This window comes from Kutzneria sp. NPDC052558 (assembly GCF_044547355.1).
Lineage (GTDB): Bacteria > Actinomycetota > Actinomycetes > Mycobacteriales > Pseudonocardiaceae > Kutzneria.
This window is the reverse complement of record NZ_JBIUAG010000010.1, coordinates 171,080-228,750: the sequence shown is the minus strand read 5'-3', so window position 1 is coordinate 228,750 and position 57,671 is coordinate 171,080. Positions and strand designations below refer to the sequence as shown.

At 71.6% G+C, this 57,671-nt stretch carries 31 protein-coding genes (2 of these 31 running past the window's edge); 16 read left to right on the top strand and 15 right to left on the bottom strand.

The features are described 5' to 3' along the window. The 3 genes in view from ACIG5F_RS20120 to ACIG5F_RS20110 are tightly spaced (each overlapping or abutting the next) and all read right to left on the bottom strand, a layout consistent with a single transcriptional unit that may run on beyond the window. Positions 1 to 6,488, bottom strand: partial view of an SDR family NAD(P)-dependent oxidoreductase gene (locus ACIG5F_RS20120; protein WP_396519457.1) — the 5' portion only. It extends 3,763 nt beyond the left edge of the window; only the first 6,488 of its 10,251 coding nucleotides appear in the window; it begins with the start codon at positions 6,486 to 6,488; the stop codon falls past the left edge of the window. Then, positions 6,485 to 17,536: an SDR family NAD(P)-dependent oxidoreductase gene (locus tag ACIG5F_RS20115; RefSeq protein ID WP_396519455.1), complete on the bottom strand. Its 11,052-nt coding sequence runs from the start codon at positions 17,534 to 17,536 to the stop codon at positions 6,485 to 6,487. The genes ACIG5F_RS20120 and ACIG5F_RS20115 overlap by 4 nt, the downstream gene beginning before the upstream one ends. Further along, positions 17,536 to 26,493: a type I polyketide synthase gene (locus tag ACIG5F_RS20110; RefSeq protein ID WP_396519453.1), complete on the bottom strand. Its 8,958-nt coding sequence runs from the start codon at positions 26,491 to 26,493 to the stop codon at positions 17,536 to 17,538. The genes ACIG5F_RS20115 and ACIG5F_RS20110 overlap by 1 nt, the downstream gene beginning before the upstream one ends. A 359-nt stretch (positions 26,494 to 26,852) precedes the next feature. Here ACIG5F_RS20110 and ACIG5F_RS20105 point away from each other — a divergent pair, with 359 nt between their 5' ends. Beyond that, entirely contained in the window at positions 26,853 to 28,493 is a 1,641-nt protein-coding gene (locus ACIG5F_RS20105; RefSeq protein ID WP_396519451.1) for a 3-hydroxyacyl-CoA dehydrogenase family protein, read from the top strand. Here ACIG5F_RS20105 and ACIG5F_RS20100 read toward each other — a convergent pair. Next, positions 28,483 to 29,157 (bottom strand): GntR family transcriptional regulator, encoded by a 675-nt coding sequence (locus ACIG5F_RS20100; protein ID WP_396519449.1) that lies wholly within the window; start codon positions 29,155 to 29,157, stop codon positions 28,483 to 28,485. The two genes, ACIG5F_RS20105 and ACIG5F_RS20100, sit on opposite strands and share 11 nt — an antisense overlap. A gap of 299 nt (positions 29,158 to 29,456) precedes the next feature. Here ACIG5F_RS20100 and ACIG5F_RS20095 point away from each other — a divergent pair, with 299 nt between their 5' ends. From ACIG5F_RS20095 to ACIG5F_RS20050, 10 genes are read left to right on the top strand one after another with little or no spacing between them, the layout of a single operon-like run. Beyond that, positions 29,457 to 30,308: an ABC transporter permease gene (locus ACIG5F_RS20095; RefSeq protein WP_396519447.1), complete on the top strand. Its 852-nt coding sequence runs from the start codon at positions 29,457 to 29,459 to the stop codon at positions 30,306 to 30,308. Continuing rightward, positions 30,305 to 31,078 (top strand): ABC transporter permease, encoded by a 774-nt coding sequence (locus ACIG5F_RS20090; protein WP_396519445.1) that lies wholly within the window; start codon positions 30,305 to 30,307, stop codon positions 31,076 to 31,078. Before ACIG5F_RS20095 ends, ACIG5F_RS20090 begins: the two co-directional genes overlap by 4 nt. Then, a complete protein-coding gene (locus ACIG5F_RS20085) occupies positions 31,075 to 31,908 on the top strand; it encodes an ABC transporter ATP-binding protein (RefSeq protein WP_396519443.1) in 834 nt (277 codons plus the stop codon). Before ACIG5F_RS20090 ends, ACIG5F_RS20085 begins: the two co-directional genes overlap by 4 nt. A 2-nt stretch (positions 31,909 to 31,910) precedes the next feature. After that, the gene (locus ACIG5F_RS20080; protein ID WP_396519441.1) at positions 31,911 to 32,873 is read left to right on the top strand and encodes an ABC transporter substrate-binding protein; all 963 of its coding nucleotides are present in this window, start codon (positions 31,911 to 31,913) and stop codon (positions 32,871 to 32,873) included. Positions 32,874 to 32,907: 34 nt separating this feature from the next. Further along, positions 32,908 to 33,999 (top strand): hypothetical protein, encoded by a 1,092-nt coding sequence (locus ACIG5F_RS20075; protein ID WP_396519439.1) that lies wholly within the window; start codon positions 32,908 to 32,910, stop codon positions 33,997 to 33,999. Beyond that, complete coding sequence (locus ACIG5F_RS20070) at positions 33,996 to 35,174, top strand: DUF5624 domain-containing protein (RefSeq protein WP_396519437.1); 1,179 nt, start codon at positions 33,996 to 33,998, stop codon at positions 35,172 to 35,174. The genes ACIG5F_RS20075 and ACIG5F_RS20070 overlap by 4 nt, the downstream gene beginning before the upstream one ends. Then, a complete protein-coding gene (locus tag ACIG5F_RS20065; RefSeq protein ID WP_396519435.1) occupies positions 35,171 to 35,686 on the top strand; it encodes a carboxymuconolactone decarboxylase family protein in 516 nt (171 codons plus the stop codon). The genes ACIG5F_RS20070 and ACIG5F_RS20065 overlap by 4 nt, the downstream gene beginning before the upstream one ends. Continuing rightward, a complete protein-coding gene (locus ACIG5F_RS20060; protein WP_396519433.1) occupies positions 35,683 to 36,552 on the top strand; it encodes an amidohydrolase family protein in 870 nt (289 codons plus the stop codon). Before ACIG5F_RS20065 ends, ACIG5F_RS20060 begins: the two co-directional genes overlap by 4 nt. Further along, positions 36,549 to 37,214: a hypothetical protein gene (locus ACIG5F_RS20055; RefSeq protein ID WP_396519431.1), complete on the top strand. Its 666-nt coding sequence runs from the start codon at positions 36,549 to 36,551 to the stop codon at positions 37,212 to 37,214. The genes ACIG5F_RS20060 and ACIG5F_RS20055 overlap by 4 nt, the downstream gene beginning before the upstream one ends. Beyond that, positions 37,187 to 38,017, top strand: a complete 831-nt coding sequence (locus ACIG5F_RS20050; protein ID WP_396519429.1) for a hypothetical protein — start codon at positions 37,187 to 37,189, stop codon at positions 38,015 to 38,017. The genes ACIG5F_RS20055 and ACIG5F_RS20050 overlap by 28 nt, the downstream gene beginning before the upstream one ends. Before the next feature lie 59 nt (positions 38,018 to 38,076). On the opposite strand, the gene ACIG5F_RS20045 is transcribed toward ACIG5F_RS20050, so the two are convergent. Genes ACIG5F_RS20045 through ACIG5F_RS20035 form a run of 3 tightly spaced genes read right to left on the bottom strand, consistent with a single transcriptional unit; the run spans position 38,077 to position 41,735 of the window. Then, entirely contained in the window at positions 38,077 to 40,236 is a 2,160-nt protein-coding gene (locus ACIG5F_RS20045; protein ID WP_396519427.1) for a xanthine dehydrogenase family protein molybdopterin-binding subunit, read from the bottom strand. After that, positions 40,236 to 41,210 carry an FAD binding domain-containing protein gene (locus ACIG5F_RS20040; RefSeq protein WP_396519425.1) on the bottom strand — a complete coding sequence of 325 codons (975 nt, stop codon included), beginning with the start codon at positions 41,208 to 41,210 and terminating at the stop codon, positions 40,236 to 40,238. The genes ACIG5F_RS20045 and ACIG5F_RS20040 overlap by 1 nt, the downstream gene beginning before the upstream one ends. Before the next feature lie 3 nt (positions 41,211 to 41,213). Further along, positions 41,214 to 41,735, bottom strand: coding sequence for a (2Fe-2S)-binding protein (locus ACIG5F_RS20035; RefSeq protein WP_396519601.1), 522 nt, complete (start codon positions 41,733 to 41,735; stop codon positions 41,214 to 41,216). A 236-nt stretch (positions 41,736 to 41,971) separates the two neighbouring features. On the opposite strand from ACIG5F_RS20035, the gene ACIG5F_RS20030 reads away from it, so the two are divergent. Continuing rightward, complete coding sequence (locus ACIG5F_RS20030; protein ID WP_396519423.1) at positions 41,972 to 42,895, top strand: LysR family transcriptional regulator; 924 nt, start codon at positions 41,972 to 41,974, stop codon at positions 42,893 to 42,895. Position 42,896: 1 nt separating this feature from the next. On the opposite strand, the gene ACIG5F_RS20025 is transcribed toward ACIG5F_RS20030, so the two are convergent. From ACIG5F_RS20025 to ACIG5F_RS20005, 5 genes are all read right to left on the bottom strand, one after another. Next, positions 42,897 to 44,435, bottom strand: a complete 1,539-nt coding sequence (locus ACIG5F_RS20025; protein WP_396519421.1) for a PucR family transcriptional regulator — start codon at positions 44,433 to 44,435, stop codon at positions 42,897 to 42,899. Positions 44,436 to 44,658: 223 nt separating this feature from the next. After that, complete coding sequence (locus ACIG5F_RS20020) at positions 44,659 to 46,008, bottom strand: cytochrome P450 (protein WP_396519419.1); 1,350 nt, start codon at positions 46,006 to 46,008, stop codon at positions 44,659 to 44,661. 57 nt (positions 46,009 to 46,065) lie between these two features. Further along, positions 46,066 to 46,764, bottom strand: coding sequence for a hypothetical protein (locus ACIG5F_RS20015; protein ID WP_396519417.1), 699 nt, complete (start codon positions 46,762 to 46,764; stop codon positions 46,066 to 46,068). Then, positions 46,761 to 48,068: an aminotransferase class I/II-fold pyridoxal phosphate-dependent enzyme gene (locus ACIG5F_RS20010; RefSeq protein WP_396519415.1), complete on the bottom strand. Its 1,308-nt coding sequence runs from the start codon at positions 48,066 to 48,068 to the stop codon at positions 46,761 to 46,763. The genes ACIG5F_RS20015 and ACIG5F_RS20010 overlap by 4 nt, the downstream gene beginning before the upstream one ends. Positions 48,069 to 48,083: 15 nt before the next feature. Next, positions 48,084 to 49,520, bottom strand: a complete 1,437-nt coding sequence (locus ACIG5F_RS20005; protein ID WP_396519413.1) for an APC family permease — start codon at positions 49,518 to 49,520, stop codon at positions 48,084 to 48,086. A gap of 273 nt (positions 49,521 to 49,793) precedes the next feature. Here ACIG5F_RS20005 and ACIG5F_RS20000 point away from each other — a divergent pair, with 273 nt between their 5' ends. Then, complete coding sequence (locus ACIG5F_RS20000) at positions 49,794 to 51,020, top strand: beta-ketoacyl-[acyl-carrier-protein] synthase family protein (protein WP_396519411.1); 1,227 nt, start codon at positions 49,794 to 49,796, stop codon at positions 51,018 to 51,020. A 3-nt stretch (positions 51,021 to 51,023) separates the two neighbouring features. On the opposite strand, the gene ACIG5F_RS19995 is transcribed toward ACIG5F_RS20000, so the two are convergent. After that, complete coding sequence (locus ACIG5F_RS19995; RefSeq protein WP_396519409.1) at positions 51,024 to 53,363, bottom strand: tyrosine-type recombinase/integrase; 2,340 nt, start codon at positions 53,361 to 53,363, stop codon at positions 51,024 to 51,026. Between the two features lie 181 nt (positions 53,364 to 53,544). Here ACIG5F_RS19995 and ACIG5F_RS19990 point away from each other — a divergent pair, with 181 nt between their 5' ends. Beyond that, positions 53,545 to 54,261, top strand: coding sequence for an IclR family transcriptional regulator (locus ACIG5F_RS19990; RefSeq protein ID WP_396519407.1), 717 nt, complete (start codon positions 53,545 to 53,547; stop codon positions 54,259 to 54,261). Here ACIG5F_RS19990 and ACIG5F_RS19985 read toward each other — a convergent pair. Next, on the bottom strand, positions 54,230 to 54,472 hold the full coding sequence (locus ACIG5F_RS19985) for an acyl carrier protein (RefSeq protein ID WP_396519405.1): 243 nt from the start codon (positions 54,470 to 54,472) through the stop codon (positions 54,230 to 54,232). The two genes, ACIG5F_RS19990 and ACIG5F_RS19985, sit on opposite strands and share 32 nt — an antisense overlap. A 94-nt stretch (positions 54,473 to 54,566) precedes the next feature. Next, positions 54,567 to 55,502, bottom strand: coding sequence for a helix-turn-helix domain-containing protein (locus ACIG5F_RS19980; protein ID WP_396519403.1), 936 nt, complete (start codon positions 55,500 to 55,502; stop codon positions 54,567 to 54,569). Positions 55,503 to 55,603: 101 nt separating this feature from the next. Between ACIG5F_RS19980 and ACIG5F_RS19975 the strand changes: the two genes are divergently transcribed. Next, on the top strand, positions 55,604 to 56,644 hold the full coding sequence (locus tag ACIG5F_RS19975) for a saccharopine dehydrogenase NADP-binding domain-containing protein (RefSeq protein WP_396519401.1): 1,041 nt from the start codon (positions 55,604 to 55,606) through the stop codon (positions 56,642 to 56,644). A gap of 243 nt (positions 56,645 to 56,887) precedes the next feature. After that, positions 56,888 to 57,671, top strand: the 5' portion of a protein-coding gene (locus ACIG5F_RS19970; protein ID WP_396519399.1) for a protease pro-enzyme activation domain-containing protein. It continues 2,531 nt past the right edge of the window; 784 of the gene's 3,315 nt are visible here — the first part of the coding sequence; it begins with the start codon at positions 56,888 to 56,890; its stop codon lies off the right edge, out of view.

Below are 57,671 nucleotides of genomic sequence, written 5' to 3'. Positions count from 1 at the left end.
AACGGGATGCTCGGCGGCGCGAACGTCAGCGTCTCGACCACGCGGCCGAACTCGGCCAGCATGGGCTCCATCAGCCCGGAGTGGAACGCGTGGCTGACCCGCAACCGCTTGGTGCGGGCGAAATCGCCGGCGGCCGCCAGGACCGACGACTCCGCGCCGGACAGCACAACCGCGTTCTCGCCGTTCACGGCGGCCAGACTGACCTCGTTGCCCAGCAACGGAAGCACCTCGGACTCCGACGCCTCGACGGCGATCATCGCGCCGCCGGCCGGCAGCTCCCGCATCAACCGGCCCCGCGCGGCGACCAATGCCGCGGCGTCGGCCAGCGAAAGCACCCCGGCGACATGCGCCGCCGCGATCTCACCGACCGAATGTCCGGCGACCACGTCCGGGCGCACGCCCCAGGACCGCACCAGGCGGAACAGGGCCACCTGGAAGGCGAACAACGCCGGCTGCGCGTCGCCGGTGTCGTCACGGCCGGCCAGCATTGCCTCCCGCACCGACTTCCCGACCAACGGATCCAGTGCCGCGCAGACCTCGTCGAGCGCCCGAGCGAACACCGGGAACCGCTCGTACAGCTCGCGGCCCATGCCGGCGCGCTGGGATCCCTGGCCGGAGAACAGGAACGCGACCTTGTGCTCACTGGCGACGCCCGTGATCTCCTGCCCGGCCGGCCACGCGTCAAGCGCCTCGGCAACGACGACAGCGCGATGGGACAGCGCGGCGCGGGTGGTCGCGAGGGTGAAGGCGGTGTCGAGCGGGTCGCCGCCGCGGAGGGCTTCGATCTGGGCGCGCAGCGCTTCCTCGGTGTGGCCCGAGACCACGAACGGCAGCACGCCGTGCGGTTGCCGCGCGGTGTGATCCACCTCTTCCTGGACCGACTCCAGGATCACGTGCGCGTTGGTGCCGCTGACGCCGAACGACGACACTCCGGCCCGGCGCGGGCGATCACCCGGCTGCCACGGGATGTTCTCGGTCAGCAGCCGGACCGCGCCGGCCGTCCAGTCCACATGGGACGAAGGCTGGTCGATGTGCAGGCTGCTCGGCAGAACGCCGCCGCGCATCGCCAGCACCATCTTGATCACGCCGGCCACCCCGGCCGCGGCCTGGGTGTGGGCGATGTTGGACTTCACCGATCCCAGCCACAGCGGGCGGTCACGGTCCTGCCCGTAGGTCGCGATCAACGCCTGCGCCTCGATCGGATCCCCGAGCACGGTTCCGGTGCCGTGCGCCTCCACAGCGTCCACATCGGACGGTTCAAGGCCGGCGCTGGCCAATGCCTGCCGGATCACCCGCTGCTGCGAACGACCGTTGGGCGCGGTCAGGCCGTTGGACGCGCCGTCCTGGTTGACGGCCGAGCCCTTGAGGACGGCCAGCACCGGGTGCCCGTTGCGCCGGGCGTCGGACAGCCGCTCCAGCACCAGCAGGCCGGCACCCTCACCCCACGCGGTGCCGTCGGCGGCATCGGCGAACGGTTTGCACCGGCCGTCCGTGGCCAGACCCCGCTGCCGGGAGAACTCGACGAAGATCGCCGGGGTCGACATCACCGTGACCCCGCCGGCCAGCGCCAGCGTGCACTCGCCCTGCCGCAACGACTGCGCGGCCAGATGCATGGCCACCAGCGAGGACGAGCACGCCGTGTCGACGGTGATGGCCGGGCCCTCCAGGCCGTAGGCGTACGACAATCGGCCCGACACCACGCTGGCGGCGTTGCCCGCGAGCAGATAGCCCTCGGTCCCGGTCGGAGCCTGCTCGAAGCCGCTGCGGTAGTCCTGTCCGTTCGTGCCGACAAAAACGCCGGTCCGGCTGCCCCGCGTGGACGTGGGGTCGATGCCGGCGCGTTCGAAGGCCTCCCAGGCCGTCTCCAGCAGCAGCCGCTGCTGGGGATCCATGGCCAGCGCCTCGCGCGGAGAGATGCCGAACAGGTCGGCGTCGAAGTCGGCGATGCCGGTCAGGAACGCGCCGCGCCGGGTGTAGCTGGTGCCGGTGTGGTCGGGATCGGGGTGGTAGAGGGCGTCGACGTCCCAGTCCCGGTCGGTCGGGAAGGCGCCGACGGCCTGGCCGCCCTCGACCAGCAGCCGCCAGAAGTCCTCGGGCGACCGGACGTCGCCGGGGAACCGGCAGCTCATGGCCACGATCGCGATCGGCTCGTCGGCGGCCGCCTCCGCCGTTTCCGTCGGCGTGGTCTCGGTCCCGAGCAGCAGGTCGCCGATGTGCTCGGCCAGCACGCGGGCGGCCGGGTAGTCGAACACCACCGTGCTCGGCAGCCGGAGCCCGGTCGCCGCGTTGAGCCGGTTGCGCAGTTCCACCGCCGTCAACGAGTCGAAGCCGAGCTCCCGGAACGCCCGGTCGGCGGCGACCGAGTCCACGCTGTCGTGGTGCAGGGCCGCGGCAGCGTGAGTGCGGACGAGCGTGAGCAGCGTGCGGGCCCGTTCCTCCGGCGGCTCGGCCGCCAGCCGCTGGCGCAGGCCGTCCTCGGCGGGAGCGGGTTTCTCGACGAGGTCACGGCCCCAGGGCTGGGCGCCGGTCGCCGCGGCGTGGCGGTCCCAGTCGATGTCCACGACCGTGACGGTTGTGGCGTTACGGGCCAGCACGGTCCGCAGCACCCGCATGGCCGCCGTCGGCCTCATCGGCCGGACTCCGGTGTGGCGCAACCGTTCCTCGATCACGCCGGTGTCGGCCAGTCCGCCTTCGGCCCAGGCGCCCCACGCCACCGACGTCGCGACGAGGCCGTCGGCCCGCCGCTGCTCGGCCAGCGCGTCCAGACAGGCGTTGGCTGCCGCGTAACCGCCCTGGCCCGCGCTGCCCAGGACCCCGGCCGCCGAGGAGAACAGCACGAACGCGGTGAGCGGCAGGTCACGGGTCAGCTCGTGCAGGATCGCCGCCCCTGCGACCTTCGGCGCGAAGACGGCGTCCAAACGCGTGGCGTCGATGCCGTCCAGTACGCCGTCGTCCAACACGCCGGCGGTGTGGAAGACCGCGGTCGGCGGGTGCTCGGCGACCACGCGGGCCATGCCGTCCCGGTCCGCCGCGTCGCAGGCCACCACCGTCACCCGGGCCCCGGACCCGCGCAGCTCCGCCGCCAACTCCGCCGCCCCCGGAGCGTCTTCGCCTCGGCGGCTGGTCAACACCAGATGCTCCGCGCCGGACGTCGCCAGCCAGCGCGCCACGTGCCCGCCGAGCGCACCGGTTCCCCCGGTGACCAGCACCGTTCCCGTCGGCCGCCAGCTCCCGGCCGGGGTGCCGGCCTCGGCGACCCGCACCAGACGCCGTGCGAACACCGCGTCGCCCCGGATGGCCAGCTCGTTCTCGCCGTCCGTGCGGACCAGGTGCCTCAGCACCGCCGCGTCCGACAGCGTCGGCAGGTCGATCAGGCCGCCCCAGCGCTCCGGGTGCTCCACCGCGATCACCCGGCCCAGGCCCCAGAGTTGGGCCTGCTCCGGGGATTCCAGCCGGTCGTCGCCGTCGACCGACACCGCGCCACTGGTCCCCACCCACAGCGGAGCCGTCAGGCCGACGTCACCGAGGGCCTGGGTGAGGGCGACCGTGGCGGCGGTCGTGTCGAGCAGTGACAGCACACCGTCGATTCGCTCCGTCTCGGTCAGCACGGCCCGAAGCCGGCGGCCGATCTCAGCCCGGTCGGGGGTGTCGACCACGAGCCGGGTCGCCGCCCAGTCACGGTCACCCGCCGTGGCCGGCAGAACCACCAGCCAGTTTCCGGCCACCGCGCCCGGGCTTTCGACGGGCTGCCAGGCCACTCGGTACTGCCATTCGCTCTCGTCCCGCGCCGGGCCGGAGGAAAGCCAGAACCGCTGGTTCTGAAAGGCGTACGTGGGCAGGTCGACCCGATGGGCATCGGCGAAGCACGCCGCCCAGTCGACGGCGAGCCCACGCACGTGGGCCTCGGCGGTGCTGAGCAGGAACCGCTGCGGACCGCCCTCGCCACGCCGCAGCGTGCCCAGGACCGCGGCGTCGATCTCCAGCGAATCCACCGCGTCCTGCACGCCCGCGGTCAGCACAGGATGGCCGCTGGTCTCGATGAAGAACCGGAAACCCTGGCGCGCCAACGCATGGACGGCGTCCTCGAACCGCACGGCCTGCCGCAGGTTTCGGTACCAGTAGGCGCCGTCGAGCTCGGAGCCGTCCAGCCAGTCTCCGGTGACGGTCGAGAAGAACGGGATCCGGGCCGCACGGGGGCGGACCGCGGCGAGAGTCGCCGCCAGCTCGGCCTCGATGGCCTCGACGTGCGGCGTGTGCGAGGCGTAGTCCACCGGGACGCGACGGGGGCGGCCGCCGACCGCTTCGGCGGCTGCGTGCAGCGCGTCCAGCGCCTCCGGCGCACCGGCCACCACGACCGACCGTGGCCCGTTGACGGCGGCGATCCAGACGTCTTTCCCCAGGAGAGAACGGACTTCGTCGGCCGGCAGGGCGACGGACATCATGCCGCCCCGCCCGGCCAACGAGGTCGCGATGGCCTTGCTTCGCAGCGCGACCACCAGCGCGGCGTCCTCAAGGGACAGTGCGCCGGCCACGCAGGCAGCGGCGATCTCGCCCTGGGAATGGCCGACCACCGCGTCGGGTTCCACGCCATACGAGCGCCAGTGCTCGGCGAGTGACACCATCACGGCGAACAGCGCCGGCTGCACGACGTCGACCCGTTCCAACGCCTCGGCATCGGCCAGCACGTCGCGAAGCGTCCAGTCCACGGAGGACTTCAGCGCCTGGCCGCACTCGTCCATCCTGGCCGCGAACGCTCCACCCGCGGACCACAGGTCGAGAGCCATGCCCGCCCATTGCGAGCCCTGGCCGGGAAAGACGAACACCGTCTTGCCGCGCAGCTCGGCCACGCCCGAGACCAGGTTCGGCGAAACCCCGTCGCCGCCGAACGCGTCGAGCAGCTCGGCCCGTTCGGTCCCCACCGCGACGGCCCGGTGTTCGAGCCGCGATCGTGTGGTGGCCAACGAGAAACCGATGTCCACCGGCGACTCGGCCACCGTCGCGGACAGGCGCCGAGCCTGCTCGGCCAGGGCGGCCGCGGACCGGGCCGACAGCACCCACGGCACCGGCCCGCGGACCGGGGTCGGCGCGATCTCGGCCGGCGCGGGGGCCTGCTCGATGATGACATGGGCGTTGGTGCCGCTGACGCCGAACGACGAGACGCCGGCCCGGCGCGGGCGGTCGGTCTCCGGCCACGGCCGGCTTTCCGACAGCAGCCGAACGGTGCCGGCCGACCAGTCGACGTGCGGGGTGGGCACGTCGGCGTGCAGGGTCCGGGGCAGCACGCCGTGCTGCATGGCCTGCACCATCTTGATCACGCCGCCGATGCCGGCCGCCGCCTGGGTGTGCCCGATGTTGGACTTGAGCGACCCCAGCCACAGCGGCCGGTCCGCCGCCCGCCGGCCATAGGTGGCGATCAACGCCTGCGCCTCGATCGGATCGCCCAGCACCGTGCCGGTGCCGTGGGCCTCGACAACGTCCACATCGGACACGGAGAGCCCGGCGGCGACCAGGGCCCGCAGGATCACGCGTTCCTGGGACGGCCCGTTGGGCGCGGTCAGCCCGTTGGACGCGCCGTCCTGGTTGATCGCGGAACCTCGCACGACGGCCAGCACCGGGTGGTTGTGCCGGCGCGCGTCGGAAAGCCGTTCCACCAGCAGGACACCGGCGCCCTCGCCCCAGCCGGTCCCGTCCGCGCCGGCGCCGAACGCCTTGCACCGCCCGTCGCGGGACAGTCCTCGCTGACGGGAGAACTCCACGAACATGCCCGGCGTGGACATGACGGTCGCCCCGCCGACGACGGCCAGCGAGCACTCGCCGGACCGCAACGCCTGCACGGCCAGGTGCAGCGCCACCAACGACGAGGAACACGCCGTGTCCACGCTGACCGCCGGCCCCTGAAGACCCATCACGTAGGACACGCGTCCCGACACCGCACCGCCGGCGCTGCCGGTCACGCCGTAGCCGTCGGCCCCCTCGGGCAGACTTTGCAGGCGTGGCAGGTAGTCCTGGCCCATGACGCCGACGAATACGCCGGTGTCGCTACCCCGCAGCGAGGCCGGGTCGATCCCGGCGCGCTCGACGGCTTCCCACGACGTCTCCAGCAGCAGGCGCTGCTGCGGGTCAGTGGCCAGCGCCTCGCGCGGGCTCATGCCGAACATGGCCGGGTCGAAGTCGCCGGCGTCGTCGAGGAATCCGCCCTGGTCGGCGTAGGAGGCGCCACGCCGGTCGGGATCGGGGTCGAACAGCGTGTCCAGGTCCCAGCCCCGGTCGGTCGGGAAGCCGCCGACGGCGTCCGTGCCGGCCGCCACCAGGTCCCACAGCTGCTCGGGGCCGCGGATGCCGCCGGGATACCGGCAGGCCATCGCGATGATCGCGATCGGCTCGCGCCCGGCGTCCTCCAGCTCGCGCACCCGGCGGCGGGACTCCTGGAGGTCGGCGGCCGCCTTCTTCAGGTACTCGAAGAGCTCGGTTTCGGTAGCCATGGTCACTTTCCGTCGATGATCGCGAAGATCTCGGCCTGGGAGGCGGTGTCGAGGTCGATGGCCCCGGCGCCGTCGTCGGCCGCGTCGACCTTCCTCAGCAGTGCGCGCAGGCGGGTGGCCACGCCCCGCCGGTCGGTGTCGGGCAGCGCGGCCGCGGCGAACGCGGCCTCCAGGCGGGCCAGCTCGGCCGCCACGTCGCCGGCCGGCCGGTCCTCGCCGCCGCCCAGCTCGGCCGCCATCCGCTCGGCCAGCTCGGCCGGGCTCGGGTGGTCGAACAGCACGGTGCTCGGCAGCCGCAGGCCGGTGGCCGTGTTGAGCCGGTTGCGCAGCTCCACCGCCGTCAGCGAGTCGAACCCGACCTCCTTGAACGGCCGTTCGGGGGCGACGGACTCGCCGTCGGCGTGCCCGAGGACCACGGCCGCGTCGGCGCACACCAGCTCGACCAGGGTTCGACGCAGCTCGGCCGGGCCGAGGGCGGCCAGCCGGTCCCGCGCCGTCGAGGTGTCCGGGCCCGCGGCCCGCACGGCCCGGCGAGTCGGCCGGACCAGGCCGCGGAACATCGGCGGCGGCGAGTTCTCGGCCATGGCCCGCAGATCCACCCGGATGGGGGCCAACGCGGCGTGACCGGATCGAAGGCCGGCGTCGAACAGCTCCAGACCCTCCACTGTGGACAGTGATCCGAACCCGGCCCGGGCCAGCCGGGCGATGTCGGCATCGCCCAACTGCTCGGTCATGGCGCTGCGCTGTTCCCACAGGCCCCAGGCCAGTGCGACTGCGGGCAGGCCGCGGACCGCGCGGTGCTGGGCGATGGCGTCCAGCACGCTGTTGGCCGCCGCGTAGTTGGCCTGACCGGCGTTGCCCATGATCGCGGCGGCCGAGGAGAACAGCACGAACGCCGAGAGATCGAGGTGTTGGGTCAGCTCGTGCAGCTGCCACGCCGCCTCGGCCTTGGGCCGCATCACGGTGTCCAACTGCTCGGCGGTCATCGACTGCACCAGCGTGTCGTCGATCACCCCGGCCGCGTGCACCACGGCCGTGAGCGGGTGCGTCGCCGGGATGCTGTCCAGCAGTTCGGCCAGGCGGTCCCGGTCGGCGACGTCGCAAGCCGTGACTGTCACCGTCACGCCGAGCGCGGTCAACTCCTCGGCCAGCCGCTCCGCCTTGCCGCTGCGGGAAACCAGCATCAGGTTGCGAATCCCGTGCTCGTGCACCAGATGCCGGGCCACTTCGCCGCCCAGCGCTCCGGTGCCGCCAGTGATCAGGACAGTGCCGTGGGGGTCGAGCGGCTTCGGCACCGTGAGCACGACCTTGCCGATGTGCCGGGCCTGGCTGAGCCAGCGCACGGCCTCCGGGGCACGGCGAATGTCCCACGCCGTCACCGGCGGCGGGGTCAGCTGGCCGCGGTCGAACAGGTCGATCAGCGCCGCGAGCATCTTCTCGATCAGCTCGGGACCGCACTCCATCAGGTCGAACGCCGAGTAGGCCACGTTCTCGGCCACCGTGCGCGGATCCCGGATGTCGGTCTTGCCCATCTCCAGGAACCGCCCGCCGCGCGGCAGCAGCCGCAACGAGGCGTCCACGAACTCCCGGGCCAGGCAGTCGAGCACCACATCGACACCACGGCCGCCGGTGGTGGCCATGAAATGCCGTTCGAAGTCGAGATCCCGTGAGGAGGCAAGGTGATCGTCGTCGATACCCAGCGCGCTGAGCACCGGCCACTTCGGCCGGCTCGCCGTCGCGAACACCTCCGCACCCAGGTGCCGGGCCAACTGGGTGGCGGCCGTGCCGACACCGCCGGTCGCGGCATGGATCAGCACCGATTCGCCGGCCCGCAGGCCGCCCAGCTCGACCAGCCCGTAGTAGGCGGTCAGGTACACCACCGGCACCGCGGCCGCCTGCGCGAACGACCAGCCGGCCGGCATCCGCGCCACCAGCCGCCGGTCGACCACCACCTGCGGTCCGAACGAGCCGGCGGTGAACAGGCCGAACACGTGATCGCCGGGGCCGAGGTCGGCGACGTCGGAACCGACCTCGATCACCACGCCCGCGCCCTCGCTGCCCATGATGCCCGCGCCCGGGTACATGCCCAGCGCGATCAGCACGTCACGGAAGTTGAGGCCGGCCGCCCGCACCGAGACCCGGATCTCGCCCGGGCCGAGCGGCGCGGCCGCGGCCGGGGCGGGCAGTGCGGCGAGGCTGTCGAAGCTGCCCGCCGTCACCACGTCCATCCGCCACGGCCCCTCCGCCGGCGGCAGCAGCCAGCCGTCCTCGGCGGCCCGGGCCAGCTGCGGGATGTGCACGACGCCGGCCCGGATTGCCGCCTGCCCCAAGGTGATCGCGCCGGCCAGCGCGGTCGCGGAGTCGGCGTGCCCGTCGAGATCGACCAGCCCGAACCGGCCGGGGTTCTCCGTCGAGGCGGTCCGCACCAGGCCCCACACCGCGGCCTGGGCCGGCACGGGGACGTCCTCCTCGGGGCCGACCGCAACCGCTCCCCTGGTCAGGAAGACCAGCCGCGCGTCGTCGAAACGGCGGTCGGACAACCACTTCTGGACGAGGCCGAGCACTCGGCGCGCGGTGAGCCCGCTGGCGTCGAGCACGACCTCCGACGCAGCCGGCCAGGAGACCGGGTCCTCGTCGGGGTCGACGACGATGTGGTCGACCGCCGCGCCCGGGGCCTGTTCCCGCCAGCGCACCTCGAACAGGGACTGCGAGCCGGTCCGACGGTCGCTGTCCGGCGGCCGGACGGTCAGCGCGCCGACCTGCGCCACCGGCCGGCCGTCGGCGTCGGCCATCAGCACAGAAACCGTGTCCGGGCCGGTGAATCGCACACGGACCCGCAGCGCCGAGGCGCCGGTCGCGAACAGCGTCACGTCCTGCCAGGCGAAGGGCAGCCCGATCCCATCGGTCCCGAGACCGATGGCGTGCAGTGCCGCGTCGAGCAGCGCCGGGTGCACAGCGAACCAGTCCTTGTTGGTGTCGTCCGGCAGCTCGACCTCGGCGTAGACAGTGTCGTCCGTCCGCCACGCGGCTTTCAGGCCTCGGAACTCCGGGCCATAGTCGTAGCCACGATCGCCAAGCGCCTCGTACATGCCTTCGGCGCCAACGGTTTCAGCACCGGCCGGCGGCCACTCCGTCAACTCCTCGGTGTCCGCGTGGGACGAATGACCCAGCCGGCCGGTCGCGTTGCGGGTCCACTCCTCGCCACCGACCCGGCGGGAGTGCAGGCTCAGCGTCCGGCGGCCGTCCGCCTCGGCCGGCCCGAGCTCCAGCTGGATGTCGGCATCGTCGCCAAGGACCAGCGGCGCGGACAACACGAGGTCCTCCACTAGGTCGCACCCGACCTGGTCGCCGGCGTGCAGTGCGAGTTCGACCACGGCCGTCGCGGGCAGCAGGGCCGTGCCCCGCACCGCGTGGCCGGCCAGCCAGGGGTGGTCGCGCAGGGAAAGCGTGCCCGTGCAGAGCAATCCACCCGACGCCGGAAGCGGGATCACCGCGTTGAGGAACGGATGGTCGGCTCCGGCGAGCCCGGCCTTCGTTTGGAGCCAGTAGCTCTTGCGCTGGAAGGCATAGGTCGGCAGCTCGACCCGGTGACCGCCGGGGAAGACCGCGGCCCAGTCGAGGTCGATGCCGTTCTCGTAGGCCTGCGCGACCGAGGCCAGGAAGGCCATGTGGTCGCCATTGCCGCGCCGCAAGGTTGCCAGCACGGCCGCCGCACCGTCCACAGTGTCCTGAACGGCCGTGGTCAGCACCGGGTGCGGGCTGATCTCCAGGAAGACCGTGTGGCCGGCGTCGGCCAGGGCGCGGATGGACGGCTCGAACTGCACGGTGTGGCGGAGGTTTCGGTACCAGTACTCGGCATCCGCGGGCTCGGCCAGCCAGTCGGCGGTCACCGTGGAGAAGATCGGCACGGACGGGACGTCCGGTGCGACGGCGGCGAGGCTCTGGAGAACCGGCCCGCGGATCTGCTCGACGTGCGCCGAGTGGGAGGCGTAGCCGATCGGCACCCGCTTGGCGTGCGGGACGGTCGCCAACAGCGTCTCGACCTCGTCGACCGAGCCGGCCACCACCACCGCCGAGGGGCCGTTGACCGCGGCGATGGTCGCGTCGCCGGGCAGCAGCGCGCGGGCGTCGTCCACCGGCAACGGCAGGGCGACCAGGCCGCCCTGGTTCTGCATGGCCATCAGCGCCTGGGACCGCAGAACGGCGATCCGGGCGGCGTCGTCGAGGCTGAGAGCCCCGGCGATGTGGGCGGCGGCGATCTCACCCTGGGAGTGTCCGACCACCGCGTCGGGGTGCACGCCGTGGGCCTGCCACAGCTTGGCCAGCGACACCATGACGGCGAACAGCGCCGGCTGGACGACATCATCCCGGTCCAGCGCCTCGGCGTCGGCGAGGACCTCCCGCAGCGACCAGTCGGCGTAGCGGCCCAGCGCCTGCTCGCATTCGGCCATGCTGGCTGCGAACACGTCGTTGGTGTCCCACAGTTCCACGGCCATGCCGACCCATTGCGAGCCCTGACCCGGGAACACGAACACCGTCTTCGCCGGCGACTTCGCCGTGACGGCCCCGTCGAGCTGGTCGAGGCCTCGGAGCAGTTCCTCCCGGTCCCGGCCGACGACCGCCGTGCGGAATGGCAGCGCGGCACGCGTCGTGGCCAGGGAGAAGCCGATGTCGGTGATCCCGAGCCCGGGATTGTTTTCCAGGTGGGATTTCAGCGCCCGAGCTTGCCCGGCCAGTGCCTGCGGAGTCCGAGCCGACAGCGGCAACAGCGCCGGCCGGTCCTCGGTTTCCACAACCTCTTCCACCGGCCCCTGCTCAAGAATCACATGCGCATTCGTCCCACTGATACCGAACGACGACACACCCGCCCGCCGCACACGACCAACCTCAGGCCACACCCTCCGCTCCCGAAGCAACTCCACCCGACCCACCGACCAATCAACACGCGACGACGGCACCTCCGCATGCAACGACCTCGGCAACACCCCCCGCCGCATCGCCTCCACCATCTTGATCACACCACCAACACCCGCCGCCGCCTGCGCATGACCAATATTCGACTTCAACGACCCCAACCACAACGGCTCAACCCGACCCCGCCCATACACCGACAACAACGCATTCGCCTCAATCGGATCACCCAACGCCGTACCCGTCCCATGCGCCTCCACAACATCCACATCAGACGGACCCACACCCGCATCAGCCAACGCCTGCCTGATCACCCGCTCCTGCGAAGGACCATTCGGCGCCGTCAAACCATTCGACGCACCATCCTGATTCACCGCAGAACCCCTCACCACCGCCAAAACCCGATGCCCGAAACGACGAGCATCCGACAACCGCTCCAACAACACCACACCAACACCCTCAGACCACCCCGTCCCATCAGCACCATCACCGAAGGACTTACAACGGCCGTCGGGTGCGAGACCACGCTGCCGGGAGAACTCGACGAAGGTGGTGGGAGAAGCCATGACCGTGGCGCCGCCGGCCAGTGCGAGCGAGCATTCGCCGCGCCGCAGGGCCTGCATCGCGAGATGCAGAGCCACCAGCGAGGACGAGCAGGCGGTGTCGACGGTGATCGCCGGGCCCTGGAACCCGAAGGTGTAGGCGACCCGTCCCGAGGCGACGCTGCCGGCGCTGCCGTTGATCAGATAGCCCTCGAAGCCGTCAGCCGCGCCCCGGGTGTGGCTCAGCCGGGCCCCGTAGTCCTGGTACATGATGCCGCTGAACACGCCGGTGTCGCTGCCGCGCAGTGAAGTCGGATCGATGCCGGCGTGCTCGAACGCCTCCCAGGTCGTCTCCAGCAGCAGCCGCTGCTGCGGGTCGACGGTCAGCGCCTCGCGCGGGCTGACACCGAAGAACTCCGCGTCGAACTCGTCGGCGGCATAGAGGAAGCCGCCCTCACGGCAGTAGGACGTGCCGGCGGTGTCCGGGTTCGGGTCGTAGAGATCGTCCAGCCGCCAGCCCCGGTTGTCGGGGAATCCGCCGATGGCGTCCACTTCGGACTCGACCAGCCGCCACAGATCCGCCGGCGACGCGACACCGCCGGGATAGCGGCAGGCCATACCCACGATCACGATCGGCTCGTCGTCGGTGGCGGCCGAGGTCACGGCCGCCACCGGCCGGGCCGCACTGGCGAGGTGCTCGGCCAGCGCCCGCGGCGTCGGATAGTCGAAGACCACGGTGGTCGACAGCCGGGATCCGGTCAGCACGGACAGCCGATTGCGCAACTCCAGCGCGGCCAACGAGTCGAAGCCCAGCTCGTTGAACGCCTTCGTCGCCGGAACCGCGTCGACGCTCGCGTGCCCCAACACGCCGGCGGTCTCGGCCAGCACCATCGCCAGCACCGCCTCGGGCGACCTGTCGGCCGTGGCGGTGGTCGCCCTGTCGCGGGTGATCACGGTGCGGACCATGGACCGCAGCAGCGGCGACGGAGTTGCCTGCCGCCGCACAGCGGCGAGGTCGAGCCGGGTCGGCACCAGCAGGACATGCTCGCCGGCCAACCCGATGTCGAACAGCGCCAGCGCGTCGTCGACACTCATCGCGGCGATGCCGGCTCGCTCCAACCGAGCCAGATCGGCGCCGCTCAGCGTGTCCGTCATGCCGACGTCCCAGCGGCCCCAGGCCAGGGAGACGGCCGGCAGGCCTGACGAGCGGCGGTGCTGGGCCAAGCCGTCCAGGAACGCGTTGGCGGCGGCGTAGTTGGCCTGGCCGGGGGTGCCCAGGACGCCGGCGGCCGAGGAGAACAGCACGAAGGCGTCCAGGTCGGCGGTCAGCGTGTGGAGATTCCAGGCGGCGTCGACCTTTGCCCGCAGCACCTCCTCCAGCTGCGCCGGGGTGAGGGTCTCGACGGTGGCATCGGCGAGCACACCGGCGGTGTGGATCACCGCCGTCAGGGGTCGCTCGGCGGGGACGGACCGGAGCAGCTCGACCACCGCGTCACGGTCGGCGACGTCGCAGGCGGCGATGGTCACCTCGGCCCCCAACGCGGCGAGGTCGGCGCGCAGCGCCGCGGCGCCGTCGGCGGTCTTCCCGTGCCGGCTGACCAGCAGCAGGTGCCGGCAGCCGTGCTCGGTGACCAGCCGTCGAGCCACCAGGCCTCCGAGCCGGCCGGTGCCGCCGGTGACGAGCACCGTGCCGTCCGTCCGAAATGGACGCTCCGGGCTCGCCACGGCCGCTCGGCGCAGTCGAGGCACGTACGCGACACCGTCCCGCAGCGCCACCTGGGATTCGTCCCCGGACAGCACGGCCGGCAGCGCTTCCCGACTCGCTTCGCTGTCATCCGTGTCCACCAGCGCGATCCGGCCCGGGTGCTCGGACTGCGCGGAGCGCAGCAGACCCCACACCGTCGCGGCGGCGACATCACGCGGGCTGCCCTCCCCGTCGACCGCCACCGCGCCGTTGGTCACCACGGCCAGCCGGGAGGAGTCGTCACGGGCCAGCCAGTCCTGGACGGTGCCCAGCGCGTCGCGGCCGACCTGGTGGGCGGCCGCCGCGTCACCCGCGGTCCGGTCGATCCAGGCGACCAGCACTTCGGGTTCCCTTGTCCCACTGGACACGTTGTGCGGGTCGGCCCCGAGCACGCCCAGGCTGCGCGGCGCACCGGTGATCGTCGCCGGCGTCCACTCGACGGTGAACAGCGCGTCGGCCCGCAGGTGCCCGGCCGTGACCGGACGCAGCACCAGTGATTCCACCGACACCACCGGGCGGCCGGACGGATCAGTGGCGGTCATGGCCACCTCGTTGGGGCCGGTCGGCACCAGCCGCACCCGCAGGCCGGTCGCACCGGCCACGTGCACCGAGATCCCCGTCCACGTGAACGGCAGCATCGTGTCGTCGCCGTCCAGGACGATCGCCTGCATGGCCGCGTCCAGCAGCGCGGGGTGGATCGTGAAGCCGTCGGTCGGCACGGGCGACGCGACCTCGGCGAAGATCTCCTCGCCACGACGCCACATCCGTTGGATGCCCTGGAAGGCCGGGCCGTAGACGTATCCCTGCTCAGCCAGGCGCTCGTACGCCGAGGTGAGGTCCACGGCAACCGCCCCGGCGGGCGGCCATTCGGCGATTCCTTCCACCGCAACGTCTTCCGCCGGGCTCAGCGTCCCGGTCGCGTGTTGCGTCCACGACTCGCCGCGCCCGTGGATCGTGAACGCGCGGCGGCCGGTCTCGTCCGGCGGCTCGACCATCACCTGGACCTCGACATCGCCCGAGACCACCAGTGGTGCGGCCAGGTTCAGCTCGTCGACACGCCGGCAACCGACCGCTTCGCCGGCGCGCAACGCCATCTCGACGAAGGCGGTGCCGGGCAGGACCGTGGTGTCGTGGATGGCGTGGTCGGCCAGCCACGGGTGTGCGTCCAGCGACAGCCGGCCGGACAACATCACGCCGTCCGTGTGGGCGACGGCGACGGCGGCGTCCACCAGTGAGCGGCTGTCGTGCAGCCAGAACCGTTGCCGCGTGAAGGAATACGTCGGCAGGTCGACCCGACGACCGGTGGGGACGACCGCGGCCCAGTCGACCGCGATCCCGTGCCCGAACAGCGCCGCCACCGCCGACAGCAGGGTCTCGGGCTCCGGCTGCATCCGCCGAGCCGCGGCCACGGCCAGGCCCTCGGTGACCAGCGGGGTGAGGGCGGCGTCGGGCCCGATCTCCAGGTAGGCGGTGATGCCCATGCCCCGCAAGGCATCCAGGCTGTCGGCGAATCGGACGGTGTCCCGGACGTGATCGACCCAGTAGTCGGGACCGGTCACGTCACCGGCCGCGGCCAGCGGGATCTCCGGCTCATGGAAGGTGATTGCCCTGATGGCCTCGGCGAACTCGGCCAGCATGGGGTCCATCAGCGGCGAGTGGAAGGCGTGGCTGGTGTTGAGTTGCTTGACCCGCCGGCCCTGCGCCGCGAAGTGGTCGGCGATCCGTTGCGTAGCTTGGGTTTCGCCGGAGACGACCAGGGACGTGGGGCCGTTGATCGCGGCGATGGCGACGGTGTCGGTGAGATGAGGCGAGACTTCCGCCGCGGTGGCTTCGACCGCGACCATCGCGCCGCCGGCCGGCAGCGCCTGCATGAGCCGGCCACGCGCCGCGACCAGCCGGCAGGCGTCGGGCAGGGAGAACACGCCGGCGAGATGGGCGGCGGCGATCTCGCCGACGGAGTGGCCGGCGACCGCGTCCGGCCTCAGTCCCCAGGACTCCAGCAGGCGGAAGAGGGCCACTTCGTAGGCGAACAGGGCCGCCTGGGTGTGGGCGGTCTGGTGCAGTTCGGGGTTGTCGTCGGCGAACATGACGTCCCGCAACGGGAAGTCGAAGTGCCCGGCGACCGCGTCGAAGGCCGCGGCGAAGGCGGGATAGGTGTAGAGCTCGCGCCCCATGCCGTTGCGCTGGGATCCCTGGCCGGAGAACAGGTACGCCAGCTTGGCCGACGGCTGCGCCTCGACCGCCGACACCGATCCCAGCCCGGCCAGCAGCTCCGCCCGGTCTCGGCCGATCACCACCGCGCGGTGGCTCAGCGCCGACCGCGTGGTGGCCAGCGACCAGGCCGCGTCGACGGCGGTGATCTCGGGACGATCACCGAGGAAGTCGCTCAGCCGCTCGGCCTGTGCCCGCAGCGCCTCGGTCCCACGGGCGGACAGCACGAACGGGATCGGGCCCACCGGATCACCGGTGACCGCCGGCTCGGCGGGCGGGGCTTCCTCGACGATCAGGTGCGCGTTGGTGCCACTGATCCCGAACGAGGAGATCCCGGCCCGGCGCGGCCGGTCGGCCCGCGGCCACGGCACCGCCTCGGTCAACAGGTCCAGGCCGCTGGACTCCCAGTCGATGAACGGCGACGGCTGCTCGGCGTGCAGGGTCCTGGGCAGCAGCTCGTGCCGCAGGGCCTGCACCATCTTGATGACGCCGCCGACGCCGGCGGCGGCCTGGGTGTGGCCGATGTTGGACTTCAGCGAACCCAGCCAGATCCGGCCCTCCCGGCCGTAGGTCGCGGTCAGCGCCCCGGCCTCGATCGGGTCGCCGAGCCGGGTGCCGGTGCCGTGCGCCTCGATCGCGTCCACATCGGACGGTCGCAGCCCGGCGTCGGCCAGCGCCGCGCGGATGACCCGCTCCTGCGACGGGCCGTTGGGCGCGGTCAGCCCGTTGGACGCCCCGTCCTGGTTGACCGCCGATCCCCGGATCAGGGCCAGCACCCGGTGTCCGTTGCGCTGGGCGTCGGACAGCCGTTCCAGCACGAGCAGCCCGACGCCTTCGGCCGAGCCGAACCCGTCGGCCGAGGCCGCGAACGCCTTGCACCGGCCGTCGGCCGACAGCGCCCGCTGCCGCGAGAACTCCACGAACATCTCGGGGTCGGACATCACCACCACACCGCCCGCGACCGCCAGCCCGCACTCCTTGCGCCGCAACGCCTGCGTCGCCAGGTGCAGCGTCACCAGCGACGCCGAGCACGCGGTGTCCACGGTGACGGCCGGCCCCTCGAAGCCGAAGGTGTAGGCGACCCGGCCGGACACCACGCTCGCGGTGTTGCCGGTGATCAGGTAGCCCTCCAGGTCGGCCGGCGCCGGCCGGACCCGGCTGAGGTAGTTCTCGTAGTTGCGGCCGACGAACACGCCGGCGTCCGTGCCCCGCAGCTCGGCCGGATCCAGACCGGCGCTCTCCAGCGCCTCCCAGGTGGTCTCCAGCAGCAGCCGCTGCTGCGGGTCCATGGCCAGCGCCTCGCGCGGCGACACCCCGAAGAAGTCGGCGTCGAAGTCCGCCACGCCGTCGAGGAAGCCGCCGCCGCGCGGATAGAACGTCCCGTGCCGGTCGGGATCGTCGTCGCGCAGCGACGCCAGGTCCCAGCCGCGGTCGGTCGGGAAGTCGCCGATCGCGTCCACTTCGGACACCAGCAGCCGCCACAGCTGGTCGGGCGAGGTCACGCCGCCCGGATAGCGGCAGGCCATGCCGACGATCGCGATCGGCTCGCGGTTGGCGTTCTCCAACTGCTCGATCCGGTCGCGGGCCTGCTTGAGCTCGCCGGTGGCCCGCTTCAGGTACTCGCGGAGCTTGTCCTCGTTTGCCATCACGCCGCCCCGAACTCGGTGTCGATGAAGGTGAACAGTTCGTCGTCGGTGGCCTCGTCCAGCTCGCCGCCGGATCCGGTTCCCGAGAAGTGCGCGAGCAGCGCCCGCAGCCGGTCGCCGATCTCGGCCCGGGCCGCGTCGTCGGCGGCGATCCCCGCCAGCGCGCCGCCGAGCCCGTCGATCGACCGGAAGATCCCGGCCACGTCGGTGACCACGTAGCCGCGCAGGTGGGTGGCCAGCGCGGTCGCGGTCGGGTGGTCGAACACCACCGCCGCGGGCAGCCGCAGCCCGATCGCCGCGCCCAGCCGGCTGCGCAGCTCCATCGCGGTCAGCGAGTCGAAGCCGAACTCCTTGAACGCCCGGTCGGCGGCGATCGCCTCCGGATCGGCGCGGCCGATCACCGCCGCTGCCTCGGTCCGCACGGTGGCCAGCAGGATTTCGTCCTGCTTGGCCGGCGGCAGGCCGGAAAGCCGCTCCATGAAGGACTTCGCCGACGCCGCCTCGGCCGTGCGCCGGCGAGGCGGCACACGGACCAGGCCCCGGGCGACGGCCGCCAGCGAACCCCGATCCGCCTGCGCCCGCAGGGCCGACAGGTCCAGCCACGCCGGAACGAGCACCGCCTCGGCCCGGGCCGTCGCGGCATCCCACAGCGCGGCACCTTGGTCGGCCGGCAGCGGCAGCAGCCCCGACCGGGCCAGCCGGCCCAGGTCGTCGGTGTCGAGGTGGGCGGTCATGCCGTCGCCGCCCTCCCACAACCCCCATGCCAGCGACTGTCCCGGCAACCCCAGACCCCGGCGGTGCGAGGCGATCGCGTCCAGCACGCTGTTGGCGGCCGCGTAGTTGGCCTGGCCGGCGTTGCCGAGCTGCCCGGCCACCGACGAGAACAGGACGAACGCCGACAGATCGAGGTGTTCGGTCAGCTCATGGAGATGCCATGCGGCGTCCGCCTTGGGCCGCAGCACGGCGTCCAGCCGCTCCGGCGTCAGCGCGGTGACCACCGCGTCGTCGAGGACGCCGGCGGTGTGCACCACCGCGGTCAGCGGATGGCCAGGGTCGATCGCGGCCACCAGTTCGGCCAGGGCCGGCCGGCTGCCGACGTCGCACGCCACGATTTCCGCCCGTGCGCCAAGGACTTCAAGCTCCGCCACCAGCTCCCGTGCACCCGGGGCGTCCGGTCCCCGCCGGCTGGCCAGCACCAGGCGCCGGGCCCCCTGCGTGCGCACGAGGTGGCGGGCCATCAGCGCGCCCAGCATCCCGGTTCCGCCGGTGATCAACACCGTGCCGTCGGGATCGAGCGGACGCGGCGCGGTCAGCACGACTTTGCCCACATGGCGGGCCTGGCTGACGAACCGGAACGCCGCGCGCGCCTGGCGGATGTCCCACACCCGCACCGGCAGCGGCCGCAGTGCACCGACCTCGAACAGCGCCGTGATCTCCCGCAGCATCCGGCCGATCCGCTCGGGCTCGGGGTCGGTGATCAGGTCGAACGCCCGGTACTCGACGCCGGCCGTCCCGGTCCGGATGTCGGTCTTGCCCATCTCGACGAACCGGCCGCCCGGACGCAGCAGGCGCAGCGAGGCGTCGACGAACTCGCCGGCCAACGAGTTGAGCACCACGTCCACGCCTGGGAATCGGGTCGCGAACTCCACCGACCGCGAGGACGCGATATGCGCGTCGTCCAATCCCATGGCCCGCAACGTGTCCCATTTGGACTCACTGGCCGTGGCGTAGACCTCGGCGCCGAGATGCCGGGCCAACTGCACCGCCGCCATGCCGACGCCACCGGCCGCCGCGTGCACCAGCACCGTCTCCCCCGGCTGCACGCCGGCCAGGTCCACCAACCCGTAATAGGCGGTGAGGAAGGCGATGGGGGTAGCCGCGGCTCGGGTGAACGACCAGTCTTCGGGCACCGGCACGAGCTTGCGGGCGTCGGCCACCGCGAACGGGCCGAACGACTCGGGCACCAGACCCATCACCCGGTCGCCCTCGGCAAGATCCGTCACGTCGGCGGCGGTTTCCACCACCACGCCCGCGCATTCCGTGCCCAGCGAAGCCGTACCCGGGTACATGCCCAGGGCGATCAACACGTCGCGGAAGTTCAGACCACTCGCCCGCACTGCGATGCGCACCTGACCAGACGTCAGCGCGGTGTCCGCGGCCGGTGCCAGAGTGAGACCGTCCAGCGAACCGCTGCCGTCGGTCTCCAGCCGCCACTGCGCGCCCGCCGGCTCCAGCTCGTCAAGGTTGCGGGTCAGCCGCGGCACGTGGAGTTCGCCCTGGCGCACCGCGATCTGCGGCTCACCGGACGCCAGCGCCTCGGCCAGCGAGGATTCTCCGCCGTCCCGGTCGATCAGCCCGAACCGGTCCGGGTGTTCCGACTGCGCGGTCCGAATCAGGCCCCACACGCCCGCCGCCGCCGGGTCACGCACCGGCTCGCCGGCCTCGACGGCAACCGCACCCCGGGTGACCAGCACGAGCCGGGAACCGGCGAACCGTTCGTCAGCCAGCCACGCTCGCGTCAACGCCAGCGCCCGCTCGGTCACGGCCCGGACACCGGCCGGGAATTCCAGCGCCGGGCTCTCCAGGGCGATCACGACGTCGCCCCCCGGCGCGTCGTCGAGGCCATCCCGCAGGACGGGCTCCGGCCCGGCATCGTGGGCGGCGGGACGGCGGACCCACTCGATTCCGTACAGGGACTCGACGTTCGGCCGGCCCGCTTCGAACGGCCGGAACAGGAGCGACCCGATCGACGCCACCGGCCGACCTGACGGATCGGCGAGCTCCAGCCGCACCTCGTCCGGTCCGAGCGGCGTCACCCGCACGCGCAAGGCCGTGGCTCCAACGGCGTAGACGGAGACCTCGCGGAAGCAGAAAGGCAACCGCAGGCCGCCGTCCCCGGCGACCGCCAGGTGCAGGGCCGCGTCCAGCAACGCCGGATGCAGCCCGAAGCCCTCCGCCGGCCCACTCTCGACCTCCGCGTGCAGCACGCCGTCCTCGCCGCGCCAGGCCGCCCGCACGCCCTGGAACGCCGGCCCGTACTCGTAGCCCCTCGCCGCCAGGTCGGCGTAGAAACCGTCCAGCTCAATCGGTTCCGCATCGACAGCCGGCAGGTCGGCCGGTGCGGCCCGGTCCTCCCGCGTGATCGTCGCCTCGGCGTGTTTGGTCCAGGTGCCCGACTCGTCGGTGCGCCCGAACACCCTGACCGCGCGTGCGCCGCTGTCCTCGGCGTCCACGACCACGCGGATCTGCACGCCGCCCTGCTCGGGCAGGGTGAGCGGGGACCGCAACGCCAGCTCCGAGATCCGTTCGCAGCCGACCTCCTCGCCGGCCCGCCGCACCAACTCCAGCAACGCCGTGCCGGGCAACACAACCGTGCCCGCCACCGCGTGATCGGCCAGCCACGGCTGGGTGCGCAGCGAGATCCGACCGGTCAGCAGCACGCCCCCGCTCTCGGGCACCTCGGCGACGGCCGACAGCAGCGGGTGGCCGACCTCGGTCAGTCCCGCCGCGGCCAGATCAGCCCTGTCCCGCCGTCCGGTGAGCCAGAACCGCTGCCGTTGGAAGGCATACGTGGGCACGTCCACCTGCCGCGCGCCCGGATGCACCGCGGCCCAGTCGACGACGCCGCCACGCACGTGCACCTCCCCCAGTGAGGTCAGGAACATCGCGAGGTCGCCGCGCTGCCGCCGCAGCGAGCCGGTGGCGGCGGCCGGCGCGTCCAGGTCCTCGATCGTCTCGCGGACGGCGCCGGTCAGGACCGGGTGCGGGCTGGTCTCGACGAACATGCCGTAGCCCTGCTCGATCAGCGCGCGGACCGACGGCTCGAACAGCACCGGCTGGCGCATGTTGCGGTACCAGTACCCGGCGTCGACCGGCTCGTCGAGCCAGTCGGCGGACACCGTGGAGAAGACCGGGATCCGTGGCGGGCGCGGGACGATCGGGGCCAGGGCGGCGAGCAGTTCGTCCCGGAGGGGCTCCACCAGCGCGCTGTGTGACGCGATACCGGCGCCGACCCGCTTGGCCTGCGGCGCGGCGGCCAGGACCGCTTCCACCCCGGCCAAGTCGCCGGCCACGACCACCGACGACGGGCCGTTCAGCGCCGCCACCGACACGCTCGCGGGCAGCAGTTCACGGACCTTCTCCACCGGCAGCGGCAGGGACACCAGGCCGCTGTTGCCCTGCAAGGCCCGCAAGGCGCGCGATCGCAGCGCGACCACCCGCACCGCGTCCTCAAGGGACAGTGCGCCGGCCACGTAGGCCGCGGCGACCTCGCCCTGCGAGTGGCCGACGACGGCCGCGGGCTCGACGCCGTAGGACCGCCACAGCGCGGCCAGCGAGACCATCACCGAGAACAGCGCGGGTTGCACCACGTCGACCCGCTCCAGCGCCTCGGCGTCGGTGATCACATCGCGCAGCGACCAGTCCACGAACCGGGTCAGGGCGTCCGCGCACCGCTCCATCTGCTCGGCGAAAACCGGTGCGGTGTCCCAGAGTTCGGCGGCCATGCCGACCCATTGCGAGCCCTGGCCCGGAAACACGAACACCGTCTTGCCCGAGGTCTCGACCATGCCCGCGACCACGTCGGCTTCGTCGAGCCGGCGCCGGGCCTCGGCCCGGTCGGTCGCCACGATCACGGCGCGGTGGCGGAGATGCGCCCGGGCAGTGGCCAGCGAGTGACCCACGTCGGCCAGGTTCTGGTCGGGATGGCGATCGAGGTGGTCGCGTAGCCGTTTCTGCTGCTCTTGCAATGCTTCCTCGGTGTGGCCGGACAGCGGCCACAGCGCCGGCCGATCCAGGCCTTCCGCGACCTCCTCCACCGGCCCCTGCTCAAGAATCACATGCGCATTCGTCCCACTGATACCGAACGACGACACACCCGCCCGCCGCACACGACCAACCTCAGGCCACACCCTCCGCTCCCGAAGCAACTCCACCCGACCCGCCGACCAATCAACACGCGACGACGGCACCTCCGCATGCAACGACCTCGGCAACACCCCGCGCCGCATCGCCTCCACCATCTTGATCACACCACCAACACCCGCCGCCGCCTGCGCATGACCAATATTCGACTTCAACGACCCCAACCACAACGGCTCAACCCGACCCCGCCCATACACCGACAACAACGCATTCGCCTCAATCGGATCACCCAGAGCCGTACCCGTCCCATGCGCCTCCACAACATCCACATCAGACGGACCCACACCCGCATCAGCCAACGCCTGCCTGATCACCCGCTCCTGCGAAGGACCATTCGGCGCCGTCAAACCATTCGACGCACCATCCTGATTCACCGCAGAACCCCTCACCACCGCCAAAACCCGATGCCCGAAACGACGAGCATCCGACAACCGCTCCAACAACACCACACCAACACCCTCAGACCACCCCGTCCCATCCGCCCCATCACCGAAGGACTTACAACGGCCATCACGGGACAGGCCACGCTGCCGGGAGAACTCCACGAACATGCCCGGCGTCGACATGACCGTCGCCCCACCGGCCAGCGCGAGCGAGCATTCGCCACGCTGCAACGACTGCACCGCGAGATGCAGAGCCACCAGCGACGACGAGCAGGCCGTGTCCACGCTCACCGCGGGCCCCAGCAAGCCGAGGGTGTAAGCGATCCGGCCGGACGCGACACTGCCGGCGCTGCCGGTCAGGCCGTAACCGTCGACGCCTTCCGGCAGATCGTCGAGGCGGGGCAGATAGTCCTGCGCCATGGCGCCGACGAACACTCCGGCGTCCGTGCCGTGCAGGGCGGTGGGGTCGATGCCGGCGCGCTCGATCGCCTCCCACGAGACCTCCAGCAGCAGCCGCTGTTGCGGATCCGCGGCCAGCGCCTCGCGCGGGCTCATGCCGAACAGCGCGGCGTCGAAGTCGGCCACACCGTCGATGAATCCGCCACGGCGGGTGTAGGAGGTGCCCGCACGCTCGGGATCGGGGTCGTAGAGGGTGTCCAGATCCCAGCCGCGGTCGGCGGGAAAGTCGCCGATGGCGTCCACTTCGGACTCGACCAGCCGCCACAGGTCCGCCGGCGACGCGACACCGCCGGGATAGCGGCAGGCCATACCCACGATCACGACCGGGTCATCGGTGGTCGCCCGGCGGGCCGGGCCAGGCTGTCGCGCCTCAGCGCCGGACAGGGCCCGGGCCAGCTCGGACGGTGTCGGATGGTCGTACACGACGGTGGTCGGCAGCGTGCGCCCGAGTGCCGCGCCGAGACGGTCACGCAGCTCGACGGCCATGTGCGAGTCGAAGCCCAGATCCTTGAAGGAAATGGCGGTCTCGACCGCCTGCGGCGTGGCGTGCCCGAGCACCGCCGCCGTGTGGGCCCGAACCAGGCCCGCCAGGTCGACGACCTCGGCCCTCGCGGCGTCCACGGGAACCGTGTCGAGCCAATACCTTTCCCGCTGGAAGGCGTAGGTGGGCAGCGAAACCCGCTGCGCGGTGGGGAACAGCACCTCCCAGTCGACGCTGCCGCCGCGAACATGCAGTTCGGCCAGGGATTGCCGCAGGCGCGCGACGGAGGCGTCGCCGCGCCGGGCCGAGGGCACGACCACCGCCGGGGTCTCGGCCTCCTCGGCGACGGCCAGCACGGCGCCGGTCAGCACCGGGTGCGGGCTGGCCTCCACGAAGGCCTGGTGGCCCTGTGCCAGCGCCTCGCGCACGGTCTCGGCGAAGCGCACCGGCTGCCGGAGATTCCGGCACCAGTAGCCGGCGTCCAGGCCTTCGGTGTCCAGCGGGCCGGCGATCACCGTGGAGTAGAAGGGAACACTGGCCGGCCGCGGCGTGATACCCGCGAGCGCGGCGAGCACCTCCGCCTCGATGGCCGCCACGTGCGGGGTGTGCGACGCGTAGTCCACCGGGATCCGCCGCGGTCGGCCGTCCAGCCCGCCGAGGGTCGCCGCCAGCTCGTCGAGCCGCTCCGGGTCGCCGGCCACCACCACGGACCGGGGGCCGTTGACCGCCGCGAGCCAGACGCCGTCGACAAGGTGCTCGGCGACCTCGGCCTCCGACATCGCCACCGACATCATGCCGCCGTGTCCGGCCAGCGACCGGGCGATCGCCTTGCTGCGCAACGTGACCACCCGCGCGGCGTCCTCCAGCGACAGGGCGCCGGCCACGCACGCGGCGGCGATCTCCCCCTGCGAGTGGCCGATGACCGCCGCCGGCCGCACGCCGTGGGACCGCCACAGCTCGGCCAGCGACACCATGACGGCGAACAGGGCCGGCTGCACCACGTCGACCCGGTCCAGCATCCGCTCGTCGCTGAGCACGTCCCGCAGCGACCAGTCCACAAAGGACCCGAACGCGTGCTCGCACTCGGCCATGCGCGCCGCGAACACCGCCGAGGTGTCCCACAGCTCGGTGGCCATGCCGACCCATTGCGCACCCTGCCCAGGGAAGACGAACACCGGGTCACCCGAGGTGTCGGCGATTCCCCGGACGACGTCGGCGTCCCCGGCCGCCACGGCGTCCAGCCGGGCCAGCAGCTCGTCACGGTCGGCCGCGGTGACCACGGCCCGGTGCCGGAAGGCCGTCCGCGTGACGGCCAGCGAGTAGGCCAGGTCCACCGGGGCGAATTCGGTGTTGGCGGTCACATGCGCCCGAAGCCGCTCGGCCTGGGCCCGCACCGCCGGCGCCGAATGCCCGGACAGGACCACGGCGGCCGCGTCGCCCACGGTCGGCTCGTAGGCGGCGGTCGGTCCGGCCGACAGCACGACGTGGCAGTTGGTGCCGCCGACTCCGAACGAGCTCACACCGGCCACCGGGTCGTCGGACGGCCAGGCTCCCAGCTCTCGCTGGACTCGCAGGGTGTCGAAGCGGATCTCCGGGTTGGGGGTCTCGAAGTTCAGGCTCGGTGGCAGCTGGTGGTGCCGCATGGCCAGCACCACCTTCAACAGGCCGGCGATGCCGGCCGCCGCCTCCAAGTGGCCGATGTTCGTCTTGACCGAGCCGACGAGCAGCGGTCGGTCGGCCGCCCGGTCGGCCCCGAACACCGTGCCCAGCGCCGCCGCCTCAATCGGGTCGCCAACCTTGGTGCCGGTGCCGTGCAGTTCGACGTAGTCGACCGCCGACGGCGCCACCCCGGCCTGTCGGCACGCCGCCGCCGCCACTGCCGCCTGGGCGTGCTCGTCCGGCGTGGCCAGAGTCCTGCTGGCGCCGTCGTTGTTGACCGCGCTGCCCCGGATGACGCCGTGGATCACGTCCCCGTCGGCCAGTGCGCGCTCCATCGTCTTGAGCACCACCAGGCCGCCGCCCTCGCCGCGCACGAATCCGTTGGCGCGCGCGTCGAACGTGAAGCAACGGCCGTCGGGTGAGAGGCCCCCGAACTCCTCCATCAGGATCGAGCTCTCCGCCGCCAGGTTGAGTTGCACCCCGCCGGCGACAGCCATGCTGGACTCGCCGCGGCGCAGGCTCTCGCAGGCAAGGTGAACGGCCACCAGGGACGAGGACTGGCCGGTGTCCACGGTCAGGCTCGGGCCGTGCGCGCCGAGGACGTAGGAGATCCGGTTGGCGATGACGCCGCGCTGCACACCGGTCATCGAGTGGTGGCTGATCGCCGTCCGGTCGGCCTGGTGCAGCAGGGTCGCGTAGTCGTCGCCGATCGCGCCGAGGAACACGCCGAGCGCCGTGCCCCGCACCGTGGCCGGCACGACCGCGGCGTGCTCCAACGCCTCCCAGGCCAGCTCCAGCGCCAGCCGCTGCCGCGGGTCCATCGCGGCGGCCTCGCGCGGCGAGATTCCGAAGAACTCGGGGTCGAAGCCGGCGACATCGTCGAGGAAACCGCCCCGGGCGGGTGCCGGCGACCCGGCGGTCCACCGCTGCGCCGGCATGCTCGTCACGGCGCTGTCGCCATCGCGCAACAGCCGCCACAAAGCGTCGGGATCCGGCGCGCCGGGCAACCGGCACGACAGTCCGATGATTGCGATCGAATCAGGAGACGACACGACGTGACTTCCTTACCGAGGCTGACTGGCCACCGGCGGCCACGTTAATAACGACTCGGCGACGACATGTACCCCTCATCGGATCGAGAACCCTTAGCGAACCCCTTCGTCACGGGACGCCCGACCGTAGGGGTCGACACTCCCCTCACCCACCCCGACACGGCGCTCACCAGCAAATATGCCGGCTTCGGCGGCCCGGCCGGCGGCCACTTGAGGGGTTCTAGGGGTTGTCCGCCCATCCCCGCGTCGTTTAACTGCTCAACGGTCGCGCCATTGCCGAATGTGTCACATGGAATTCACAGAATCGAACGGTTCCGCCGGCGCGTCAACCCCCGGAACAGGGAACGAGGAGACGCGTGATGACCCAGCAATTCCCGACCGTGGCGGTCGTCGGCCTCGGCAGTGTCGGCGCCGCGCTCGTCCGGAGGCTGAGCAGGTCCAGCCGACGGGTGATCGCGGTGGAGCACACCGCGGGCATCGCGGCCGCGGCCGCCGCCGACCTTGTCGTCGAGGCCGTGCCCGAGCGGCTGGGGCTCAAGGCCGAGGTGCTGGCGCGCGCCGATCGGGTGTGCCCCGACCACACGGTGTTCGCGACCACCACCACCGGCCTGTCGGTCACCGAGATCGCCTCCCGGTCCGGGCGGATGGCCCGCACCGTCGGGCTGCACGTGTTCCCGTCGGTGCTGGACAACGGAAGCGGGGCCGTCGAGCTGGTCCGGACGCCGGTGACCGACGCCGCCGCGCTCGCCGCGGCCGAGCAGTTCGTGGCCGAGCTGGGACTGACGCCGGCGCCGGTCGGCGACCAGCCCGGATTCGTCGGCGGCGCGCTGCTGATGGCCTACCTCAACGGGGCCGCGGCGATGTGCGAGCAGGGGTACGCCGCGCGCGACGACATCGACCTGGCGATGCGCCTGGGCTGCGGGCTGCCGACCGGGCCGCTCGCCCAGCTCGACCAGATCGGCATCGATGTCGTGCACGACACCCTGGAGGCGCTGCACGACCGCACCGGCGACCGCGGCTACGCGCCGGCCCACGTGCTGACCACCATGCGCGACGCCGGCCTGCTCGGCCGCAAGACCGGACGGGGCTTCTACGACTACAACGCGGAATCACCTGCGCCGCAAGGCGAATCGGCACCCGCTCGGGCCGCCGTGATCGGTGTTGTCGGCGCCGGAACCATGGCGACCGGCATCGCCGAGGTGTGTGCCCGCGCCGGCCATCGGACCGTGCTCATCGCCCGCACCGACGTGCGCGCCAAGGAGGCCCTGCGGGCTGTCGACGAGTCCATGGACCGCGCGGTTCGCCGGGGCCGGCTGTCCATTGAGGACCATCAGGCGGCGATGGACCGACTGTCCGGGGACGGCACGCTCTCCTCGCTCGCCGCGTGCGACCTCGTGGTCGAGGCCGTCAGCGAGGAGCTCTCGGTCAAACGCGAGATCTTCGCCGCGCTCGACCGGGTCTGCGCCGAGCACACCGTGCTGGCCACGTCCACCTCCAGCCTGCCCGTCATCGCCTGCGCGACCGCCACCCGGCGGCCCGACCGGGTGATCGGCATGCACTTCTTCAACCCCGCGCCCACCATGCGCCTGGTCGAGATCGCCCGCACCCCCCTGACCTCCGACGCCACCTCCCTCACCGCGCACGCCATCGCCGCCTCCCTCGGCCGCACCGCCATCTCGTGCCCCGACCGCCCCGGCTTCATCGTCAACGCCCTGCTCTTCCCCTACCTCAACCGCGCCGCCGCCATGGTGCGTGACCGCTGGCTGTCCGCCGACGCCATCGACCACGTGATGACCCACGCCCACGGCTTCCCCATGGGTCCCCTCCGCCTGCTCGACGTCATCGGCCTCGACGTGTCCCTACAGATCCAGCGCACCCTGGCCCAGGCCTTCAACTCCCCGGCCCTGGCCTCCGCCCTCTCCGACCTGGTCGCCGCCGGCCACCTCGGCCGCAAGACCGGCCGCGGCTTCCACCCCCACCCCGCGGCCGTCACGGCTTGAGCGCCTGGAGGGCGTCGATCACGTTCGACCAATGGCGGCGCATGGCCCGCTCCGCGCCGTCGGGTGAGCGGGCGCAGATCTCGTCGATGATGGCGAGATGGTCGGGCAGGGAGTACTGCGGTCCGCCCCGGCGCAGCGCGGTGCGGTACTGCTGCTGGACGGTCCGCGCGTTGAGGCGGGTCAGGGCGGCCTGGGCGCGAAGCCGGGTGAGGGTCTCGGCCGCCACCGACTGGCCGGCGATGTCCCGCACCCGCACGTGCAAGGCGGCGTTGAGTTTCCCGTACGCCGTCTCGTCCTGATCCATCGCCGAGCGGCGCATGTCCTGGGCGAGGGCGCGCAGCTCCTGCACCTCGGACTCGGTGACCCGCTCGGCGGCCTTGGCGGCGCACAGGCCTTCCAGGCACATCCGCACCTCGGTGATCTCGATCGCCTCGGTGGGGCTCACCGACCGGACGACCGCGCTGCGGTTGTGGGACCGCTCCACCAGCCGCTCGTGGCTGAGCTCGATCAGCGCCGCCCGCACGGCGCCGCGGGGAGCGTCGTACCGGGCGCACAGTTCCGCCTCGACCAGGCGCTGCCCCGGCGCGAAGCGGCCGTCGAGAATCGCCTGGCGGATGCTGTCCAGCACCGAGCCGGCCACGTCGTCCACGCGCGTCTCGGCCACCACCGGCTCCTCCATGAACACCGCGCGACGACACCGCCATCGCGAACCCGATTGTGAACAATTTCGCGGACCCGACCATCGCCCGCGAACATCGCCACTGTCAAGAAAAACCGGCGTGATTGTGCAGGATGCACCGAGCCGGGCAAAAACTGTGCGATTCGCCCTCACTCGGTCGGCGGATTTGCAGCGAATCGGGGCCGCCTAATCTCGTTGACAATCAATCGGAACATGAGCGTCTGGCGAACAATCTGCCGAGCCAGTTCCTTTTTCAGCAGCTCGGCCGGAGGGATGTGAGGCCGATGTCGGCGAGTGCGGACAGCATCGCAACGGCAGTGGACCGCCGCGCCGCGGTGGTCGCCTGGTGGGATCGACATCTGGTGGTGCGCAGAGCCGTGCTCGTGGTGTGCGTGCTGGGCGCGTGGGAGCTGGCGGCGGTGCTGCTCGACCGGAGCATCCTGCCCACGCTGCCGGAGTTCGCCGGCGCGATCGGCCCCACGGTCGCCAGCGCGGTCTACTGGCAGGCTCTCGGGGCAACCGTGCTCGGCTGGGCGGTCGGCCTCGTCGCGGCGGCGGTCGTCGGGATCGCGATCGGGTTGCTGATCGGGTTGAGCGACATCGCCGACCACGCCACGCGGGTGCTCATCGCCGTCCTGTACGCCGTGCCGCCGATCACCGTGATGCCGCTGCTGGTGATCGTCTACGGCACAACCGCGCAGATGAAGATCATGATCGTGTTCGTGGCCGCGCTGTGGCCGCTGCTGATCCACGCGGTCGACGGCGTGCACGAGGTGGACGCCGTCGCCAAGGAAACCGCGCGCAGCTATCACCTCTCCCGCCGCCGGCGGGTGGTGTTCCTCTATCTGCCCACCGCGTCCGCGTTCATCGCCACCGGACTGCGGATCGCGGCCTCCATCTCCCTCATGCTCGGCGTCGCGGTCGAGGTCATCACGGGCACGCCCGGCCTCGGCGCGCAGATCCAGCTGCGCAGCTCCAACGCCGACGAGCCGGCGTCCGCGTTCGTCTACTTCGTCACCGCCGCGCTGCTCGGACTGCTGGTGGCGACGGTGTTCCGCCGAATCGAGCGACAGGCGATGTTCTGGCATCCCTCGTTCCGCCGCCGGCCCACCGACGGACGGGACGGTCGCGCATGACCAGCAGAACCGCGCTGCGGATCATCGAGTTCGGCACGCCGGTCGTGCTGCTGGCGCTGTGGTGGTTCGGCTCCGCCGTCGTCAACTCGTACTACTTCCCGCCGCTGTCCCAGATCTTGCGGTCCTTTGTGGACACCTGGTTGCTCGGCGACGGCGCGAGCCAGATCCCGCCCACGCTGCTGGCCATCGCCATCGGCTATGTCAGCTCCGTTGTCCTCGGCGTCGCGCTGGGCATCCTGTTGGCCTCCGCGCCGCGGCTCAACGAGTTCGTCCGCCCCGCGCTGGACTTCTTCCGCACGGTGCCGACCAGCGCGGCCACACCCATCCTCATCGTGATCATCGGCGTGGACACGCCGATGAAGGTGGCCATCGTGATGATGTCCGCGCTGTGGGTCGTCCTGCTCAACACCGGCGACGGCCTCGCCGGCATCGACCACGTGGTCCGCGAGACCTGCGGCAGCTACCGGCTGCGGCCGGTGGACCGCCTGTTCCGGGTGTACCTGCCCGCGGCCGGGCCGCAGATCGTCACCGGACTGCGGGTCGCGCTGTACCAGGCGATCATCCTGGTCATCGTGGCCGAGACGCTGGTGTCCACCGGCGGCGTCGGCAGCCAGATCATCCTGGCGCTGTGGAACTTCCAGCTGACCGTGATGTGGTCGGGAATCGTCCTGGTCGGCCTCATCAGCCTCATCCTCACCCGGGTCTTCACCCTGGCGCAACGCAGGGCGCTTCGTTGGCACAGCGGATTGCACGGGAGGGCTCAACGGTGAGCTATGTCCAGACGACCAACCTGCCCCCGTCGGCCGACCAGCCGACCGCCGGCCCGGCCATGATCGAGGTCCGCGGGCTCGGCGTCGCCTTCCAGACACGCGACAACCCACACCCGATCCTCGCCGGCGTCGACCTGACGGTGCGGCCCACCGAATTCCTGTCGATCGTCGGCTCGTCCGGCACCGGCAAGACCACCCTGCTGCGATGCATCGCCGGCCTGCAACGGCCCACAACCGGACAGATCACCGTCGACGGCGTCCCGGTGACCGGCCCGCCATCCAACCTCGCCCTCATCTTCCAGGACTACGGCCGCTCGCTGTTCCCCTGGCTACGCGTGCTCAGCAACGTGACACTTCCCCTGCGGGCCAACCGAGAGCTCTCGGCCACCCAACGCCGCGAGGTCGCCATGTCCGCCCTGGACGCGGTCGGACTGGCCGATGCCGCGCAGCAGTATCCCTGGCAGCTGTCCGGCGGCATGCAACAACGCACGGCGATCGCCCGCGCCCTGGCCTTCCAACCCGAAGTGCTGCTGATGGACGAGCCCTTCGCCTCCGTGGACGCGCAAACCCGATCCGACCTGGAGGACCTGGTGCTCGGCATCCGCCAGCGCTACCCGCTGACCCTGGTCATGGTCACCCACGACGTCGACGAATCCGTCTACATGGCCGACCGGGTCGCCGTTCTCGGCGGACATCCGGCCCACGTCACCACGCTGCTGCCGGTCGACCTGCCCACCCCACGAGACCAGCTGACCACCAAGTCCCTCCCCGAGTTCATCGCCCTGCGCGCCGAGGTCCTGAAGTCGGTCCGCACCCGAGAGGAGGTCTGAGCATGGTGCGAGGTATCCTCACTTGTGTCGGCGCGGCGGCGCTGGCGCTGACCGCGGCGTGCTCGCCGGGCGGCGTCACGACCACGGCCGACGGCTTGCAGATCGTCAACGTCGGCATCAGCCCGTCGGCCGCCACGTCCGCGCCGATGTACCTGGCCGTGCGCGACGGCGTGTTCCGCAAGCTCGGTCTCCAGCTCACCATGACGCCACAGACCGACTCGTCGACGATGGTGCCGGACCTGCTCAGCGGGAAGAGCGATTTCGGCATGGTGAACTTCGGCCCGCTGGTGTCGGCGGTGGAGAGCGACCTGCCGGTGCGGATGGTCGGCCTCGCCTCCGAGCAGCACACCGGGCAGAACCGGTCGGTGGCCATCGTCGTGGCCGGCGGCAGCACCGCCGCCGACATGCGAGGCATGCGCACCTTCGCCAACTCCAGCCCCGACCGCGACCCGCTCGACCAACTCGCCGTCACCGGGCTGGGCGGCGACTACCGGGCCATGCAACTGGTCTCGGTACCGCCCGGGTCGATCGCCGACGTGGTGGCCAGCGGCCGGGCCGACGCCGGCCGGCTGTTCGGCCCCTTTCTCAGCCAGGCGCTGGCCACCGGCCGGGTCAAGGTCCTGCACTACGTGGAGGGCGACCTCGACCTCGGCGGCTCGCCGGCCTCGCCGTTCGCCGCGGCGCTGCCCTTCCTGACCAGCCATCCCGATGTGGCGCAACGGTTCGTCCAGGGCGTGACCCAGGCCTACGCCTACGCTGCCTCCCATCAGGCGGAGATCGCGCAGTACGTGGCCAGCACTCCCCTGTCGCACACCCCCTTGCAGGTGGGCGATCTTCCCGGCTACCCGGCCGACGGCGTCGACCGCACCGCGGTCCAGCAGACTCTGGACCTCTACGAGCGGGAGGGCTACCTGACCAAGCAGGTGGCCGTCTCCGACGTCGTCTGGTCGCCGCCGTCCCAGTAAGCCTTGTCGCACACCATATCCGGAGGAAGTTTCGATGAGCAGGTACCTGGCCGAGATCCAGCGTGTCCCCGCGTCCGGCGCGCGGTGCGTGAGCTGGTTCCAGGTCGGTGGCGAGGACTACCTCGCCGTCGGCCAGATGGCCTATGACGCGCCGGGCACACCGACCGGGATGAACGGGGGCACCTCCAACACGGACGTGCTGCTGTTCAAGCGGGACGGCGAGCAGTGGGCGCTTTCCGGCACGCTGCCCGGAAACGGCGGCGAGGACGCCGAGTTCTTCACCATCGACGGCCGGCACTTCCTGGCCATCGCGTCGATCCGCAGCGGCAGCGGGCCCTACAACTTCAACCAGGGCCAGCCCATCTACGTCTGGGAGGACGACCACTTCGAGCCGTTCCAGACGATCGTCGGCTACGCCGGCAAGCAGTGGCGGCACTTCACCGCCGACGGCCAGCACTTCCTGGCCCTGGCCCAGAACCGGCCGGGCAAGCGGGACGTGCCCTCGCACGTGTTCCGCTGGGACGGCGAGAAGTTCCAGCCGTTCCAGGACATCCCCTCGCGCGGCGGCTACAACTTCGAGGCGTTCGAGATCGACGGCGTCACCTATCTCGCGCACGCCGACCACGCGCGGCCGGGCGAGCTCTACCGCTGGACCGGCAACCGCTTCGTGCACCACCAGGACCTGGGCGAGGTCGGCGGCCGGGCCTACGCGCTGCTGCGCGACGACACCGGCGTCTACCTGGCGGTGGCAAACATCCGCGAGGAGTCGACGCTGCTGCGGTGGGACGGCGAGGAGTTCGTCGACCACCAGGTGCTCGACGGCGGCGACGGCGGCCGCGAGTTCACCGTGATCGAATCCGACCAGGGCACGTTCGTGGTGCGGGTCAACTTCGTCGCCGGCGGGCCGCAGAATCCTCAGCCGCTGATGAAGTCCCAGGTCTACCGCTTCGCCGGCGGCAAGCTGGAGGTGGTGCAGGAGTTCGACACCTGTGGCGCCTGCGACGTGACCCACTTCCCGCTGCCCGGCGGCGGCATCGGGGTGGCCACCTCCAGCGGCCTCAACGCGCGGGTCGGGTTCGCCTCCGAGTCGTCGATCTACCGATTCGACCCGGAAGGCAAGCTGTGACCGAGAGCGCGCAGATGGTCCGGCTGTTCCGGACCTACACCAATCCGGGCGCGCCGGAGCGGGACAGCACCGGCGACCACCTGAGCCGGGCCTCGTACGAGGACAACTACGGCCATCCCCTGCTGGCCGTCACCAACAGCCATGTCGGGCTGTTCCCCGGCGACGGCGCGCCGCCGATCACCGAGGGGTTCCGGCACACCACCGCGGGCTTCAAGGAACTGGCCGGCGTGTCCCACCTCGGTCCGGCGATCGCCAGCCTGATCCGGCTGAAACAGTTGGGGCGGAACGCGGTCTGGCGGCAAGACGCGACCCGGCTGCTCTCCGACATCGAGGCCGTGCGCGCGGCCAACCGGCTGGAGCTGTGGCGGGACGACATCCAGGCCGAGGCGTTCGCCGGCCGTGAGGAAGCGATCTTCCGCATGATGGACTACGGCTGCGCGGTCACGGCCCGCTACCTGCGCCGGGCACTGGCCGACCCGGACTACCTGTGCACTCGGACGCTCCAGGACGACCTGATCGCCGGCTCCGGCGCGGACGAGCTGCCGATCGGCTTCGACCGGGTCATCATCGGCACCTTCGCCCTGGTCGGCGCCAACACCTCAGCCCGCATGATCCGCTGGTTCGACTCGGTCGGCCTGGACTGGGAGCACGTCATCCTGATGCTGATCGGCCGCCAGGGCCGACCCACCTCCGGAGTCACACTCGGCTCCAACAGCCTGGGCCGAATCCTGCGCATCGCCTCACGCGGCCGACTGGCCGACGAACGCATCTTCATCGCCCCCCACGCCCCCACGTTCCCCGACCCCGACGGCGCCAACGACCACGAGATCGCCGCCGTCGAACAGCCACTGCGCTGGACGATCGCCCGAGTGATGGCCGCCGTCGAACTGGCCCCAGTGCTGTTCCCCGACTCGCCACGATTCGTGCCACCACCGGTCTACGGCCCCGACCTGACCAAGGACACCACACAGATCACCGAAATGCCGCGGATCACCGGCCCACACGACTGGACCGTGATGATCGCCCGCCAGCGGCTCGCGCTCGAGGACCCGCGCCAACTGCTGGCCAGCGGCGTCACCGACTACATGGCCGACCAACTGGTGCGCCACGGCAACGACCCGACCGCCATCATCGTGCCCGGCGTCGACGGCATCACGTATCCGGTGATGCCATGACTCGCCTTCCGGACGCGTCGACCGAGGGCCCGGTGGCGGAGCTGATCCGGAGCCGCCGGGGCGGGAACCTGACCCCGCTGGACCGGATCCTCTTGCACAGCCCGGCTGTGGCCGAGGGCTGGAATGGTCTGCTGGGGGCGATCCGCGACCGCAGCGGGCTCGCCGACGACCTGCGGGAGCTGGCCATCCTGCGGGTCGCGGTGCTCAACCGCGCCGAGTACGAGTGGCGGGCGCATGAGCCGCTGGCCCGGGCCGCCGGCCTCACCGAGGAGCAGGTCGAGTCGGCCCGCCGCACCGGGATCGCCGACGGGCTGCCCGAGCCGTACGAGCTGGTGCTGCGGTACGCGGATGCCATGACCACCACGGTGACCGTCGACGGCGCGCTGTTCGACCGGCTGCGGGCGGTGTTCGACGAGCAGGACATCGTCGAGCTGACCGCGACCGTCGCCGCCTACAACCTCGTGTCCCGGTTCCTGGTCGCCCTGGAGATCGGCCTGGGAGGTCCGTCATGACCGATCCGGCCAATCCGGGACCGCATCCCGACCCGCATGCCCCGGCCATCACGCTGCCCGCCGGCGCATGCGACGCGCACTGCCACGTCTTCGGGCCCACCGACCGATTTCCCTACGCGGGCAGGCGAAGTTTCGACCCACCCGAGTCCCCGCTGGACAACCTCCAGCGATTGCACCGAATCCTGGGGCTGGACCGGGCCGTGCTCGTGCAGTCCGCCGTCCACGGCCACGACCACTCCGCCCTCCTGGACGCATTGGCCGCCGGGGCCGGCCGCTATCGTGGGGTCGCGCTGGTCTCCCCGACCACACCGCAGGCGCAGATCGCGGCCTGGCATCGGGCCGGTGTGCGCGGGGCGCGGCTGAACTTCGTCTCGCATCTGCGCCCGCATCCCGGGCCGGACGAGGTGGACGCGATCGTGCGCGCGATCGCGCCCTACGGCTGGCACATCGCGGTGCACGTGACCGGCGACGGCATCGTCGCGTACGCGGATCTCGTGCGCCGACTGCCGGTGCCGGTGGTCATCGATCACATGGCCCGGGTGGATCTGCGGGAGGGCATCGACTCGCCGGCGGTCCGGACCCTGCGCCGGTTGCTGGACACCGGGTCGGTGTGGGTGAAGCTCAGCGCGGCCGACCGGATCGCCACCGCGCCGCCGAGCCTTGCCGACGCTGCGAAGTTGGCGGCGCTGCTGGCCGAGACCGCGCCGGAGCGGGTCGTGTGGGGCACGGATTTCCCGCACCCCAACCCCAACTTCGTCCCGGACGACGGCGACCTCGTCGACCTGCTCACGCTGATCGCGCCGGATCCGTCGCGACGACGGCAGCTGCTGGTCGACAACCCCGCGACCCTGTTCGATTTCCCATGAGCGAGAACGGATTGCTGTTCGTGCTGGCCGAGCCGGGCCGGGTCGGCGAGCTGGAGTTCCACACGTGGTACGACCGCAGTCACGCGCCGGCGCGGCTGACCGTGCCGGGCATCACCGCCGGGTGGCGGTATCGGGCGGCCGACGCCCTCACGCCGACCTGGCTGGCCCTCTACACGGTCGACCTCGACGCGCTGACAACGCCGCAGTACCAACAGCTTCGCCATCGCAGCGCCTACGAGCGGGACATCGTGAACCGGCTGGCCGTGCTCGACCGGCGGGTGTACCGGACCGTCGAGGGCACGCCGCGGATGGCCGGCCCCGGCGCCCCGTACCTGGTGACCGAGGCCATGGACGGCCCCGATCCGGCCGATGTCCAGGCGTGGTGCCGTGAGGAGCACATCCCGCTGCTGCGCACGGTTCCGGGCTGGCTCAACACCACCTGCCTGCTCCTTGCCGACGGCGACGGCCCGAACCTGTTGGCAGTGCACGAAATCGCCGACCCGGCGGTGTTCGACACGCCCGAATACCGTTATGTCACATCGACCCGACGTCGAGCCGCCGTGCTGCGCGCGGTGACGTCCGGACAGCAGCGGCTGTTCGCTTTCCACAACCAGGTCACGAATCGGAGACAGCAATGTCCAAGTCACTACACCGCGCGCTGATGGGCTCCTGCGCGGCGATCCTCGCCGCCAGCCTGGCCGCCTGCGGTTCCGGGTCGGCCGCCGCGCCCGCCACCACCTCCGCCCCGCCGCCCGCCCAGCACTACTACCTCATGGTGTTCACCGATGTGGCCGCCGGCGACGACACCGCGTTCACCCAGTGCTTCACCAGCCAGCGGGTCCCCGCCGCCCGCAGCCTGCCGGGCTTCGTCTCGGTCCAGCAGTTCGCCCTGAACGTGCCGCAGATGTTCGACGTCACCGTGGCGATGCCGAAATACCTCGCGCTGTACGAGTTCGCGACCGCCGACCTGAACGCCACGATGACCGCGTTCCGCGGCACCGCCGGCCCGGCCTCTGTCGGCGGCTGCCCCGCCGACGCCGCCAAGGCCGACAGCTACGTCTACCGGTTCAGCGCGCCGCTGCAGAACCGCACCACCCCGGATCCCCAGGTGCCCGCCGGCGGCACGCGGACGGACTACACCCAGGTGGTCTTCACCGTCCCCGCGCCGACCGCCGGCGACAAGTTCGAGAACTGGTACATGACCGTGCACATGCCCGAGGTGCTGGCCCGGCCGGGCTACACCCAGGCCCAGCGCGTCGCACTGGTCGACGGGCAGAACCACGGACCGGTGCCACCCACCGCGACGGCCGCCGTGTTCCGGCTCGACCTGCCCCAGGACACGCCGGTCACCATCGCCTCGGTCAGCACCGGCACCGTGCCCAACCCCGGGCTCACGGCACAGATGCTCGACCCCAACCTCAACCGCGGCTACACCTACCGCGCCCTCGCTCCCGCCGCCCACTGACCCTGAAACACGCCACTGGGGCGCCGGAACTTCTCCGGCGCCCCAGTGGCGTGTTCGCGTCACAGATGCGGCAGCAGCTGGTCCAGCGTGATCGGGAACTCGGCAGCGCGGTAGCCGGTGGCGTTGTGCACGGCGTTGGCGATCGCCCCGGGCACACCGACGATGACGACCTCGCCGAGGCCCTTCACGCCCAGCGGATCGCTGAACGGATCGGTGCTGTTGAGGAAGACCGCGTCGAGCTCCGGCACGTCGGCGTTGACCGGCACCAGGTAGTCGGCGAGGTTGGCGTTGACGGTGCGACCGTCCCGCCGGTCGATCACGGCCTGTTCGAGCAGGCTCATGCCGATGCCGGCGACCATGCCGCCGATGGCCTGGCTGTGGGCCAGTTTCGGGTTGACGACCCGGCCGACGTCGTAGGCGGCGAAGATCCGGCGGACCCGGATCAGGCCCAGCGACTCGTCCACCGACACCTCGGCGAACACCGCGCCGTAGGCGTAGGAGGTGTAGTGGGAGTCGACGTCGCCGGGATTCCAGCTCTGCTCGGTGTCGACGTGGTCGAGCCGCCGTCGGGCCAGGACCTGCTGATAGGTCTCGGACTTCGCCGGCTGCGCGGTGACGAACAGCCGTCCGTCCACTACGGACACACCCGCCGGCGGCGCCCCGTACAGCGGCGAGGCCGGGTCGACGACGGCGGTGCGGATCACGCTGTCCCGCAACTGGAGGCAGGCCGTGAGCACGGCGGAGCCGACGCTGCCCATCGTCTTGGAGCCGGAGTGCATCGGGGCGGCCGGCATCGCCGAGTCGCCGAGCTGGAAGGTGACCCGGTCCATCCGAATGCCCAGCGCGTCGGCGGACACCTGGGTCATCGACGTGTACGTGCCGGGACCGATGTCGCTGGTCGCGGTGTAGACCAGCGCGGTGCCGTCGGCGTTGATCCGGGCGTGGGCGGAGGCTGAGCGACGGTTGTTGAAGTAGCCGGCGGTGGCCATGCCCATGCCGATCAGCAGGTTGCCCTCGCGGCGGGAGCGCGGCGTGGGGTTGCGGGCCGACCAGCCGAACCGGCGGGCGCCCTCGTCATAGCAGTCGACGAGCCTGCGGCTGGTGAAGGGATGGCCGGTGGCCGGGTCGACCGCCGGCTCGTTGCGCTTGCGCAGCTCGATCGGGTCGATGCCCAGGTCGTTGGCCAGCTGGTCCATTGTGGACTCCAGGGCGAACATCGCCGGCCCCTCGCCCGGCCCGCGCATGAAGGTCGGCGTGTGGGTGTCGATCGCGTGCGTCCGGTACCGGGAGCGCATGTTCGGGCTGTGGTAGATCATCTTGACCAGGTCGACGATCGAGTCCTCGTACTGCTCGTAGCGCGAGGTCTCGGTGTGCGGCTCGTGCACCAGCCCGGTGATCACGCCGGTGGCGTCGGCGCTGAGCCGCAGCCGCTGCACGCTCTGGGCCCGGTAGCCGAGAATGCCGTACATCTGCCGGCGGGTCAGCACGATCTTCACCGGCCGCCCCACCTGCCGGGCCGCCAGCGCGGTCAGCGGCTGGTGCGGCCAGGTCATGCCCTGGCTGCCGAACGCGCCGCCGACGAACGGCGAGAGCACCCGCACGGTGGCCTGGGAAACGTTCAGCGCCCGCGCCACCGAGCCGGCGGTGCCCTGCACCCACTGGGTCTTGTCGTACATGGTCAGCTGGTCGCCGTCCCACCAGGCGATGGTGGACGGCAGTTCGATCGGGTTGTGGTGCTCGCGGGCCACCGTGTAGGTGTGGTCGTAGGAGAAGGGCCCGGCGGCCAGCGCGGCGTCCGGGTCGCCGCGCTCGTAGTCGGGATTCTCCACCGCGACCTCGATGGTCGCGCCCGGGTCGAGCATGTCGGTCACCGGCCGCTGCTGCTCGTAGGTGATCTCCACCAGGGACGCGCCGTGCTCGGTCTGCTCCAGCGTCGTGCCGATGACGATGGCCAGCGGCTGCCCGAGGAAGTGCACCCGGTCCGGCGTGTAGGCCAGAGCGGCGCCGGACAGGTCGGTCAGCACCCTGAGCACGCCGGGGGCGGCCAGGGCGGCGGCGGTGTCGATGGCGGTCACCCGGCCCAGGCTGATCGTGCTGGTGACCAGCCAGCCGTAGACCAGGCCGGGCACGTCGTGCTCGGCCGCGTACGTCGCCTGGCCCGTGACCTTGAGCCGCCCGTCGACTCGGGTCTTCGGAGCTCCGATCGCTTCGTCCGCCATCACATCGCCCCTACGGTCGCGAGCTGCCGAGCCACTGTGCGTGTGAGCAGATCCACCTTGAACCCGTTGCCGGACAACGGGTTAGCACCATCCGCGGCATGCGCGGCGGCGTCGGCCCACAGCTGCGCGCCGGGGCGGCGGCCGACGAGGGCGGCCTCGACCGCCGGCAGCCGCCACGGCACCGTGCCGACTCCGCCGACAGCCACCCGGGCGGCGTGGACGATCCCGTCCCGGATGTCCATGGCCACGGCGGCCGAGGCCAACGCGAACTCGTAGGACTGGCGGTCGCGGACCTTCAGGTAGCCGGACCGGGCCGTGTGCGGGCCGCCGGGGATCTCCAGCGCGGTGATGAGCTCGCCGGGTTTCAGGTTGTGCTCCAGGTTGGGAGTCTGTCCCGGCCGGAGGAAGAAGTCCGCGGCCCGCACCCGGCGCGTGCCCTGCGTTGACCGCAGCACGAGAACCCCGTCCAGCGCCACCAGCGCGACCGAGAAGTCCGACGGATGGGTGGCGACGCACTGGTCGCTGGCGCCCAGGATCGCCATGGTCCGGTTGACGCCGCCGATCGCCGGGCAGCCGGAGCCGGGATCCCGCCGGTTGCAGGCCGACGTGACATCGCGGAAGTACAGGCAGCGCGGGCGCTGCATCGTGTTGCCGCCGACGGTGGCCATGTTGCGCAGCTGGGCCGACGCGCTGAGTTCAAGGGCTTGGGAGACAACGGGAAACCGGGACCTGACCAGCGGATGGGCGGCCAGGTCGGTCATGGTCACCAGTGCGCCGACGGTGAGGCCGGCCGGGGTGGCGATGATCCCGCCGTAGGGCAGGCCGGCGATGTCCACGACGGTCGATGGCCGTTCCACCGTCTCCCGCATCAGGTCGACCAGCGTGGTGCCGCCCGCGATGTACCGGCCGCCCCGGGCGCCGGCGGCCAGCGCGTCGCGTTCGGAGCCGGCCTTGGTGAACTCGAAGGGGTACAACGCTCACTCCCCTGCCGCGACGCGCTGGATCGCCGCCACGATGTTGGTGTACGCGCCGCAGCGGCAGACGTTGCCGCTCATCCACTCCCGGATCTCCTCGGCCGATCCGGCGTGCCCCTCCGCTATCAGCGCGACGCCGGACAGCAGCTGCCCCGGCGTGCAGTAGCCGCACTGGAACGCGTCCTCGTCGATGAAGGCCTGTTGCAGCGGATGCAGTTTCTGGCCGTCCGCGAGCCCCTCCACGGTGGTGATCCGCGCGCCGTCGTGCCGGACGGCCAGGGTCAGGCAGGAGTCCACGCGCCGGCCGTCCAGCAGCACGGTGCAGGCTCCGCAGGCGCCCTGGTTGCAGCCCTTCTTCACGCCGGTCAGCCGTATCCGCTCCCGCAGCATGTCCAGGACGGAGGTTCGGTTGTCCACGACAACCTCATGCTTGACGCCATTGACGTCGACAGTGATTGCTCTGGTGTTCGGATCGGCTGTCGCCGCCGAAGCTGTCGATTCCGTGTCAATCGTCGTGGCGGTCACCGCGCCGTACAGCGCGGCGGATGACTGAACGAATCGCCGACGATTCAGGGTGACATTCTCGGACGCGGCGTCGCCGCTTCCATCATCGCTCATGGAGGGAGACTTTCTCGCTTGAACAGCAAGCCTTTTGTCTTGATCCATTTTACGCCGCGGCGCCGAACAAGCCAGTGTGCGCAGTGCACGGCCGCGGTGCCGCTCGCACAGGGCACGGCGCCGCCGCCGAGGTATGCTCGACTGTGTCGCACGAGCAGGGGCCCGGGAGCCCGCGGGAGCCGAAGTTCGATCTGCTGTCGGTGCATTCGGCGGTGACCCTGGCCGAGGAGCTCCACTTCGGCCGCGCGGCCGCTCGGCACTTCATGACGCCCCAGGCCTTCGGGCGGCGGATCCAACGCCTGGAACGGGCCTTGGGCTACCAACTGTTCGAGCGCACGAGCCGGGTCGTGACGATCACACCCCGCGGCCGACGGGTCCTCACCATCGCCCGACACGCCCTGGACCGGCTCAGCTCGCTCGCCGACGAGCCGGACCACGCCGCCGACGACGGCGCCCTCACCGTCGGCGTCCTCGGCTTCGGGATCGGCGCCCGCTGGGCCGACTTCGAGACGCTGTTGCGCCAGGCCGTGCCCAGGGCGCCGCTGCACTACGCCGAGCTCAACCTGGCCGACCAGTACCAGGAACTGCTCGCCGGCGCCATCGACGCGGCGGTCATCCAGCACACCGAGGACATCGAGGAGATCCACTTCTCGGCGACGTTCGCCATGGACCGGGTGCTCGTCGTGCCGGCCCGGTCCGAGCTGGCCGACGCCACCCTGCTGACCCCGGCGGACGTGGGGACCCAGACGTGGCTGCGCATGGACCTGCCGGGCGTGCACCAGGCCCACGAGCGACCGCTGGGCCGCCAGGTCGGCCCGGCCGTGCGCAGCCCGGCGGCGATTCCGATGGCCGTCGCGATGACCGGCGCGGTCGCGCACCACGTGGTCGACGCGGCCGAGTACTTCGCCCGCCCCGACGTGCGCTACATCCCCTATCGGGACCAGCCGATGACCATGGGAATCGCGACGCGGGCCGACGACCGCCGGCCGGTGATCGAGTCGTTTCGCCACGCGGCCGAACTGATGTCGCTGGTCGACCTCGAACGGGAGCGGATTCGCCGCGGCTGACTCAGGTGACGGTCTCGGCCACTGTGCGACAGGCCAGATGCAGCGCGAGTCGTTCGTCCCGTTGAGCGAGATCGACGCCGAGACTTGTGGCTATTCGCGCGACGCGAGCCGCCACGGTGTTGCGGTGGACGCCGAGCACCGTCGCCGCCTCGGCCAACGACGACTCGGAATCCAAATACGCGGCAAGGGTTCGAATCAGATCGCCGGGCAGATCCCGCAACGGCGCGAGCAGGCAGCGGGCGAGCGGCTCGAACGTGTCGGTGCGCGACCATTCCAACAGCACCTGCGCCATGCCCAGCCGGTCGACGGGCAGGAAGCGGTCGGTCCCGGGCCGGGTCGCGGCCAGGCGCGCGGCGTCGGCGGCCTCGCCGATCGTCGTGGCCAGCCCGGTCAACTGGGGATGCGGTCGCCCGACGCCCATGTGGGCGCCGATCGTCTTGCCCAGGGCGCGTTGGGCGGCGCGCAGACGCCCAGCGAGATCGCGCACCTGGTGCGCCGACGGTTCCTGAGCGAAGGTCGTCCACGCCGTCCAACCGTCGCACTGCTCGACGACGACCGCCTCGACGCCCTCCGCCGCCAGCGCCTCGACCACCTCCAGCCGGTGCGTGACCGGGTCGATCTCGGCATCGGCTCCGACGCACAGGCCGACATGCCAGCCGCTGAGCCACCATCCCGCCGCCGCCACCCGACGGCGCAGCTCGGCGCCGGGTTCCCCGGCGATCCGGAGCAGATCACCGAACAGCGTGGTGCGCAGGCGTGCGTGCCGCTCCCGCTCCAGGCGCTGCCAGCCCAGCCACCGGCCGACGGCGTCCGCGCCGATCTCCATCGCGGGGACCACGCCGTCCGCCTCTGTCTCCTGTGTTCGCGGCACGTCGACCACCAGCCACTGCGCGGGACACCCCGCGCCGGGGGGCACGACCGGTTGGCCGAGCATCAGCCCCCGTTCGTGCGGAATCCGCTGCGGCAAAGCCAGATCGAAGCGCAGGCCGCCGGCCGCCGGCTCCGGACCGTTCAGCACCCGGCCCGAGTCGTCGAGCCGCGAGACCGGCAGGCCGATCACCCGTGACAACCTGGCCACGGCATCTCCCGGCTCCACCAGGGCCCCGGCGAACACCCGGTGCGCGGCGGTCACCCGCTCCGCCCCCGCCAGCAGTGGGGCCGTGAGCGACACCCGTGCCGCCACCACGAGTTCCAGCGGGTCCCCGACCACGCTCAGCAGCGCAATGCCCAGTCGGTCCGCCAGCCGGCACGTCTCCGGCTCGGGTTGGACCACCGGCAGCACGACACCGGCCGCACCGGCGTCGGCGGCCCGGCGCAGCAGGACATCGACCCGCCAGTCCCACGCATCCGTCCGGCCGGTGACAACGAGAAGATCGTCCGCTGCCGGCGGCGGAACCGGGGTCAGACCCTCGCTGGCCCGGATCCGGGTCACCGCGTGGTCCACCGCCGTTCCCCCACCGACCAGGCGAACCGCCGCCGCCCACTCGGGGATGGCCAGAATGCGACGCAGGCTCATCAGCGCCATCGCCTCATGGTCCATCGCGCGGGATCATGGCTCCACCAAAGCGCTTCCCGCTCGAAGCGCATGAAGTTGCCCAGCACTTCCCCAGTTTCGCACGGGTTTCGAGAGCCTTCGGGATCAGAACCTTCTGGGTTCCGATCCCGGTTTCGGCCGCGGACCTCACCGGACCTGATCACGACGCCGGCCAGCCTCAGCGACCGCATCGTCGTGCCGCACCCGGTGCTTCGCCAGGTCGCGACGCCTACTGCCGAGGGGTCGCGGTGAGCGGCAGTGGACCGGGCCCGAGCGTGAAGAACGCCTGCGGCCGGCGCTGGCGCGTCGAAACCGGGGCCATGCGCCACAGGCGGAGGATCGTGGCGAGTGCGATCGCCATCTCCGCCATCGCGAAGGTCTCGCCGATGCAGCGGCGCGGGCCCGCGCCGAAGGGGATGAACGCCCCTTCGGCCGTGGTCTGCTCGTCGGCCAGCCAGCGGGCGGGATCGAACTGCTCCGGGGACGGGAACAGTTCGGCGTCGTGGTGGTTGGCGTAAGGGCTGATGACCACGGTGCTGCCGGCCGGAAGGACCTGGCCGCCGAGCTCGGTGTCGGCGGCGACAAGACGGGTGAACAGCCAGATCGGCGGGTAGACCCGCAGCGCCTCGCGGATCAGGGCGTGCAGACGGCGGAGCTGGGCCAGGTGGGCGAAGGTCACATCCTCGACGCCGAGGACCAGGGAGAGCTCGGCGTGCACCTGGGCGTCGATGTCGGGCCGGCGCGACAGGATCTGGAGTATCCACGACAGCGCCTGCCCGGTGGTTTCGGTGGCGACGCTGAGCATGGTGAGGACCTCGTCGTGGATCTGCTGGTCGGGCATCGACTCGCCGGTCTCCTGGTCCTGGGCCGCCAGCAGCGCCGACAGGACGTCGCCGCAGTCGCGGCCGGCTCGGCGGCGCTCGGCGATCAGGCGGTCGGTCAGGTCGTGGACCGTCACGAGAGTCCGCCCGAAGCGCCGGTTGGCTGGGATCGGGAGCCGATGCAGCCATGGCACGGGAATCAGCGCCCGCAGGCCGGTTCCCTTGACCAGCACGGGCAGGCAGCGTCGCAGCTCGGCGTTGTCCCGCTCACCGAGGGCGTCGGAGAACAGGCAGCGAGCCATGATCGTCGACGAGAGCCGCAACATCTCCTGGTCGGCCCGCAATCCCCGCCCCGCGGTCCATGATCCGGCGATCTCGGCGGCGGCGTCGCGGATGACCTTGATGTGGGCGGGGTGGCGGGAGAAGTTGAGCGTCGGCTGGATGAACCGGCGCTGCCGGCGGTTGAAGTCGCCGTCCGACAACGCCAGCCCGTTGCCCTGGAGCACGCGGAGCGCCTCGTAGATCGGACCGCCCTTGACGAAGTCCTGCCGCTGGACCGTGAGCACGCGCCGCACCAGCTCGGGGTTGTTGATGAGGTACATGCGTTCCCGGCCGAGGCGCATCGCCGCGATGTCGCCGGCGCGGCGCTGCCCCCGCAGGAAGTCCAGGGGCCGCACCACCAGCTGCCAGGCATGCCCGACCAGGGGCAGGCGTCCCGGCGCGGACGCGAGGGTCGCCGAATCGGCGCTCGGATTCATGGTGTCACTCCCATCGGTCGGTGGGGCCGTGCCCGGCACGGCCCCACCCGGTCGGCGCTATCCCCGCGACAGGCGCCAGAACGCGCCGAGGTAGGGCTCGGCCATCGAGACGGCGTCGATGGCTTCCTGGAGGTCCTCGCCGTGCGCCAGGCCGTCCCGAACGATGTCGATGGCGGCGTCGAGCACCTCGGTCGGGCGTTCCTCGTAGAGCCCGAAGTAGGACACGATCTCCGGCGGCGTGCCGGGACGCCGGCGCAGCGCGGGGACGAGGGCGGCGCAGGCCTCATGGGCCAGCGAGTAGTCGAGGTAGACCAGCAGCGCGAACGCGGACTGGCTCGCGTTCAGGCACAGCCACGAGATGTAGCCGGCGTAGCTGTACGCGGAGGCGGCCAGCAGTTTGCCGGGGTGTGCCTCCGGCGTGATCCCGAAGGCCGTCGCGGCGTGGAAGACGTTCTGCTTGTCGAACCGGACCTGCCGGGTGATCTCCGCGATGAAGTCGACCGCCTTGGTGCGGCGGAACCGCGACGCCGCGATGTGCAGCGGGACCACGATGTTGTCGACGGTGGCGTTCTCCACGTGCAGGATCGTCGCGATCCCGTCGTTGGACAGCGTTCCCTGGACGCCGTTGACGACCACGGGGCTGTCCATGACGACATGCCGGATCGCGTCCACGAGCCGGTCCGCGGCCAGCCGCGGATCCTCCCGTTCGGCGGCGGTGACGATGAGGTGATCGGTGCGGATATGCGTGGTGGTCATGCCTTCTCCGGCCTCCTTCGGTCTTCGGTCAGGAATGCTTCGTCGATGGCCCGCGCCAGGGTCCTCGCGGCGTGGTCGAGGTCGTCGGCCCGGTGGCCGCTGCCGACGGTCAGCCGGAAACGGGCCTGGCCTCGGGGGACGATGGGGAATTCCACGAGATGGGTGAGGACTCCGTCGCGTTCGGCGATGCCCAGCGCCGTCCGCGCCGCCGCGAGGGAGTCGACCTGGAGGGGCACGATGGGCGACGGGGAGCCGAGCACAATGCCGCGACAGGGCCCGGACAACCCGGTCCGCAGTCGAATGGCGTTGCGCAGCACCGCTTCCCGGCGTCGAGCCCCGTCTTCCGACAGCACGACCCGGATGGCGGCCGACGTTGCCGCGGCCTGAAGCGGCGACAGCGCGGACGAGAAGATGTGGGTGCTCGCGAAGTACCGCAGATACTGGGCGACCGGCGCGGAATTGGTCGCGATGTAGCCGCCGTTGGAGGCGAGGCACTTGCTGAAGGAGCCGACGACCAGGTCGAGTTGGCCCAGCATGCCTTGCGCGGCGGCGTTTCCTCTCCCGTCCGGGCCGAGCACGCCGATGTCGTGGGCCTGGTCGACGACCAGCGTGGCGTCGAACTCACGGCAGATCTTCTGCAGTTCGGCCAGGTCGGGCGTGTCGGAATCCATGGAGAACAGGCTCTCGGTGATCACGAGGATGCCGCCGGTCGCGTCGCTGCCGCGAATACGGCGCAGCGCCGACTGCACGGCGTCGTTGTCCAGGTGACGGAACCGCGTGACGTTTCGGCAGCGGCTGGCGGCGACTCCCTCCTGCACGCAGGCGTGGGACAGCTCATCCACCAGGATGTGGTCCGACCGCCGGACGAGGGCCTGCACCACGCCGAATCCAGCCGCCCAGCCGCTGGGGAAGAGGACAACGTGGCTCATCGCGAGCAGTTGCGAGATCTGCTCGCACAGCTCGTCGGACAGGGCCGTCTCCCCGGCGGCGCAGGGCGAGCCGGCGCTGTGCGGGCCGTAGGTGTCCAGCGTCGTGACGATGGCCTCGCGAATGGCGGGATGAGTGCCCAGCGACAGGTAGTCCTGGCTGATCAGGTTCACCCCGGAGCTCTGTCGGCTCGTCTCGTCGTGCGATCTGGGACGGCGTTGCGAGTACGCGGTGCTCATGGTCCGGTGGTATCCCCACTGGCCCCGGGTGACGTGGGAACGCCGCCACTGCTCGAAATCCCGCATACGGTCGAGAATCTGGCGGCCGGTGAGACTGGCGAAGGATCCGAGCGAGGGATCGCCTGCCGAGTGCGTCATGATGCGGTCCCCTTCTCAGGCCTCGGTGTCGTGGGTGGCGATGCGCCGGTAACGGTCCGGCCGGGCCGTGCGCATCCAGCGGGCGTAGCCGATGCCGGCGGCGGTCGCGATCACGTAGATCCACGGCAGGCCGTTCACCACTGCGGCGTCGGTCCCGGTGAGCAGCGGATAGTTGACGACGAGCAGCACGATCCCGGCGGTCAGCCCGGCCGCGCCGAGCGCCGGGGCGAGCGCGGTGCGCCACCAGTGCCGGTCGGGCCGCCGGCGGAAGAAGGCCACGACCGACACCGCGGCGCCGGCCTGCAACAGCACGATGCCCAGGGTGCCGAGGCCGATCATGCTGGCCACGAGGCCGGTGTACGGGTCGGCGCCGCCGGCGGCGAAGGCCGCGACGATCACGATCGTGAACGCGGTCTGTGCCAGGCTGGCCCGGTGCGGCGCTTGGTGTTTCGGGTGCACGGCCCCGAAGCCGGCCGGCAGCACGTGCTCCCGGCCCAGCACGTAGACGTACCGATTGGCGGCGTTGTGCAGGGCGAGCATCGCGGCGAACAGGCTGGTGCACAACAGAACCTGCACGACGTCGGTGGCGACGGAGCCCAGGTGCCGGTCACTGAGCGAGAAGAACAGGTCGCCGAGTTGCCGGCCGGCCACCGCGCGCACCTGGTCCACGCCGATCGCGCCGACCGCCGTCCAACTGGTGAACGCGTAGAACAGCGCGATGACGCCCACTGCGATGTAGGTCGCCAGTGGCACGCTCCGCTTCGGGTCGCGAGCCTCTTCTCCGTACAGCGCGGCCGATTCAAAGCCGATGAACGAGGCGAAGGCGAACATCATCGCGACGCCGAGGCCGGTGCCGAACACGGCGTCGGGGCTGAACGAGGCCATGGGCAGGGCATCGGGCCCGCCGTGCGCGATGATCGCCACGTTCAGGATCGCCAGCACGGCCGTCTCACCCAGCATGAGCAGCCCGAGCACGCGGGCGCTCAGGTCGACCTGGCGATAGCCGAGGAAGGCCATCGCCAGCACGCCGCCGGCCGCCCACACCTCCCATGGCAGGCTCAGCCCGTGGGCCTGCGCGATGGTCTGCGCGAAATAGCCGAATGCTCCCACCACGCCTACGGTGACCGCGTTGTACGCGATGACGGCGACCAGGCCGCCGGCGATCGCGACGGGCCGGCCGATTCCCCGGGACAGGTACGTGTAGAAGCCGCCCGCGTTGACGATGTGCCGGCCCATCGCGCCGTAACCGACCGAGAAGCACAACAGGGTCGCCCCGGCGAACAGGAAAACCGCGGGAACGCCCGGGCCGTTGCCGATGCTGAAGGCCAGCGGCACGGTGCCGACCATGGCCGCGAGCGGAGCGGCGGCGGACACGACAAGAAAGACGATCTTCGGTGTGGTGAGGGTTCGCTTCAGTTGTTCGGGCCGTGTGTCAGCGGAGGGAACTGTCACGATGGGCGTCCAATCGTCGGTGGCGGGTGGAGAAACCCGTTGCGTGTCAGGCGATCGACCGGCGTGGAACTGATGATTCGCAACCATACGGCCGGCGCGTCGACCGCGGCGAATTCGATCCCGCGCGGCGGGATCGGCGTCGACCGGTCGCACCTGCGCTGCCTACAGTGCGAACAACGCCGAGGAGTGGATTCCCATGGTCACAACACATGCTGTCGTCGGCGCGCCGACGATGCCCCCGTTTTCCGTCACGTCGAAACAGGTGAACGCGGCATGAGCCGGCCGGGCGTTGTGGTGACCGGTGTCGGGCTGGTGAGCGCGGCCGGAATCGGCGTGGCCGACAATTGGCGACGGGTGGTGGCGGGCGAGCCGACCGCGGCCCGTGATCCGGCGCTTGTCGGCTGCCCGATCGATTTCGCCTGCCGGGTACCGGGATTCGACGCTTCCGGGTTGCTGGGCGACCGACGGGCCGAGACCGCGGACCGGTTCACCCAGCTGGCGATCGTCGCGGCGGAGGAGGCCATGGCGCACGCCGGGTTGGGCCCCGACGGGGCCGACCCCACGCGTTTCGGCGTTGTGCTGGGCACCGTGGCCGGCGGCACGGCGACGATGGAGGCCCAGCAGGCGAAGCTGCTGCGCGAGGGGCCGGAGGCGGTGTCGGTCCGCACCATGACGATGGGCCTGGTGAGCATGGCCGCGGGTGAGCTGTCCATCCGCTTCGGTCTGCGCGGCGTCACCATGACGGTGGCCACGGCCTGCGCTTCGGGAACCAACGCCATCGGCATCGCCCGAGACCTGATCCGGTCCGGAAAGCTGGATGTCGCGCTCGCCGGCGGCGCCGATTCCCCGCTCACGCCACTGCACTCGGCGGCTTTCCACCGCCTCGGCGCGCTGTCTCGGCGCACCGACCAGCCGCTCGCCGCCTCGCGGCCGTTCGCCGCCAGTCGGGACGGCTTCGTGCTGGGCGAAGGCGCCGGCGTGCTGGTGCTGGAGAGCGACGCCCACGCCCGGGCCCGAGGGGCGACGCGGCTGGCCGAGATCGCCGGCTACGGCACGACCGCCGACGCCTACCACGTCACCCGCCCCGCACCCGCCGGAACCGGCGCGATCCGCGCGATGCTCGACGCGCTCACCGATTCCGGGCTGGAGGCGGGTGACATCGACTACGTCAACGCGCACGGCACTTCCACGCGGCGCAACGACGAAGTCGAGAGCGCGGCCATCGCCGCGGTGCTCGGCGACGGCGTCGCCGTCAGCTCGACGAAGGGTGTGACCGGCCATCCGTTCGGGGCGGCGGGAGCCCTTGAAGCGGGCTATTCGGTGCTGGCGCTGCGTGATTCACTCCTGCCGCCGACGGCGAACCTCACCGATCCGGATCCGTGCGTCACCGTGGATCTGGTGGCCGGCGCCGCGCGAGGGGCCAAGGTCCGCGCGGTGATGAGCAACTCGTTCGGCTTCGGCGGCCACAACGCATGCCTGGTGATCACTGCGCCTCGATGATGTTCACCGCGGCGGGTCGACCGCGGTGAGCCGTAGCACGGCCTGACGCTTGTCCACATCGGACGTGTGTTTGCCGTCCACAGTGGACCGTCCGAGCAGGGCGGCGGCCGTGGCCGAATCCTGCGGATGGCGGATCATGTTCGCCTCCGCGGTGTGCCGCAGTGAGCTGGGCGTGAGGTCGCCGCCCCGACCGAAGGTGCGGCCCGCGTCGACGGCGACCTTGCGGAGTTCGTCGTACGCCCCGCGGGCGGTGAGCCGGCCGCCGCGCCGGTTGAGGAACAAGGCCGGGTTGCCGGTCGCGCCGGCCCACGCGGCGCGTTCGGTGATCCAACGCCGCAGTGCCTTGCGCAGCAAGGGATGCATCGGCACCTCGCGGCGCCGTCCGCCCGGACCGCCGCGGATGGTCAGCGTGGCCGGCGCGGCGGCGATCCGGACGTCGTCGAGATCGAGCGCGGCGATCTCCCGGACCCGCGCGCCGGTGTAGTAGCTCACGCAGGCCAGTGCCGCCGCACGCACGTCGGCGCGCATCGCAGCCGTGAGCCACTGGTCCCGGACGTCGTCGCCCAGCACGTGCGGCACGCCCTTCGGCACGGGCATTCGTCCGGCTCGGGCCGGTTCCAGTCCCAGGCGCTGGTAGAAGTCGTTGAGTGCGGCCAGGTGCCCGTTGACCGTCGTGGGACGGCGTTTCGCGGTGACGCTGAGATGGATGCGATAGGCCTCGGCCGCGTCGTCGCGCGCCAGCTGACCGGCCGGCAGGGCGGTGTTCGCGCCGGTCGCGGCCAACCACTCCAGGAACTTCCGCACCCGGCAGCGGTAGGCGCGAACGGTTTCCTGCCCCAGCTCGCACGTAGGCGCCGCGATCGTGGCCGAGTACGTGGCGAACGCCTCGGCGAAGGCCGCCGGCAGCCGATGCCGCTGGCGCTGGTCGTCCCGGTCGACCGTCCCGGCCGCGCCACGGTCCGGAGACTTCCGATATCGCGTGATACCGGAAGCTCCGGCCGCGCGCTGGAGCAGGCGGTGCACGACCGGATGATCCAGAAAGGGCCGTGCGCGCTGGCGCAAAGTGGCCAACGCGTCGTCGGCGCGCGCGGACTGCACGTACGGGTAGTGGTCGAGAAAGCGGTGCCAGTGTTCGCAAGCACGCTCGAACCGGCCGGTGTCGTAGTGGAGCACGGCCAGTTCGGCCAGGGCGAGGACACGTGGACGGTGGTGGTCGACCGGAAGGTCCCGCAGGGCAGCCCGCAGCGCCTTCTCGGCCGCCCGGGAGTCGCCCAGCATGCGGTGCACATGGCCGGCCCCGTAGGCGAGGTAGGCGGGAGTGCAGCCGTAGGCGGCGATCCCCGTGCCCTCGCGCGCCGGGGGCAGGTTCGTCGTGACCGCCTGTCTGGCCTGCGCCAGATGCTGGTGAGCCGAGTGGGCCTGAGCCATCGCCGCGTGGCAGCGTGCGGCCTCGACGTGCCACAGCGCTGTGGTCAGCGGCGGCGCCTGGTTGGCGGCCGTGGCCAGCGCCGTGCTGATCAGGCCGAGCGCCAGTTGGTGGTGACCGAGGTGGCGGGCGTGCAGGCTGAGCGCCCACAGCCCAAGGGCGTACCGGACGGTGTCGCCGCCGGCCGCCGCGAGGGCGAGCGCGGCGTGGCAGTAGCGCTGCGCCAGCCCATGGGCGTGGTCATCGCCGCACATCAGGGCGGCTACGACCGCCAACTCGGTGGCGAGCGGGGCCAGGCTGTGTCGGGTGTCCCGGCGGGGCCAGCGGCTGAGGTCGTGGACGAGGTGACCGAGCAGCGCGCCCCGGGCGTGGCGGCCCCCGATCGTCCGCATGACGGTGCGGAACACGGCCAGCACGGCGGAGCTGACCGAATACGCCGATCCCTCCAGCTCGCGGCGGAAGGCCGGAGGATCGGAAGGCAGCCGGGGAATCGGCTGGTGGGGTTGGTAGACGGCCAGGCGCAGCTCGACCTGGGCCACCGGGTCGAGGTCGGCGCGGGCCAGGTCGATCAGGCCCAGCAGCGGATCCTCGTGATCGGACGGCCAGGCCCCAGTCGTCGCCGGGGGCTCCGCGAAGCCGACGTCAGCGGGCCGGATCAGCCGGCGCAGGCGGCGGGCCAGCGCCTCGGCAACGAGGGCCGGCGTCGTTCCCCGGGGCCGAACCCCGGCCAGCCAGTGGGCAACCGCCGTGCGGTCGTAGCGCAGGGATGTCCCGGTCTCGGCGCCGACCGCGTTGACGGCCGACGCGAGCTGGGCGCTGGTCCAGCCCGCTTCGGCCAGCCGGGCGCGGAGCCGCTCGTTGGGAACACGACGCTCGTCTGGTCGGTGGGTGCCGGGATCGGACGAACTGACGTTCACCACATTCACCAGCTAAGCCGTCCGGGCGGCTAGGTGGCTACCAGCAGTCACTGTTTGACTCGTCGCAGTAGTCGTCCCGTCGAATCGAACCGGGGAGCGGCGTGTGGCTGATGTCTATTCCGTAGGTCTTCCGCTCGGCGCCGCTTGCCGATCACCGCGGCCGGACCGGCCGTTGGGTCGGATGCTCGCCGTGCTGCACGCTGTTCGGGATCATGCCGCGCCCATCACGTCGATCGAGGTCGCGCGGGAAACCGGCCTGCCCCGAAGCACGGCGCACCGCCTGCTGACCGAGCTTGAGTCGCACGGCGCGGTGCGCAGACAAGGGGACGGCTACCGGTTGGGTGCGGCGATCACCCGCCTGGTCACCGATGAGGAGGACGAGCCGACACGACGGATCCGGCATGCGCTCAAGCCGACACTGGCCGCCGTGTACGAACGGACCCATTATCTCGTCGGGCTCGCGGTGAGCGGCGAACCGGGCGCGCCGACGGTGCGATTCATCGATATCGTGTGCGGTGACGACCACCGGCGGGTAATCGACCGGATCGAGCGGCAATCCGCTCTGCACGTCAGCGCCGCCGGCCGCACATTGTTGGCGTTCGACCCCGAGCTGCGCGCCGGATTCACTGCCGTGAATTCGGACGCCCTGGATCGTGAACTGTCCAGAATTCGACTGCACGGTGTCGCGCTGGGCGTTGTCTCCCCCGGGCTGGACATCGCGGCCGCCGCCGTGCCGGTGTTCGGCTCAGGGCCGGTGGCCGCCCTGAGCATCGGCACCCGCGGCGACCGATTCGACCTGGCGCTGGCATCCGGCATCCTGCGGCACGCCAGCGCCCATGCCCGCCGCGTCCTGCGGGGCGAACGGCCTACGGCGCAGCAGCCCTCTTCCGGTCGATGAGGCCCACCAGGCCCGTCACCGTCGCGCTGTCGGCGAACTCGTCCTCGGTGATCTCGGTCCGGGACACCTCACAGAGCCGTTCCCGGAACTCCACTTGTGCCAACGAGTCAAGGCCGAGCTCCTCCCACGTCGCCTCCGCCCGAATGGCCGCCGGAAGAACGTCGAACTCGGCAATGAGCAATGTGACAACCTCATGGTTTTCAAGGCGCATGCCTGCCGATTTTAGTGAGGCCTCGTCACGACTCGCGAGGCATGTCCCGTGTCGCGGGATCCGGTGGCGTTTCCAGGTTTTCGAATTCGATCGCTCACGCCCGGAACGTGCGGCGGTAGGCGTCCGGGGACACGCCGATCGTGCGGTGGAGGTGGCGGCGCAGTGTCGTGGCGGTGCCCATGCCCGCGGCTGAGGCGATGGCGTCGATGCTGTCGTCGGTGGTCTCCAGCAGCTCCTGCGCGCGGCGGACTCGCTGGGTCAGCAGCCACTGCAAGGGGGTGGTGCCGGTGACCGAGCGGAAATGGCGGGCGAGGTGACGTGAGCTCATGTTGGCCTGGCGGGCCAGGTCCTCCACGGTGAGCGGCTGGTCCAGCCTCCGCATCACCCAGGGGAGCAACTCGGCCAGGGGGTGGCGGTCCTGGGCGGGCACCGGCGTGGTGACGAACTGGGCCTGGCCCCCGGCCCGGTGGGGCGGCACGACGAGGCGGCGGGCGACCATGTTGGCGACGGCCGAGCCGTGGTCGAGGCGCACCAGGTGCAGGCACAGGTCCATCGCCGCGGCCTTGCCGGCGGACGTGAGCACACTGCCGTTGTCCACGTAGAGCACATCCGGATCCACCTTCACCCGGGGATAGCGCAAGGCCAGTGCGGAGGTGTGGGCCCAGTGCGTGGTCGCGCACAGCCCGTCCAGCAGGCCGGCAGCGGCGAGCACGAACACGCCCGTGCACAGGGAGACCACCCGCGCGCCGGACTCGTGGGCCACGCGCACTGCCTCAACCAGGTCGGCCGGCGGGTCCTCGTCGACGTCGGCCAAGGCGGGCACGATCACGGTGTCGGCGTCCACCAGCCGGTCGAGCCCGCAGTCCGGCGCCACCTGGAACCGGCCGACCTGGACGGCGTGCGTGCCGCACACCCTGACGTCGTACCAGGGGCCCGGCAGGTCGGCCGGGGCGGAGCCGAAGACCTCGTAGGCCATGGCCAGTTCGAAATGCAGCATGCCGTCGGTGGCGGCGACCGCGACGGAACCCATGTCGGAAATTGTACGGGTCGTGTCGTTCCAGACACTGGGCACGGGCGCGCCGGCGGGACAGGATTCCGGCACTGGATCACTTCGGGCACGTGGGAGCGGGTATGGGATCGGGTCGCGACGTGGCGGTGTTCGGCGCCTACGGGCACACCGGGCGGTTCGTGGTCGCGGAGTTGCGCGAGCGCGGACACGTGCCGCTGCTGATCGGCCGCGACCAGGACAAGTTGCTGGCGCTGACCCAGTCGAGGCTGGCGGCGCGGCAGGCGTCGGTCGACGATCCGGCCTCGCTGGACCGCGCGCTGGACGGCGCGGCCGCGGTGATCAACTGCGCCGGGCCCTTCGCCACGACCGCCGCCCCGCTGGTCGAGGCGGCGCTGCGCGCCGGCATCCCGTACGTCGACGTGGCGGCCGAGATCGAGGCGAACCTGGACACGTTCACGCACTTCGCCGAGCGGGCCCGCGCCGCGGGCACGCTGGTGGTCCCGGCGATGGCCTTCTTCGGCGGCCTCGGCGATCTGGTGGTCACGGCCGCCATGGGCGACTGGACGGCGGCGGACGAGGCGCACATCGCCTACGGCCTGAGCAGTTGGCATCCGACTGCCGGAACCCTCGCCGCGGGCGCGGTCTCGGGGCAGCGACGGGGTGGCCGCCGGGTCCGCTTCACCGGCGGACGGATCGAGTACCACGACGACGCCCTGCCCACCCTGCGCTGGCCCTTCCCGGCTCCGCTCGGCCCGCAGAGCGTCATCGGCGAGTTCACGATGGCCGACGTCGTCACCGTTCCCAGCCACCTGGCCATCCCCGAGGTGCGCACCTACATGACCGCCAACGCGGCCGCGGACCTCTCGGCTCCTGGCGCCCCGGCGCCGACCGCCGTCGACGAGCGGGGCCGCTCGGCGCAGACTTTCCTCGTCGACGTCCTCATCCGGTCCGGCGGCGCGCAGCGCCACCTGGTGGCCACCGGTCAGGACATCTACGCCGTCAGCGCGCCGCTCGCGGTGGAAGCCGTCGACCGCATCCTCACCGGCCGGGTCAGGACCACCGCCGGCGTCGTCTCCGCGGGCGCGGTCTTCGACGCCCCGGACTTCCTCCGCGCCCTGTCCGCACACCTCGCACTGCACGTTCCGCTCGACGCACACAGTTGACCGGACGAGTTCCGCGGCGTCGGCGCCCGAAGTTCTCTTACGCTCGTCGGTCCACTGTGGACCACTGGCTCTCCAGAGGTCGCTGACCTGCGGTTACTCCGCGCCGGGCGGAGAGGGAACTGAACAGAATTGAACGTTCACTTCGCACAGACCACCCGGCCATGACGCCATTACCGTTCTCGGACACCGGCGATCGCCCACCCTGCGCCCGGCGATCTCCGCACCTCACGAAGTGGAGGAACGGTGTCCACAACCCTGCCTACCGTCCGAGCCGTCGCCCTCGCGGCGTGTCTCGTCACGGTCGCCGCCGCGGTGGCGACCGGAACGGCCAGCGGCGCCCCGCCGTCGACCCTGGTCCCGCTCTCCTCGCACGGTGGTTCCGTGCCGGCCGGCGCGCATCGCGACGGCGCGCTGCCCGACGACCAGACCCTGCACGTCGCGGTGGCGCTGCGGCCGCACGACCAAGCCGGTCTCGACCGGTTCGTGGCCGCGGTCAACGATCCGCAATCCCCCACCTACCGGCATTTCCTGACCTCGGCGCGGTACAACGAGCTGTTCGCACCCCGGCAGTCCGATGTGGACAGTGTGAAGGACTACCTTCGCGGCAAGGGACTTCAGGTCGACGGGGTGTCCGGCAATCGCCAGGTCGTCGACGCCTCCGGGTCGGCGGCCGTCGTCCGCCAGGCGTTCAGCACGCCGCTGAGCAGCTACACCGGGCCCGACGGGCGGCATTTCTTCGCCAACGACAGCGCGCCCGAACTGCCGGCCGGTGTCGCCGCTGTCGTGCGCGGCGTCGCGGGCCTCACCGACCAGGAGGTCGCTCACCGCGCGTCGGCGCCGGGTGGTCCGGGCGGACCGGGCGGTGGCTACACGCCGGCCCAGTTCCGCACCGCCTACTCCATGAAAAACCTGTCCGCGTCCTACACCGGATCCGGTCAGACCGTCGGCCTCATCGAGTTCGACGCGTTCAAGCAGTCCGACCTCAACTCCTGGACCAACTACTTCAGCCAGCCCTCGGTGACCCCGA

Bases quoted from the DNA above. Each gene is read 5' to 3' on its own strand.
- ACIG5F_RS20015 (WP_396519417.1), bottom strand. From the start codon at position 46,764: ATGACCACCACGCATATCCGCACCGATCACCTCATCGTCACCGCCGCC.
- ACIG5F_RS19975 (WP_396519401.1), top strand. From the start codon at position 55,604: ATGGGATCGGGTCGCGACGTGGCGGTGTTCGGCGCCTACGGGCACACC.
- ACIG5F_RS20000 (WP_396519411.1), top strand. From the start codon at position 49,794: ATGAGCCGGCCGGGCGTTGTGGTGACCGGTGTCGGGCTGGTGAGCGCG.
- ACIG5F_RS20055 (WP_396519431.1), top strand. From the start codon at position 36,549: ATGAGCGAGAACGGATTGCTGTTCGTGCTGGCCGAGCCGGGCCGGGTC.
- ACIG5F_RS20060 (WP_396519433.1), top strand. From the start codon at position 35,683: ATGACCGATCCGGCCAATCCGGGACCGCATCCCGACCCGCATGCCCCG.
- ACIG5F_RS20105 (WP_396519451.1), top strand. From the start codon at position 26,853: ATGACCCAGCAATTCCCGACCGTGGCGGTCGTCGGCCTCGGCAGTGTC.
- ACIG5F_RS20010 (WP_396519415.1), bottom strand. From the start codon at position 48,068: ATGACGCACTCGGCAGGCGATCCCTCGCTCGGATCCTTCGCCAGTCTC.
- ACIG5F_RS20045 (WP_396519427.1), bottom strand. From the start codon at position 40,236: ATGGCGGACGAAGCGATCGGAGCTCCGAAGACCCGAGTCGACGGGCGG.
- ACIG5F_RS20065 (WP_396519435.1), top strand. From the start codon at position 35,171: ATGACTCGCCTTCCGGACGCGTCGACCGAGGGCCCGGTGGCGGAGCTG.
- ACIG5F_RS20020 (WP_396519419.1), bottom strand. From the start codon at position 46,008: ATGAATCCGAGCGCCGATTCGGCGACCCTCGCGTCCGCGCCGGGACGC.
- ACIG5F_RS20025 (WP_396519421.1), bottom strand. From the start codon at position 44,435: ATGGACCATGAGGCGATGGCGCTGATGAGCCTGCGTCGCATTCTGGCC.
- ACIG5F_RS19985 (WP_396519405.1), bottom strand. From the start codon at position 54,472: ATGCGCCTTGAAAACCATGAGGTTGTCACATTGCTCATTGCCGAGTTC.
- ACIG5F_RS20050 (WP_396519429.1), top strand. From the start codon at position 37,187: ATGTCCAAGTCACTACACCGCGCGCTGATGGGCTCCTGCGCGGCGATC.
- ACIG5F_RS20090 (WP_396519445.1), top strand. From the start codon at position 30,305: ATGACCAGCAGAACCGCGCTGCGGATCATCGAGTTCGGCACGCCGGTC.
- ACIG5F_RS20095 (WP_396519447.1), top strand. From the start codon at position 29,457: ATGTCGGCGAGTGCGGACAGCATCGCAACGGCAGTGGACCGCCGCGCC.
- ACIG5F_RS20115 (WP_396519455.1), bottom strand. From the start codon at position 17,536: ATGGCAAACGAGGACAAGCTCCGCGAGTACCTGAAGCGGGCCACCGGC.
- ACIG5F_RS20080 (WP_396519441.1), top strand. From the start codon at position 31,911: ATGGTGCGAGGTATCCTCACTTGTGTCGGCGCGGCGGCGCTGGCGCTG.
- ACIG5F_RS20075 (WP_396519439.1), top strand. From the start codon at position 32,908: ATGAGCAGGTACCTGGCCGAGATCCAGCGTGTCCCCGCGTCCGGCGCG.
- ACIG5F_RS19980 (WP_396519403.1), bottom strand. From the start codon at position 55,502: ATGGGTTCCGTCGCGGTCGCCGCCACCGACGGCATGCTGCATTTCGAA.
- ACIG5F_RS19990 (WP_396519407.1), top strand. From the start codon at position 53,545: ATGCTCGCCGTGCTGCACGCTGTTCGGGATCATGCCGCGCCCATCACG.